Genomic DNA, 55,110 nt, shown 5'->3' on the forward strand with positions numbered 1-55,110 from the left:
TCGGCACGCCAGGCTCAACGACCGGCACCCCACCGAGGTACCGGTCGCATCACCACATCATCCGAACTCGTTATGTGCGAAGGACGGGGCTAGCCGACGACCGGCACGTACCGTGGCGGGCATGACCGACGTACGGAACCGGACCGTGGACCTGCCCGGAGCGACGCTCGCCTACCGCGAGAGCGGACGGCCCGGCGGACCGCCGCTGGTACTGCTGCACGCCCTCGGCGAACGCGCCGCCGACTGGGACACCGTCCTGCCGGACCTCGCCCCCGCCCACCGCGTGTACGCGCTCGACCTGCGCGGCCACGGAGACAGCTCCCGCACCGCCTCCTACTCCCTGGAGGCGATGCGGGACGACGTGCGGGCCTTCCTCGACGCCCTCGGCCTCGCCCGGGTCGACCTGGTCGGCCACTCGATGGGCGGCGCCGTCGCCTACCTGCTCGCCCAGGCCGCGCCGGAGCGGATCGACCGGCTGGTCCTGGAGGACATCCCCGCGCTGTACCCGCGCCCGGCGAGCGCGCTGCCCGAGCACCCGGACCCGGACGTGCACTTCGACTGGGCGATGGTCAGGGCGGTCCGGGCCCAGCTCGACGACCCCGACCCGGCCTGGCGGGCGGGCCTGGCCCGGATCACCGCCCGCACCCTGGCGGTGGCCGGCGGCCCGGCCAGCCACATCCCGCAGGAACGGATCGCCGAACTCGCCCGGCTGATCCCGGACTGCCGCCTGGTCACCGTCGAGGCCGGGCACCTGGTGCACGCGGCCCGGCCGGCGGAGTTCGTCGCCGCGGTGGCGCCGTTCCTGGCCCGCTGAACCGCCGGGGCCGGGCCACTGAACCGCCGGGGCCGGGCCGGGCGCGGATCAGACGCCGTGCTCGACGGGCAGCCGCCCGTTGCGCACCGCCGTCAGCAGGTCCGCGTGGTCGGCCTCGGTGCGGTCCGCGTAGGCCACCGCGAAGGCGGCGACCGCCTCGTCCAGCGCCTCGCTCTTGCCGCAGTACCCGGCCAGCAGGCCCGGATCGACGGTGTGCGAGTGCGCCCGGGCCAGCAGGGCGCCGGTGATCCGGGCGTAGTCGTCCAGCTGCGACGGCTGCAGCGCGGCCGGGTCGACGCTGCCCTTGCGGTTGCGGAACTGCCGTACCTGGTAGGGGAGTCCGTCCACCGTCGTCCAGCCCAGCAGGGTGTCGCTGACCACCTGCATGTGCTTCTGGCCGAGCACCACCCGGCGGCCCTCGTGCCCGTCCGGTTCCGACCGCGCCCCGGCCGGCAGGTACGGCAGCAGCACGGACGGACGGGCCTCCTTCACCTGCAGCACCAGCGGCTGGTCGCGGTGGTCGGTGAGCAGCACCACGTACGAGCGGGTGCCCACACTGCCGGTGCCCACCACCCGGAACGCCACGTCCTGCACCCGGTAGCGGGACAGCAGCGTGCGCACCTCGGCCGGCACCGTCTCCACGTACGGGCCGAGCGCGTGCGCGACGGCGCGGGCGGTCGCGTCGGTCACCTCGGTGAGCACCGGGGGAGCGGCCGTGAAACGCCAACCGCCGTCCGCGGTCCGGGTGGTGCTGCGGGCGGCGAACCGCGCGCTGGTGTTGCCGAGCGCCTTCGCGCCGACCTTCCGCAGCACCTCGGCGAGGTCGTGCGCCTCGGCGAAGGTGACCAACTGCTCGTCCGCGACGGCGTTCCAGGCGTCCAGTCCGGGGAGCTTGGCGAGCGTGCGCACGGTCCGGCGGTAGGAGCCCGCCACGTGCTGGGCGGCCTCGCGCGCGGTGGCCTCGCTCGCCCCGGTCTCCCGGGCGGCCAGCACCAGGCTGGCGGCGAGCCGCTTGAGGTCCCACTCCCAGGGGCCGCGGACGGTCTCGTCGAAGTCGTTGATGTCCAGCACGATCTGGCCGCGCGCATCGCCGTACAGGCCGAAGTTCGCGGCGTGCGCGTCCCCGCAGAGCTGCGCGTCCACCCCGGTCACCGGGGTGCCCGCGAGGTCGGCGGCCATCAGCCCGGCCGAGCCGCGCAGGAAGGCGAACGGGGTCGCGGCCATCCGGCCGACCCGGATCGGTACCAGCCGGGCTATTCGGCCGGTGTTGGAGGCCTCCAGCGCGCTCACGGCCGTCGGCCGGTCGGGCGCGGGCGTGAACTCCGCGTGCCGCTCCCGGGGCACCCGCGTCCGCAGCTCCTTGCCGCGTTCCCGCGCCCGACCGTCCTGTGCCGAGGCGAACCCGGCCACCGCGAACCCGCGCCGGGTCCGCTCGTCCCGCTCCGCCGTCGGCCCCGACTGCGCCTCGGCCACCTCGGCCCCACCCACGTGCGCCACTTTCCCAGCCCGTCCCTTCCGGTCCTCACCCGCCCGCGACCTGCGCGGACGTTCGTTCGGGGGGATGGACGTACGGGGTGGCGCGGTGGTTCCGGGGGAGGGCGGTCCGCTTGCGGTGCGTGGGGGTGGTGCGGGGGCGGGTGCGGCGGGGAGGGTGAACGCTCCTGGGGGAGCGTTCGTTCGGGGGAGGGCGAGCCGCCGGGTAGCGTGGTGCGGGTGAACGATCTCGGGAGGAAGGGTCTTCGGGCGCACCGGCGTACGCGCCTGGCGGCGGGGTGCGCCGCCGTGCTGACGGTGGTGGCCGGGCTGGGCGTGCGGGCGGTGCTGGGCGGGGAGTTCGCCAAGTGCGCCGGGGACGCGCTCTACACCGTCCTGCTGTACGCCCTGCTGGTGCTGGCCGCGCCGAGGGTGCGCCCCGGCCGGGCCGCCCTGTCGGCCGCCGCGCTCAGCTGGGCCGTGGAGCTGTTCCAGCTCACCGGCCTGCCGGACGCCTGGGGGCGGCACAGCACACTGGCCCGGCTGGTGCTGGGCTCGACCTTCAACCCGCCGGACCTGCTCTGGTACCTGGTCGGCGCGGGTTGCGTGGGCCTGCTCCACCGGCTGCTGCGGACCTCCCGGGTCGCAGCGGCCGGTGGAGCGGGAGCCGCCTGAGCCGGACCGTTCTGACGTACCGTCAGAGCGGGAGGAGCTCCGGCCGCTTGGGCTCCAGGTGGTCGCCCGAGGACTCGCCGCGCAGGCGCCGGCCGACCCAGGGCAGCAGGTGCTCACGGGCCCACTGGATGTTCTCCCGCCGCTGGTCGGCGGGGCTGAGCACGCGGGCGTCCGGCCACGGGGCCTCCGGGTCCTGTTCGGTGCGCAGGCCCAGCGACCGGGCGGCCAGCAGGGCGACCCGCTGGTGGCCCTCGGGGGACAGGTGCAGGCGGTCCTCGCTCCACGCGTGGCGATCCTGCACCGCGCGCAGCGACCACAGGTCGGCCACCTTGCAGCCGTTGCGGTCGGCGACGGCGCGCATGTGCCCGTTGTAGGTGGCGATCTTGCCGCGCAGGTGCTTCAGCAGCGGCACGTCCTTGGTGTCGAAGCCGGTGCAGATCAGCACCGTCCCGGCGTTCTCGGCGAGTTGGACGACGGCGGCCTCGAAGCGTTCGGCGACCTCGTCCGGGTCGGCGCCCGGCCGGAGGATGTCGTTGCCGCCGGCGCAGAAGGTGACCAGGTCGGGCTGGAGGCGCCGCACCTGCGGCACCTGCTCGGCGGTGATCTGGTCCAGCAGCCGGCCGCGCACCGCGAGGTTGGCGTAGCGGAAGGCGCCCGGCGGGCGCCCGGCGGCGAGGAGCCCGGCGAGGCGGTCGGCCCACCCGGCGAACCTGCCGTCGACGCCGGGATCGTTCAGGCCCTCGGTGAAGCTGTCCCCGAGGGCGGCATACGAATCGAGGTCAAGGGTCTCCTGGAGATTCGGCATGAAGGAGATAGTTCACCCAATCAAGTGACCTACGCCACCGTAGGTGACCCCGGCGGCACGTGAGATGGGCCACGTGCACTCCTCGGCCCCTCTCCGCCGGGCACCCGGAGGTGGCTGCCGCCCGGCCACGGCGGCCGCCGCGGGATGCCCGCCGACGGGCCCCGCGGGCCCGGTGCGCCGGTGCCTGCGCCGGGTGCGCGGGGGCGTGCGACCGCTGGGGGCGCCCGCCCGGGTGTGCGAACGGTTCCGCCGGGGCAGCCGCCTTGGGAACGAAGGTGTTCGGCCCCGCGAACCCCGAACTCCGTGCGACGAACTCCCCGCGATCCAAGGATGGTTGAGCCATGCTCACGCAGACCCCGGAGCGCCACGCCCGGCCGCGGCGCTACCTGATGTGCCGGCCGACGCACTTCACCGTGGACTACGCGATCAACCCGTGGATGGACCCCTCCAAGCCCACCGACACCGCGCTCGCCCTGCGCCAGTGGGAGCGGCTCTACTGGACGTACCGCCGGCTCGGCCACACCGTCGAGCTGATCGACCCGGTGCCCGGCCTGCCCGACATGGTGTACGCCGCCAACGGTGCCACCGTGCTGGACGGCCGGGCCCTGGTCGCCACCTTCCGCCACCCGGAGCGGGCCGCCGAGTCGGAGGCCTACCAGGCCTGGTTCCGCGAGCGCGGCTACCGCGAGGTGCGCCGCGCCGGGCACGTCAACGAGGGCGAGGGCGACCACCTGGTGGTGGGCCGCCGGGTGCTCGCCGGGACGGGCTTCCGCACCTCTCGGGCCGCGCACGCCGAGGCCGGGGAGCTGTTCGGCGTCCCCGTGGTCAGCCTGACGCTGGTCGACCCGCGCTTCTACCACCTGGACACCGCACTGGCGGTGCTCGGCGACGACCACGTCATGTACTACCCGGAGGCCTTCGACACCGACAGCCGCTCGGTGCTGCGCGCGCTCTACCCGGACGCGATCCTCGCCGACCGCGCCGACGCCGAGGTGTTCGGGCTCAACGCGGTCTCGGACGGCCGCCGGGTGCTGCTGCCGGAGGCCGCCAAGAACCTGGCCGGCCGGCTGGCCGAGCACGGGTACCAGCCCGTCCCGGTGGACGTCTCGGAGCTGCTGAAGGGCGGTGGTGGGGCGAAGTGCTGCACCCTGGAACTCAGGCCGGAGTGAGGGCCCGCGCGGAGCCGGTTCCCGGTGCCGTGACCAGCAGCACCTCCAGGGTGCGCGGCCCGTGCACCCCCTCCACCCGGTCCAGCTCGATGTCGCTGGTGGCGGACGGCCCGGAGATCCAGGTCTGCGGCCGTACCGGATCGAGCCGCGGCAGCGCGAGCGGCACCGAGGCGACGACCTGCTCCGGCGCCCGCACCACGCAGACGTGGTGGTCCGGGACGAGCGAGAGCAGCCGCCGCCCCTGGCCGGGGCCCGCGTCCAGCACGATCGTCCCGGTCTCGGCGACGGCCAGCGCGCAGCCGGTCACCACGCTGTCCACCGCGTCCAGTCGGGCGGCGGTCAACGTCCCGTCGTCCGGCAGGAGTTCGATCCCCTCGGTCTCGGTCGCGGTGAGCCAGGCGGGCGGCAGCCCGGCCGGCACCACGACCGTCCGGCTGCCCCGCTCGACCAGCAATCCGGCGATCCTCCGGGGCAGTTCGTCCTCGGCGCAGCGGTGCACCAGGGCCCGGTAGTCGGCCAGGTTGCGGTGCAGCAGGTCGAGCAGCGCCGCCGGGTCGTCCGTCGGCACGTGCGCCGTCAGGTAGTCGCGGGGCAGCGGCTGTTCGGCGACGGCCGAGCTGTCGCCGAGCGCGGCCCGGATCCGGCCGAGGACCAACTCCCGGGAGCCGGAGGGCCGTTCGGGCGGGTTGCGGTCGGACGTGGTCATCTGCGGTTCCTCCGCCACCAGTCGCGGAACGGTTCGGCCGGCACCTCCGGCAGGTCCCGGGTGTCGCTCCAGGCCCGTCCGGGCCCGGGCAGCCGGCGCGGGTGCAGCCGCCGGGTGCGGCCGGCCAGCCGCTCGGCGGCGGTGAGCGCCGCCGGGTGGTCCAGCACGAACCCGGCGGCGGCCATCGCGGCCCGCTCCAGCGGGTGCCCGCCCTGCTCGGCGACCCGCTCGCGCAGGTGCACCAGCACCTCGGGGATGTCGATCGCCACCGGGCAGACCTCGTAGCAGGCCCCGCAGAGCGAGGAGGCGTACGGCAGCGAGGCGTCCACCGGGCTCGCGGTGCCGCGCAGTTGGGGCGTCAGGATGGCGCCGATCGGCCCCGGGTAGACCGAGCCGTAGGCGTGCCCGCCGGCCCGCTCGTACACCGGGCAGACGTTGAGGCAGGCCGAGCAGCGGATGCAGCGCAGCGCCTGGCGGCCGACCTGGTCGGCGAGCGCGGCGGTGCGGCCGTTGTCCAGCAGCACCAGGTGGAACTCGGACGGGCCGTCGTCCGCCGTCGTCCCGGTCCAGAGCGAGGTGTAGGGGTTCATCCGCTCGGCCGTGGAGGAGCGGGGGAGCAGCTGGAGGAAGACCTCCAGGTCCCGCCAGGTCGGCACGACCTTCTCGATCCCGACCACCGAGATCAGCGTGCGCGGCAGGGTGAGGCACATCCGGCCGTTGCCCTCGGACTCGACCACCACCAGGGTGCCGGTCTCGGCGACCATGAAGTTGGCGCCGGAGACGGCGACTTCGGCGCGCAGGAACTTCTCCCGCAGGTGCAGCCGGGCGGCCTCGGCGAGTTCCACGGGGGAGTCGGTGAGGCCCTCGGGCGCCGGGCGGCCCCAGGAGGCCATCCGGTCGGCGAAGATCTCCCGGATCTCGGCGCGGTTGCGGTGGATCGCCGGCACCAGGATGTGCGAGGGCCGGTCGTCGCCCAACTGCACGATCAGCTCGGCGAGATCGGTCTCGTAGGCGGTGATCCCCTCGGCCGCCAGCGCCTCGTTGAGCTCGATCTCCTGGGTGGCCATGGACTTGACCTTGACGACCTCGGTCCGACCGGTGGCCCTGACCAGCCCGGCGACGATCCGGTTGGCCTCCTCGGCGTCGGCGGCCCAGTGCACGGTGCCGCCGGCCGCCGTGACGGACTCCTCCAACCGCACCAGGTAGCGGTCGAGGTGGCGCAGCGTGTGGTCCTTGATCGCCTTCCCGGCGGCGCGCAGTTGCGCCCAGTCGGCGAGTTCGGCGACGGCCCGGGCCCGTTTGTCGCGGATGGTGTGGGTGGCGTGCCGCAGGTTGGCGCGCAGCCGCTCGTCCCGTACGGCGCCGGCGGCGGCCTGCGGGAAGGCGGGCATGCCGAGGAACGCGTGACTCACGACGGCCTCCAGGGGTGTTCCTCGGTGGCGGCCAGGATCTCCGCCAGGTGCAGCGGCCGCAGCGGCGCGCCCTGGCGGCGCAGGGTGCCGCCGAGGTGCAGCAGGCAGGAGTTGTCGGCGCCGCACAGCACGCGGGCGCCGGTGCCCAGCGCGTTGGCGATCTTGTCCTCGGCCATGGCGGCCGAGACCGCCGCGTTCTTGACCGCGAAGGTGCCGCCGAAGCCGCAGCACTCCTCCGCCCCGGGCAGCTCGACCAGTTCCAGGCCCCTGACGGCGCCCAGCAGCCGGCGCGGGCGCTCGCCGAGGCCGAGCAGGCGCAGGCCGTGGCAGGACGGGTGGTAGGTGACGGTGTGCGGGAAGTGCGCGCCGACGTCCTCGACACCGAGCACGTCGGTCAGGAACTCGGTCAGTTCGACCACCCGGGGCACCAGCGCGGTGGCCAGGTCGGCGAGTTCGGTGCCCCGGCCCTCGGCGGCGGCCCGGGCGCCGATCCGGGGGTAGTTGTCCCGGACCATCGCCACGCAGGAACCCGAGGGCGTCACCACGTGGTCGTACCCGGTGAAGGCCCTCGCCGTCCGGCGGAGCAGCGGCTCGCAGGCCCTGCGGTAGCCGGTGTTGTACTGCGGCTGCCCGCAACAGGTCTGCCCGGCGGGGAAGTCCACCGTCACGCCGAGCCGTTCCAGCAGCCGGACGGTGGCCACCGCCGTGGCGGGGAACAGCGCGTCGTTGACGCAGGTGGCGAACAGCGCGACCCGCATCCGGACTCCCTCCTGCCGAATTCCCGCCGAACCCCTGCCGAACTCCCGGCGGTCGCACGGTCGCACGGTCGCAATGACGTATGCGCGCACGGACGGTGCCGGAAGTCGAACGACACCGGGCCGCTCGTGATCGTACCGAGCGGACCGGTGCCGCGGTGGGACCTCAGGCGCCGAGCCGGAACTCAGGCCCGGGGGCCGGGACTCAGGCGCCGAGCCACAGGTCCGGGCCGAACACCTCGTAGTGGATGTCCGCCGCCGGGACGCCTGCGGTCAGCAGCTGCTCGCGGACGGCGCGCAGGAAGGGGAGCGGGCCGCAGAGGTAGGCGGTGGTGCCGGCCGGGACCTCGACGGTGGAGAGGTCCACCCGGCCGGTGCGCTCGGCCGGCCACTCGCCGAGCGGCTGCTCGTAGAAGACGTGCGAGGTGGCGTTCGGCAGCGCGGTGGTGAGCTGTGCCAGCTCGGCCCGGAAGGCGTGGCTCAGCTGGTCGCGGTCGCCGTGCACGGAGACGATCCGCCGGGTGGAGCCGGTGGTGGCCAGGTGGTCGAGCATGGCGGTCATCGGGGTGTTGCCGATGCCGGCGGAGGCGAGCAGCACCGGGCCGTCGCCGTCGGCCAGGGCGATGTCGCCCAGCGGGGGCGCCAGCTCGACGGAGTCGCCGGCCTTCAGGTGGTCGTGCAGGTGGCCGGAGACCTCGCCGCCGTCCTCGCGCTTGACGCTGAAGCGCAGCGCGCCGTCGGCGCCGCCGGAGAGGCTGTACTGGCGGATCTGGTGGGCGCCGTCGGCCAGTTCGGTGCGCACCGAGACGTACTGGCCGGGGCGGAAGGCGGGCACCGGGCGGCCGTCGGTCGGGCGGACCAGGTAGGTGGTGACGGCCTCGGTCTCCTGGACGCGGGCGACGACGGTGTAGGTGCGCCACAGGTCGGCCGGGTCGCCGCCGGCGGCGACCTCGGCGCGCAGCCGGTCCTCGATGGCGATCAGCGCGTTGGCCATCAGCCAGTAGACCTCGTCCCAGGCGGCGGCGACCTCGGGGGTGACGGCCTCGCCGAGCACCTCCACGATGGCGGCGAACAGGTGCTCGTGGACGATCTTGTACTGGTCGTTGCCGATGCCGACGGAGACGTGCTTGTGGGCGATGCGGGCGAGCATCGCGTCCGGCCGCTGGTCCGGGTTGGCGATCAGCGCGGTGGCGAAGGCGGCTATCGAGCCGGCCAGGGCCTCGCGCTGGCTGCCGTTGGCCTGGTTGCCCCGGTTGAAGAGGTCGCGCAGCAGCTCCGGGTGCGCGGCGAACATCCGGTCGTAGAAGCGCGGGGTGATGTCGCCGATGGCGGCGCCCACGACGGGCAGGGTGGCCTCGATGACCTCGGCGGACTTCGCGGACAGCATCAGACGGCTCCTTATTGGTATCTGAGATGCGTATTAAAGGCCGCAGGGTGGTACGCGGCCCCTGGTGGGCTGATCAGCCGGTGGGTCCGGCGGTCCCGGTGGGTGGGGTGGGTGCGGTGGTCAGGCTGAGCAGGACCGGACCGGTGGGGGAGGCCACCAGATCGGCGACGGAGAGGTGGTCGAGCGCCGCGAAGAACGCCTCCTGGGCGTTCCGCAGCGCCCCGCGCAGCCGGCACGCGGCCCGCAGCGGACACGGCGGGTCGTCCTCGCAGCCGACCACGTCGCCGACCCCCTCCAGCTCCCGCAGCAGCAGTCCGAGCGAACCGGTCCGCCCGGCGAAGGTGAGCATCAGCCCGCCGCCGCGACCGCGTCGGGCCTCCACCACCCCCAGGTGCTGGAGCCGGCTGACCACCTTCGCCGCGTGGGTGTACGGCACACCGACCGACTCGGCCACCTCGCGGGTGGTCGGGGTGTCGCCCTCGCCCAGGACGGCCAGTCGCATGGCGATCCGCAGGGCGATGTCGGTGCTCTTGGTCAGCCTCACGTTCGAAACGCTATCGAATGCGACTCTCCAACTCCAATTTTCTGCACGACTTCGATCGAGACCCTCGTCACGCGGGTTCGAGGAGTCACTCGGCGCCGGTACGAGGGGGCACCTGCGATCGAATCTGAACAGTTGGCGACATTAGTAGTCACTCCCTGACGGAATGTCAGGGCGGCTCTTACGCTTCCCCCCGGCTCCGAACGCCACCACATCCGCACCGTTCGTACCGCCGAGCAGCTGGAGAGACCCGTGAGAACAGCCCGCACACCCCGTCGTACCCGGACGGCCGTGGCCGCGATAACCGCGACCACGGCCGCGCTGCTGGCGCTGCCCGCGACGGCCGAGGCCGTCACGCCGCCGCCGAGTGTCGCCGCCCACGTGGCGGTGGCGCCGTACCCGGCGGGCGTCGCGCTGACGCCGGACGGCGGCCACGCCTACGTGACCAGCCAGAGCGGCGGCGCGGTGAGCGTGCTGGACACCGCGAGCAACACCGTGTCCGGGACCTTCACCGCGGGGACGGGCTCCTATGCCGTGGCCGTGTCGCCCGACGGGCACCGGGCCTACCTGACGCACCACCTGGACAACACCGTCAGCGTCGTGGACACCACCACCGACACCGTCACCGCGACCGTCCCGGTCGGCGCCCAGCCCTGGGGCCTCGCCCTCTCCCCGGACGGCACCCGCGCCTACGTGAGCAACGCCGGCGCCGGCACCGTGAGCGTGCTGGACACGTCGTCCGCCACCGTGACCGCGACCGTCCCGGTCGGCGCCGAACCGCACGGACTGGCCGTCTCCGCGGACGGCACCCGGCTGTACGTCGCCGCCTCCGGCGCCAAGGCGGTCACCGTGGTCGACACCGCGACCGGCACGGTGAGCGGGACCGTCCCGGTCGGCCACAGCGCCTTCGGCCTCGCGCTCAGCCCGGACGGCACCCGGCTGTGGGCCGCCGACGGCGACGACGCCACCGCCGCGGTGATCGACACCGCGGCCGGCACGGTCCTCGGCACCGTCGCGGTCGGGTCCGGCCCCTACGCCGTGGCCCTCTCCCCGGACGGCTCGGCGGCCTACGTCTCCAACTACGCCGACAACACCCTCAGCGTGGTGGACACCGCGAGCCGGACGGTCACCGCGACCGTCCCGGTGGGCGCGAGCCCGTACAGCCTGGCCCTGACCGCCGACGGGCGGCACGGCTACCTCGCCGACTTCACCGGCAACGCCGTCGACGTGGTGAACTTCCCGCTCCCGGTGCCGGACGTGACCGCGATCAGCCCGAACGGCGGCTCCGGGCTGGGCGGCACCACGGTGACCATCACCGGGACCGACCTGGCCGGCGCCACCGGCGTGACCTTCGGTGCGGCCGGCGCCGCCACCTCCTTCAGCTGCACCAAGGCCGGCTGCACCGCGACCGCCCCCGCCACCACCGTCACCGGGCCGGTGGACGTCCGGGTCACCGCGCCCGGCGGCACCAGCGCGGTCGTCGCCGCCGACCGCTTCACCTACACCGCCCCCGCCGCCCACCTGGGCGTCGCCCTCACCGCGACCCCGGTGACCGGGCTGCTCTCCAGCCGGGTCGACTACACCGTCACCCTCACCGGCCAGGGCCCCGACCCGGTGACCACGGCCACCGTCGCCGCCGACCTGCCCGCCGGGCTGAGCGCGACCTCCGGCGACTGCACGGTCACGGGCGGGAAGCTCGGTTGCGCGCTGACCGCGCCGCTGGCCAAGGGCGCGAGCACCACCCGGCACTTCTCGATCACGGTCGGCCTGTTCTCGCTGCTCCGCAGCTGGGACGTCACCGTGGCCCGCACCGCCGGGGTGCCCGCCGACCCGTCGCCCGCCACCAGCCGGGCCACCCGCAGCTGCAGCGCCGTCCTCGGTCTGCTGGTCACCTGCAAGTAGCGCCCGCCGACCGCGTACGGGCAGCCGCAGCGGGCCCCGCCGAAACCTTTCGGCGGGGCCCGCTGCGTCCCGGCCGTCACGGCGTCGGAACGCCCAGAGTCGTCAGAACGCCCAGAGTCGTCAGAACGCCCAGAGTCGTCGGAACGCTCAGAGGAACGCTCAGAGCTTCTGCCAGACCGGCTTGGCCGCGTAGGTGTCGCGGAAGTAGTCGGCGAGCTTGAGGCGGGAGGCGGCGGCCTCGTCCACCACCACGGTGGCGTGCGGGTGCAGCTGGAGCGCGGAGGCGGGGACGGCCGCGGACAGCGGGCCCTCGACGGAGAGCGCGACGGCCTCGGCCTTGGCCTCGCCGGTGGCCAGCAGGACCAGGTGGCGGGCCTCCAGGATGGTGCCGATGCCCTGGGTGATGACGTGGTGCGGGACCTGGTCGATGCTGTCGAAGAAGCGGGCGTTGTCCTCGCGGGTCTGCCGGGTGAGGGTCTTGATCCGGGTCCGGGAGGAGAGCGAGGAGCAGGGCTCGTTGAAGCCGATGTGGCCGTCCGTGCCGATGCCGAGCAGCTGGAGGTCGACGCCGCCGGCCTCGGCGAGCGCGCGGTCGTAGGCGGTGGCCGCCGCGGCGATGTCGGACGCGTTGCCGTCCGGGCCCAGGAAGGACTCCTCGGTCAGGCCGAGCGGCTCCACGACCTCGCGCAGCACCACCGAGCGGTAGGACTCCGGGTGGCCGGCGGGCAGGCCGACGTACTCGTCCAGCTGGCAGATGCGCGCCTTCCCGGCGTCCAGCCGGCCGTCGCGGACCCGCTCGGCCAGGGCCTGGTAGATCGGCAGTGGCGTCGAGCCGGTCGCCACGCCGAGCAGGGCCTCGGGCTTGTCGGTCAGCAGATCGGTGATCGCCGCGGCGATGAGTTCGCCGGCCGCACGGGCGTCAGGGACGATCACGATTTCCATACTGGGTCCACCGTTCTGAGGCGAGTCTGAGGTCTAGACCTCCAAGGTCTAGACCAGTTTGCCGTGTGGGGGTGCCCCAGGTCCACCCGGGTCCGGTCTCGGGTGATCTTCCGACTGCCGCGCCTTCTGCCTGGTGGGAACGGTGGGGGCCGGCCGGCCGGGAGGGGAGGTCCCGGCCGACCGGCCCCGGTGGCCCTGCTGTTCACTGCTTCCCGCTCCCGGGTCGTCCGGACGGCTGCCCGGTCGTACGGACGGCGTGGGGGTGGCGGGTGCGGTGCCTCGGCGGCCCCGCGGTCAGAACGGGTTGGTACAGGTGGTGGTCTGCTTGGTGACGTCCAGCGCGGGGCCGGCGGTCGCGCAGATCACGCGCGGGGCGGTCGCGGTGACCCGCGGGGTGACCGCCTTGGCGGAGCCGAACTGCACGGTGGTCGCGGTGGCGATCGTCTCCCACGGGCTGCCCCAGGCGGACTGGGTGCGGATGTCCACCCGAACCATCGTCAACTGACCCGGGTCCGCGCTGACCTGGGCGACGCCCACGATGCCCTCGCCGTCGGCCTGGTGCGAGACGCAGGGCCGGTTGAGCACCGAGGCGCAGACCGCGGCGTCGGTTCCGGTCGTGGTGGTGGCGGCTATCGCCGGAGCCGCGGCCAGGGCGGTGATCCCTGCCGCTGCCATTGCCACAGCTGCGATCCGAGCGCGCATGATGCGAACCTCCTTGGAAATTAAGGGAATCTCACTCCTTGAGATGAGTCTTGCATACATCATGGACGTCGCGCGTGTGCGTTGCATCACACTCATGGTGACCGTTCAACTACATCCTGCAACCATTCGGCATTCGTTCAGCACATGGACAACTCCCGTCCTGACGGGCGATCAGTTCGTGAGCGCCCTCACCCGTCCGGGTGGCGGGTTCGCCTTCGGGGCGAATGGGACGGATGCCATCGAGCCGATCCCACGGAGGTGCCGGGTGGACACGGTCATCGTGCAACTTCCCGCCCCGGAGCCCGAGATGGCGGCGCGGCGCTGTCCCGAGCCGGAGGTCACCCCGGTGCTGCCGGCCGCCGTGCTGAAGGCCGAGAGCGGCTTCGACCCGAACGCCGCCCGCCCGGAGACCGGCGAGTACGGCATCGCGATGTGGACGCCCTCGGTCTTCGAGGCCTGGGGCAAGGCCGGCACCCACGCCGGCCCGAAGTCGTACGGGGACCCGGGCGACGCGATCGCCGCGATGGGCAAGTACGCCTGCCGGCTCGACCAGCAGATGAAGGGCCACGGTCTCACCCGCGACCTGCCCGCCCTGGTCGCGGCGGCGTGCCGGACCAGCGACAAGACCGTGGCCGCCGCCGGGGCGGTCCCCGAACGGCTTCGGCACCATGTCGACAAGGTGCTTCAGTATCTTCATGACTACGGTGGGTGAGCGACAAAACGGGATGAGTTATGCCACATCCATACGTATCCCGGCGCGGGCACCCGGGTGACGGGCCTCCGGTCTGGGATCCTCGGCGGCATGATCACGAAGCTCCGTGCCGTTGCCGCGCAATGGACCGTCGTCATTCCGGTGGTGTCGTTCCTCGTCCTTGTCCTGACCTGGCACGAGGAGCTGCCCGGCTGGGTGGTGGCGGTGGTCGCCTGCTTCCTGGTGGGCGCCGTGCTGTCCGCCGTGCACCACGCCGAGGTCATCGCGCACTGGTCGGGGGAGCCCTTCGGATCGCTCGTCCTGGCGGTGGCGGTCACCGTGATCGAGGTCGCGCTGATCGTGACGCTGATGGCCGACGGCGGGGACAAGTCCTCCACCCTGGCCAGGGACACCGTCTTCGCCGCCGTGATGATCACCTGCAACGGCATCCTGGGACTGTCCATCCTGGTCGCCGCCGTCAAGTACCGGACCGCCGTCTTCAACGCCGAGGGCACCGGCGCCGCGCTCGCCTGCATCGCCACCCTCGCGACCCTCAGCCTCGTCCTGCCGACCTTCACCACCAGCTCGCCCGGCCCGCAGTTCTCGACCACCCAGCTCACCTTCGCGGCCACCGCCTCGCTGGTGGTCTACGGGCTGTTCGTCGCCACCCAGACCGTCCGGCACCGGGACTACTTCCTGCCCGTCACCCCCGAGGGCCGGGTGCTGGACGAGGAGGAGCACGCCTTCCCGCCCACCATCCGGGCCGCCGGCATCAGCCTGCTGATGCTGGCCGTCGCCCTGGTGTCGGTGGTGGGCCTGGCCAAGGGCGTGTCGCCGACCATCGAGAAGGCGGTGGACGACGCCGGCCTCCCGCACGCCGTGGTCGGCGTGGTGATCGCCATGATGGTGCTGCTGCCGGAGACCATCGCGGCGCTGCGCGCGGCCGTCCGCAACCGGGTGCAGACCAGCCTCAACCTCGCCCTCGGTTCGGCGCTCGCCAGCATCGGTCTGACCATCCCGGCGGTCGCGATCGCCTCCAGTTGGCTCTCCGGCCCGCTCGTCCTCGGCCTCGGCCCGGCGCACATGGTGCTGCTGACCCTGACGATCGTGCTGCTCACCCTCACCGTCATCCCGCGCCGGGCGACTCCGCTCCAGGGCGCGGTGCACCTGGCGGTGCTGGCGGGGTACGTGGTGCTGGCGTTGAACCCGTGAGGGCCCGCCGGCCGTAGTCGTGTTCGGAAGCCCCTGGTCGTCCCCCGTGCGGCCAGGGGCTTCCGGCGTTCCCGGGGCCGGGCCGGGCGCGGTCCGGTCGGGTGGGGTCGGTGGGGCCGGTGGGGCTCGTGGTGAACCAGGGGAGGGGCGGCGGCCGTGTTTCCGGGTGAGGGCCCGGCCCGCCCCCGGGGCCGGGCCCCTCGTCGAACCCGGTGCGACCGCCGGTGAACCCCCGAGGGGGTGCGCACCGTGGAACGGCAGGGAGCCCCTGGTCCCGTAGCTGCTCGCGGGCCAGGGGCTCAGTGGCGCCGGGGCCCCCGGTCACGGCGCGTCGCCCGTCCGCAGCGGCTGCTCGTGGCCGCGGCGGCGGGTCAAGTCGAGGTGACGCGGTACGGCCGCATCATCTCGTTGTCCTCGTGGTCGAGCATGTGGCAGTGCCACACGTACCGGCCCGCTTGGCCGAAGGTCATCTTGATGCGGGTGACGGCGCGCGGATACGCGATCACCGTGTCCTTGAAGCCGTTCTCCCAGGGCTCCGGCGGTCTGGCGTCGTGTCCGGCCTCCTGCCGGTCGACGATCTGGAACTGGACCTCGTGGACGTGGATCGGGTGGGCGTCCTTCGTGGCGTTGTGGATCTCCCAGATCTCGGTGGTTCCCAGTGCCGGGTTCTCCGTGACGGGATCGCCCCAGCCCGCGGGGACCGGGGTGCCGCGCTCGTCCAGAGTGGCGAGCATCACCGCACGCGGTCCGGTGCCCGGCAGGACCGCGGAGTCCTCCTCGACCAGGCCGACGAGTCGGGTGCGGGTGGCCGGGCCCAGGGGGGCGAGCGGGGGGAGGGTGAGGTGTTCGGGAGGCACGCTCGTGTCGGGCGAGGCGAGCGGTCGCACCGTGAACTTCATGACCTGTCCGGTGGTCGAGGGATCGGCCGGCGTGAAGTCCGTGCCCGCCGAGCCGCCGCCGAACGCCCTGTCGGGGCCCTCGTTGATGAGGTACAGCTCGGTGCCGACCGGAACCGACGTGAAGTCGACGACGACGTCGGCCCGTTCCGCCGGGGCGACGAGCAGTTCGTCGCGCCGTACCGGTGCGGGCAGGAAGCCGCCCTCCGAACCGATCTGCCAGAAGGGCAGCGCCGGGGGCACCGGCCGCGCGGCGAGCGGGTCGGTGACGATCTTCAGGATCAGGAAGCGCGCGTTGCAGCCGTTGAGCAACCGGAGGCGGTAACGGCGCGGCTCGACCGGAAGAACGGGCCAGGTCGAGCCGTTCGTCACCATCGTGTCGCCCATGAACTCCGGAACCCAGATCGGCGAGATGTCGCTGCCCGGGACGTACGGTCCCTCGAACCCGTCGAAGAACGCGCGGCTCGACGGGTAGAAGAGGCTGCCGTCACCGTTGAACGATCGGTCCTGGATGACGACCGGGATCTCGTAGTAGCGCTTCCCCGGTGGGTCGCCGGGGCCGGGAGCCGGTCCCGGGAGCACGCCTTGCGGGAGGTCGGCGGGGCCGCCGCGCAGGAGGTAGAAGCCGGCCAGTCCGGCGTAGACGTTCAGCCGGGTGATTCCGAGCGCGTGGTCGTGGAACCAGAAGGTGGCCGCTCGGTCGCGGTTGGCGTACTGGAACACCGCGCTGCCCGGGCTCCAGCGCGCGCCGAACTCCTCCGCGAACTTCTCCCTGAACTCCTCGTAGAAGGACCCCACGCGCGCGTACTCCCCGGGGGTGTCGGACGCCTGCGGCAGGTACCACGCCTCGGGGTAGCCGTCGCTCTCCTCGGCGTTGTGCCCGCCGTGCAGGTGGGTCACGAGGGGAACCGGGCCCGGGTAGGGGCCGGGCGTCGACGTGAAGGTGGGCCGCGAGTCACGTCCGGCGATTCCGCCCGGCGGGTTGGCCCAGTGGAGCGTGGGGTCCACGGGCAGCAGGTGCGGCAGGTGGTGTCCGCGGCGGTCGACCAGTTGGTTGACCCACTCGACGCGCACGGCCCGGTCGAAGTCGGCCTCGATGGTGAAGGCCGGGGAGTGGAACGTGCCCGGATGCCGGGTCGACCCGTATCCCCACACGGTCGTGGCCGGTGATCCGGGGGGAAGGATCTGCTGTCGGAACTGTCGGACACCGATCGTGTAGTGATCGAGGGGCCTCCTCCCGTCCTGGGCGACCCTGGGCATGACCGGGGGGATGGTGAGTTCGGTGACGTACTTGTCGATGGTCGTCGGATCGAGGCTGCGTCCCATGGCTGCCGCCATGGCGCGCGACGAGGCGAGCCAGGCCGGGAGGAGCATGGTTCCGCCGGCGATCGCGGCCTTGAGAACGTGCCGTCTAGTGGCCATTCGGATCCTTCGGGAGAGCGCCGGCACCGGGTGCGGTCCAAGACGCCACATGGTTCCGGGGACCAGCGGTGCGCACGCCCGTGAGGAATCCGGACCACTCGATCGACCGGTGCGAACACCCGACGGGCTCAGCGAAGAGCGGGCCGGTCCCGTCGCCGCCGACCCCGCGGTCGAGTCCCGTGCCGCGTCAGGCCCCCGAGGAGTGCGCTCCGTGGAACGGCAGGGAGCCCCTGGTCCGCGGCTGTCCGCGGGCCAGGGGCTCAGTGGCGCCGCGGCTCGGTCGCGGCGCGTCGCCCGGGAGGCCCCGGGCGGGTCAGCTCAGGAGCTGGTGCGGCGACGGCGGGCGTAGACCACGGCGCCCGCACCGCCCAGCAGCAGCACGGTGCCGGCGCCCGCGTAGAGCAGGGTGCCGTCGCTACCGGTGGTGGCCAGCTTCTTGCCGTCCGTGGCGGCGCCGGGGATCGGGGTGGGCACGCTGACCTTGTCCGGCTTGATCAGCGGCTGCTCCGGGTTGACCGGGGTCTCGGTGGACGGCTTGTGCACCGGCACGGTGCCGGTCGGCGTGCTCGACGGAGCCGGGCTCGGGGCACCGCTGGGCGCGGTCGTGGGCTCCTCGGTGGGCTCCCCGGTCGCCGGGGTGGTGGCCGGGGTGGTGGCCGCCGGGCTGGTCGGGGTGGTGGTCGGCGGCAGCGGCTTCGGGGTGGTGCTCGGGGTCTCGGCGGGCTTCGTGCTCGCGCTCGCGCTCGGCGAGGCCGAGGCCGAGGCCGGCGGGGTGGTCGGGGCCGGGGTCGTGGCGGGCGTCGTCGCCGGCGTGGACGGGCTCTGCGAGGGAACAGTGGTCGGGCCGGTCGACGGCGTCTTCACCGGGGTCGGCGTCACGGTCGGCGAGGGCTTGCCGGTCGGCGTCGGGCTCTGGCCGCCGCAGTCGACCTTGAAGACCTTGTGCTTGGGCTTGTTGAGCTCGGCGTTCTCCGGCAGCTGACCGTTCACCAGCTCGACCGACTGCCAGTAGAGCTTGTAGTGGCCGTCCGGCAGGTGGATGTCCTCGGTCCGCACGTGCCCGTGCGGGTCGACCGGGATGTCCCCGTACGCGGCGAGGGTCTCGCCCTTGGGGCCGACGGTGGCGATCGCCCAGATCACGTCCTGGTTGGCGTCGAAGCCGAAGGAGTCCAGGTAGAAGGTGCAGACCTTGGGCTCGTTGCGCACGTCCTCCTGTCCGGTGGCGGCGTCGTGGATCTTGACGGTGCCGTTGTTGCCGGGGGCGCCGCCCTTGCCGCCCGCGGCGGCGTACGCGGCGGGGGCGAGCAGCATGAGCGCGGCGGCGGTCGGGACGGCCACCAGGGAGCGCGCGGCGGTGGAGCGGAGGTGCATCAGGGTTCCATCGGGTACGGCCGGGCCGGGACGGGCCCGCGCGGTGGGAGAGAGCCTCCGTCGCCGTTCGGCGGGGAGCCGGTGCCGTGCGACGGGAGGGGCACAACAGTCCCCGCAGCGGGAAACGTGACGCAAGGGAGGTTTGGCCGAAATGCATCGCTAACGGCGATTGGTCCGACTAGTTCATTACAACGATCTGATTACCTGGTTGTGATCATTTCACCGGTGTCAGAGCCGGTCGAGCGGTCAACCCCGGGCCCCGGCCCGGCGGGTGAACCCGCGAGCCCGCGGTGGCCGGTATTGACCGGTCCGGGGCGGCGGCCTGCGTGTCGGGGCGGCGGGCGGGTGCCGGGGTTCTCTATCGTCCGTCCGGAACCGCCCAGTCCGAGGACCTTGTCGTGTGAACAGCCGATCCGACCCGTGGGAGAGTGCGATGCCCGGCCCAGAGCAGACCGTCCGGCCCGAGGAGACCGTCGAGGGCGAGCAGGCCGTCAGGGGCGAGGACGGGGACGAGGACGCCGTCCGGGGCGGCGAGGGGGCCGGCGCCCCCGCGGAGAGCGCCGACGTCATCGTGGTCGGCGCCGGGCCGGCCGGCTCCACCGCCGCCGCCCACCTCGCCCGGGCCGGACTGGGCGTCCTGCTGCTGGAGAAGTCCGCCTTCCCGCGCGAGAAGGTCTGCGGCGACGGCCTCACCCCGCGCGCCGTCAAGCAGTTGACCGACCTCGGCATCGACGTCTCCGAGGAGGCCGGCTGGCTGCACAACCGGGGCCTGCGGCTGATCGCCGGGCACCGCTCGCTGGAGTTCGACTGGCCCGAGCTCTCCGCCTATCCCGGGTACGGACTGGTCCGCCGCCGCGCCGACTTCGACGAACTGCTCGCCCGCAAGGCCGCCGCGGCCGGTGCCCGGGTGATCGAACGCGCCAATGTGACGGGCCCGTTGCTGGACGAGCGGACCGGCCGGATCACCGGCGTCACCGCCAAACTGGGGGAGGAGCGCCGGACGGCCGCCTACCGGGCCCCGATCGTCGTCGCCGCCGACGGCAACTCCACCCGGCTGTCGGTGGCGATGCGGCGCTACCGCCGCACCGACCGCGCGATGGGCGTCGCCTACCGGACGTACTTCACCACCCCGCGCCACGACGACCGCTACCTGGAGGCCTGGCTCGACCTGCGCGACCCCAACGACCCGGCCCGGCGTCTGCTGCCGGGCTACGCCTGGGTGTTCGGCATGGGCGACGGCACCGCCAACGTCGGCCTCGGCGTCCTCGACACCGCCAGGACCGAGGTGGACTGGCGGGAGCTGCTGCGCCGCTGGTGCGACGGCCTGCCCCCGGAGTACGGCTACACCCCCGACGCGGTCACCGAGCCGATCCGCGGCGCCGCCCTGCCGATGGGCCTCAACCGGCAGCCGCACTACGCCGACGGCCTGCTGCTGGTCGGCGACGCGGGCGGCACGGTCAGCCCGGGCACCGGCGAGGGCATCGCGTACGCGATGGAGTCCGGCCGCTTCGCCGCCGAGACCATCGTCCAGGCCCTCGCCCGCCGCACCGACCGCGGCCGCGATCTCGCCCTGCGCGCCTACCCCCAGGCGCTGCGCTCCGCCTACGCGGGCTACTTCGCGCTCGGCCGCGTGGCCGCCGACCTGCTGGGCCGGCGGAAGCTGCTCGGCGCGGCCGGAGCCGCCGGGCTCGGCCACCCGGCGCTGCTGAAGGTGGCGTTCCGGCTGATGGTCAACCTGACCGAGCCCAATTCCAAGGACGCCCTGGACCGGCTGCTCCACCTGCTCGGCAAGGTCGCCCCGGGGCGGTGATCCGGCGGCACCGGGACCGCCCATCCTCGCGGACGGGCGGTCCCGGTGTCCCGGCTTCGGCCGAATCCGCAGAGTCGAACGCGCAATTGTTCTGATCATGTTGACGAATGATCAGATGATCCGATTGCCTGGTGTCGAACCAGCCACGCAGGGTGAGCACAACGCCCCTCCGTGGCTCCTTTCTCGACCGCTGACCCGTTCGACGGAGACACCGTGCGCCTTCGCCTTCGCCTGCTCGTCGCGCCGCTCGCCGCGGCCGCCGCCCTCACCGCCGTGAGCACCCCCGCCGCCGTCGCGGCCCCCGCGGCCACCCCATCCGACCAGTGCTCCGCGGCCTTCCGCCACGACGACGCCCGCCTCGGCCCCGCCGACCTCCCGACCACCGGACCGGTCGGCCGCCAGCTCGCCGGCTACCAGCGCACCGGCGGCGCCGGCGAGCAGGACTTCCTGGCCGAGTACTACGACCCGGCCGGCAACGGCGGCAAGGGCGGCTGGATATACCCGCCGGCCGACGGCTACGCCACCCTGCCCGACGGCAGCCCGATCGAGTTCGACCTCACGCTCCACCCGAACCAGAACATCGACCGCTACGGCAGCGAGTACGGCGCCTACCTCGCCCCCGAGGGCCTGCCCTACGCCAACCGGGCGCTCCCGCCGCAGAGCCTGGACGGCAACCCGCCGGCCGCCTGCAACTACCACGACTACAAGGTCGTCAAGGCCTTCACCGTGCACGCGGGCCCGATCGCGCCCTGGTTCAACCAGCCCGGCTGGGGCCTGCAGTACCAGCTCGACGGCACCCTGCTGCCCGGCGGCCCGGCCAAGCTGAACGTGCTCTGGCTGGTGGAGAACGGCTACCTGGCCCGGATCTGACCCCGCCCCGCCCGCCCCGCCCGCCCGGCGGCGCCCGGTGGCCGACCGGACGCCGCCGCGCCCGCCCGGGCGCCGGGAAATTCGTTGGCGGGCCCGGGAGACGTGGGGATAGGAAGACGGGATGACCATCAGCGATCCGGACACCGACCGCCGCGTCTTCCGCCCCACCGTCCTCGACCTCGGCGACGCCCTGCTGCGCCCGTGGGGGCCCGACCTCGACGTGCCCGGCGGCATCGGGCCCGCCCTGACCGCCGCCGCGGCGGACCCGGCCGTCGCCCGCTGGAGCCCGCTCAGCGCCACCGGCCAGGTCGTCGTCGAGACCTACCTCGCCCGTTGCGAACAGTACTGGGCCGACGGCACCGCGGCCCCCTTCGCCATCGTCGACGCCGCCGACGGCAGCCTCTGCGGCAACGCCTACCTGGGGTGGACCAACCGGGACGACGGAGTGGCCATGATCGGCTACTGGCTGCTCGCCGCCGCCCGCGGCCGGGGCCTGGCCAGCCGGGCCACCACCGCCGTCACCCGCTGGGCGGTGGAGCACGCCGGCGTCCGCCGCATCGAGCTGTACCACGCCGTCGCCAACGAGGACTCCTGCCGGGTCGCGGTGCGGGCCGGCTTCCCGTACGAGGGCACCCTGCGCGGCTCCTACACCTACGACGGGGGCGTCTACGTGGACGAGCACCTGCACGCCCGGCTGGCCTCCGACCCGTTCACGGACTGAGGGCTCCCCGGCGGGAGCCCTCCTCCAGGTGGGCTCAGCTCCATACCGTCCCGCCGTGGACCCCGCCGAACACCGGGGTGGCGGACTCGGTGAAACGCTCCTCCTGCATGGCCGTCAGCCGCTGGACGACCAGGACGGCGAAGACCGAAGCCACCACGGACAGCAGGTCGGCGATCAGCAGCCAGCCGACGGCCTCCTGGTAGCCGTCCGCGTACTGCGCCGCGCTCGTACCGAGGTAGTGGTTGCCGAACCGGTCGGCCGCGTTGGAGAGCCAGAAGGTGATCCACCAGAGGGTGAGCAGCGTCTGTGGGAGCCGCATGCGGATCCCCGAGGCGTCCGGCCGGGCGGTGGCCTGCCAGATGTCGCCCGCGATCTGCCGCGGGAACCAGAGGGCGACCACGGGGGTGAACCAGCCGCCGATCGCCCAGCCGCGCCGGAACCGGTGCCCGTGCGGGTCGAAGACCTCGGCGTTCACCCGCACCCGGTAGAACCAGACGAGGAAGGCGATCGCGGAGGCGGCCAGGGCCACCACCTGGAGGAGGCCGACGCCCTCGTAGAGCTGCGCCGCGTCCGTCAGCGCGGATCCGTCGGCTTCGACGTCGTCGGCGAGCTCGCCGGCCTCCAGGTACAGGCGGAAGCCCGTGCCGAGGGAGGCGAGCGTCGCGGCGCCGGCCACGGCGAGCAGGACGGTGGAGACGGTGGCGGTGGGTCTCGGCGAGCGGTACACGGCGGGCGAGGACATCGGGGAACGGGCTCCTGGACTGGACCAATGTGACGGGGCGACACCCTAGGGCCTGGGGATCATCCGTGACCACTCCCTTTTCCGGCCCCGGCGCAGGCTGCGCGCGCGGCCCGGGAACGACCTAACCTGGAAGGGAACGTTCGGCGTGTCGCCCGCGAACGGAAGCGGTGGTCATGACGGTGGTCTCGGCGGCCCTCTTCGGTACCGACTGGTGGCAGCCCGCGCTGCCCGGCGGTGCCGAGTTGCTGCACGAGTGCGCCGCCCGGGGGTGGACGGTGGTGCTGACCGGCCCGGGGCCGGCCGGTGCCCCGGCACTGACCGTGGCCGATCCCGGGGACGACCCGGTGCGGGCCGCGCTGGACCTGGTGGACGGCAGGCCCTGGCACGCCGTGGCCGTCGCCGGGAGCGTGCGCGAGGTGCGGGCGGCGCGGCGGGCCTGGGTGCCGTGCGTCGCCCTGGCGGCCGGCCGCGACACCGGCCCGCAGCTGCGGGCGGCGGGCGCGGTCGAGGTCCACCGCGACGCCGCCGCCCTGTTGAGCGTCCTGGACGACAGCCTGCTCGCGCGCCCCCGGGCCTTCGGGCCCGTGGGCGCCGGAACAGGCGGTGCCCGGAACGGTTAGCGCCGGTTCGCACCGGGCAACCGCCGGGTGCGAGCACGTCACCCGAAGTGTCGGAGGTGACCGAGATGGACGGACCCGCGTTGAGCGGATGGGAGCGGCGGCTCCTCGAGGAGATCGAGTCCGATCTGCGCCAGGACACACGGCTCGACCGCAAGCTGAGCACGATGGGCGCCAAGCCGCCCGGTCGGGTCCGGGGCGTGCTCCGCGCGGTGGGGCGCAGGATCTCGGCGGGGGTCGTGCTGACCGCCCTGGTGATGACGGCGATCTGCCTCGGCGTGGGCGTACGGACACCCGCCCCCGCGGTGCTGGCCGCGCTCGGCGTGGTCTGGGCGGCCACGGTGGCGGCCGCGGTCGCCGCCTCCGAGCTGCTGCGCCGCCGGCGCACGGCCCGCGGCGACGGCGGACTGATCGACCCGGCGGAGGCCAGGGAACGTCGGGAGCGCCGCGAGCGGCGCCCATGGGACCGTCCGGAGGCGTGAGCGTGATGACCACCGACCTGTGGGAGCACCGTCCGGGCTCCCATCCCGCCGCCGACCTCACGCTGGTCGGGTACGAGGTGCGCGCCACCGACGGCCCGGTCGGCCGGGTCGAACAGGACACCGGGGACCACCTGCTGGTCGACGCCGAGCCCTGGGTGCCGGGCACCCGGGTGCTCGTCCCGACCGGACTGGTCGCCCGGCTCGACCACCTCGACCGCACCGTCCACCTCGACTGCCCGCGCGCCCGGCTGAGTTCCGCCCCGCCCGCGGCCGTCGACCTGACCACCCCGCACCCGCGCTGAGCGAGGGCGCCATGGGCTGGCCCTCCACCACGCTCACCGGCCGGACGATCGCCTTCCTGGTCGCGCCGTACGGGGCCGAGCAGGTCGAACTGACCGACCCGTGGCAGGCGGTCGCCGAGTCCGGCGGCACCCCGCGGCTGCTGTCCACGGCCGCGGGCCGGGTCCAGGCCGTCCGGCACCGCGCCGCGGGCGACACCTTCGCCGTGGACGCCTTGGTCGCCGACGCCGACCCGGCCGACTACGACGGGCTGGTCCTCCCCGGCGGCGTCGCCAACCCCGACCGGCTGCGCCTGGACCGCCCGGCGGTCGCCTTCGTGCACGCCTGCTGCGCCGCCGGCCGGCCGGTCGCGGCGATCTGCCACGCGGCCTGGACGCTCATCGAGGCCGACGCGGTGCGCGGCCGCACCCTCACCTCCTGGCCCAGTTTGCGCACCGACCTGGTGAACGCCGGCGCGCAGTGGGTGGACGAGCCGGTGCACGTCTGCCACGACGGCCCCGGTCCGCTCGTCACCAGCCGCAAGCCCGGCGACCTGCCGCTGTTCGACGACGCCTTCGTGACGGAGTTCGCCCATGTGACGGCGAAGCGGCGGGGGTGAGCGGGGGCGGGGGCGAGCCGGTGGTCAGTCGCCCCGGAGGCGGACGAAGGTGGCGGTGGGCGGCCGGCCGGTGAGGGTGAGTTCGGCCCTGAGCGGGGAGGTCAGCGGGTGGACCGGGCCGTGGTCGGGGTCGGTGGAGGGCGGGCCGAGCAGCGGGCGGACGACCTCGGCGACCTCGCGGGACCGGACCGGGGTGAGCCGCGGGGTGGTCAGGAACACCCGGCCGTCGTCGAGCTGGAGGACCAGCGCGTGCGGGTGGGCGGCCGGGCCGGTGACGGCGCGGACGGTGGCGTCGAGGGTGTCGCTGCGGCGGTACTTGACCCAGACGCGGCCGGCGCCGCGCGGGCGGTAGGGGGCGGCGGCGGCCTTGCAGACCAGGCCCTCCACTCCGGTGTCCGCGAGCCGCTCCATCCACTCCAGCGCCTCCGCCCGGTCCGTGGTGGCCATGACCGGCTGGACCGGCGGCGGGACGTCGGCGAGCGCCGCGAGCAGCAACCGGCGGCGGTCGGTGAGCGGCAGCCGGCGGACGTCGCGGCCGGGCAGCGCCAGCACGTCGAAGGCGATCAGGCCGAGCGCCACCTCGGGGGCGGCGGCCCTGGCCTGGCGGGTGTGCAGCAACTCGCCGAAGGCGAACCGGCCGTCGCGCCAGGCGACCAGTTCGGCGTCCAGGACCAGCCCCTCCGGCAGCCGGGCGACGGCGGCGGCGATCGGCGGGAACTCGGGGGCGAGGTCGCGGCCGCTGCGGGACTGGAGGTACGCGGGCCGCTCGCCCCGGGCGAAGGCGACGCAGCGGAAGCCGTCCAGCTTCAGCTCGTACTGCACGCCTCCGCCGCCCAGGCCGTCAGCGGGCGGGACGGAGGTCACGGCGGCCGGGCGCATCACCTCGACGGGCGGGTGCAGCACCTGGCGCGCCGGTGGTTCCGGTCCGGTGGCCCTCCGCCCGGCGGCCCTTCGCCCGGCGGTCTTCGGTCCGGCGGCCCTCCGCCCGGCGGTCCTCGGTCCGGTCGGTTCCGGTTCGGCCGGTTCGGCCGGGTCCGCTCCGGCCGCCGAGGGCACGGACGGCAGCGGCCTGGCCCGCCCGGGGTCCAGCAGCGGGGCGAGCAGGTCGCCGTGCGCGGCGAGCCGGCCGGGCACCTCGGCGAGCGTGAAGACCAGGTCCCGTTCGTCGGCGGCCGCGTCGAGCTCCGCCCAGGCCAGCGGGGTGGACACGGTCGGCAGCGGCCGGGCCCGCAGGGTGTACGGCGCGGCGGTGGTCTTCTTGGCGTTGTTCTGCGACCAGTCGACCAGCACCCGGTCCCGGCGGCGGGCCTTGGCCATGGTGTGCACCACCAGCTCCGGGCGCTCGGCCTCCAGGGCGGCGGCCAGCGCCTTCGCGTACGCGGAGACCCGGGCGCTCGGCGTGGGCTCGATCGGGACCAGCAGGTGCAGGCCCTTGGAGCCTGAGGTCTTCACCCAGGTGGTCAGGCCGTCCGCCGCGAGCCGCTCGCGCAGCAGCAGCGCGACCGTGCGGCAGGTGAGCACGTCCGCGCCCTCGCCGGGGTCGAGGTCCAGCACCAGCCGGTCGGCGAGGGCCGGCGCGGCCGCGTGCCACTGCGGGACGTGCAGTTCCAGGCAGCCCAGGTTGGCGAGCGCGAGCAGCGCCGCGCCGTTCTCCAGCACCACCTGGCGCAGCTCGCCGGTGTTGCTCGGCACGTCGACCGTGCGCACCCAGTCCGGGGTGCCGGGCGGCGGGTTCTTGGCGATGAACACCTCCGCCTCGACGCCGTCCGGGCAGCGCAGGAAGGAGACCGGGCGGTCGCGCAGGTGCGGGAGCAGCGCGGTGTGCGCGGCGGCGTAGTAGCGCAGCACCTCGCCCTTGGGGGTGCCGGTGCGCGGGTAGTAGACCTTGTCGAGGTGGGACAGGGCGAGGGTGCGCCCGTCCACCGTCATCTGCGGCACGGTCCGCCTCCGACCGCTCCGACCACCGCGCCGGTTCCGGGGCCCCCGGGCGGGCGCTCCGCCGGCGTGCGCACCGCGTCACCCCCGCGGGCGGGCGGCCGGCCGGGGCGCGCCCGGGTAGGTGCCGAAGAACCAGCGGTTGCCCTCCGGGTCGGCGGCGGTGAAGTCGCGCGAGCCGTGGTCGGTCTCGTACAGCCCGGTGATGATCCGGGCCCCGGCGGCCACCGCCCGGGCGTGCACGCCGTCCGGGTCGGCGGTGACCACGTACGCGGTGAAGCCGCCCGGCCTGCTCGGCCAGGGCACGTCGCCCTCGGGAGTCTCGCGGTCGGAGCCGAGCATCACGCCGCCGCCCTCGGGCCAGGCGAGTTCGGCGTGCGCGACGAATTCGCCCTCGCCGTAGGTGACGACCTCCCGGAAGCCGAAGGCGTCGACCAGGAAGCGGATCAGGGCCCGGGCGTCGGTGGCGCGCAGGTTGGGCCAGACCTGCGGGGCGGGGGTCTCGGTGGCGTCCACGGATCGCTCACTCCTCGGGAAGCACGGGTGGTTCCGCCTTCCACTCTGCGGCCGCACCGGCCGTCCCGGCCTTTCGGCGCCGGGCCGGGGTCGCGGGCGAGGACGGGGTTGCTTATGGTGAGGACGCGGTCACCCGGCCTCCGCTCCGCCGGAGGGAGCCCGGGAGCACCGCCGGGGGAGACGGGGGGACCAGCGGGGGGAACCACCGACGAAGGAGTCCCCGTGACCACTGCCCGAGACATCATGCACACCGGCGCCCAGTGCATCGGCGCCCACCAGACGCTGGCCGAGGCCTCGCGGATGATGCGTGACAAGAACGTGGGTGCGCTGCCGATCTGCGGCGACGACCAGAAGCTGAAGGGCATCATCACCGACCGCGACATCGTGCTGCGATGTATCGCGGAGGGCAAGGACCCGGCCAAGATGACGGCCATGGAACTGGCCGGCCACCTGCACTGCGTGCGCGCCGAGGACAGCATGGAGGCGGTGCTGCGCAAGATGGAGCAGCACCAGATCCGGCGCATCCCGGTGATCGACGGGGACCGGCTGGTGGGCATGATCAGCGAGGCCGACCTGGCGATGGGCCACCGCGACGGCCAGCGGCTGACGGACCAGCAGATCATCGAGTTCATGGACAGCGTCTACATGAAGCACTGACCGCCCGAACCCCCGCCGGACGCGTGCCGAGGTCCGCTGCCGTCGGGAAGCACGACGAGGCCGCCGCACCCCGGGTGGGGTGCGGCGGCCTCGGTGCGCGCGGTCCCGGCGCGGGGGTCCTACTTGGTCAGACCGGCCTTGGCGGAGCAGACCGGCCAGGCGTTCGGGCCCTGGGCAGCCAGGACCTTCTCGCCGATGGCGATCTGCTGGTCCTTGGTGGCCTGGTGGGCCTGCGGGGCGTAGGCGGTGCCACCGAAGGCGGCCCAGGTGCTCTGGGTGAACTGCAGGCCGCCGTAGAAGCCGTTGCCGGAGTTGATCGCCCAGTTGCCGGTCGCCTCACAGGAGGCGACCTTGTCCCAGACCGAAGCCGGCGCGGCGGAGGCGCTGGTAGCCGTGACGAGGCCGGCCACCGGCAGGGCGGTGAGCGCCCCGGCCATCAGAGCCATCCGGACGCGGTTGCGGCGCTTCGGGGTGGCAGTGGTGGTGGCAGCGGCGGTCTCGTTACGGAAGGTCATGGGGTTCCTTTCGGAGGGGTCTGCGAGCGCGCGGAACCAGGCCCTCGGAAGGCCGTCGGTTTCGGGGACACGTCACTCGCGTGGTCCTGCACCGTTCTGCTCGGGGGCGGTCGGCCCGGCCGGAGCGAATCGCTCGGTGCAACGGGTTCGAAGTTACGGGGGCGGTCGGGGTGGTTTCAAGGATTCGAAGGTTTGGCCACGTCAGAGGCCCGTTACCGGGGGTAAGAATCAAGGAAATGTGGCGATTTCGCCCGATTTGCCACCATTTCCAAGATCGAAAAGCCCTCCCAAGTGGCCCGCACCACTCCGGACCCGCCCCGGAACCGCTGTGAGGCCGCCCACACGGTCGACAGCGCGTGACGGTCGGCCAGCCGCCGGTGCCGATTCCGCCGCCGCGGCCGTCCGCCCGGGTGGCCCGGGCCACAGCCCTCACGCGGAGTGCCCGGTGCCGTCACCGTCGGTGGCGGGCATAGCCTCAGGCCCATGAGCAACGAGAGCGATGCAGCGGACACGGCGGACGCGGAAGAGGCGGACGCCGGTACGGGTGGGGCGGCGGACGCCGCTCCCGGAGGGGCCGCCGCGGCGGGGGCGCCGATCGGGGCCGAGGACCACGAGCCCGCGGCCGCGCCCGCGGGCTTCGAGCTGGGCACCGACGGCCCCGGCGTGATCCTGGCGGGCCTGGACGGCTCGGACTCCTCCTGGCGCGCCACCGCCTACGCCGCCGGACTGGCCCGCCGGCAGGGCGCCGTCCTCGCGGTGGCGTACATCCAACCGATCCTCGGCGCCGCGACCGCCCTGGCGGGGGCCGCGGTGGAGGAGACCACCCAGGAGATCGCCGAGGAGCTGCTGACCGCCCTGCGCGAGGCCGAGCACCGGGTGCGCGAGGTGTGGAAGGTGGAGTGGCGCTTCCTGACCATGCGCGGCGACCCGTACACCGGCCTCGCCAAGCTCGCGGACGAACTGCGCGCCGACGCCGTGGTGGTCGGCGTCTCCGAGCAGGCCGGGCACAAGGTGATCGGATCGGTGGCGGTCCGGCTGGTGAAGGCCGGCCGCTGGCCGGTCACCGTCGTGCCGTAGCCCTCTCCCGGGGCGGTGGGGCGGCGGGGCAGCCGCCGAGAGGCGGCCGGTAGGGTGCGTGACCATGACGGACACGCGGGGCACGCACCCCTCCGAGCCCGCCCACCCGACCGGGAACGACCTCCACCTCGACCTCCCCGCCACCGGCGGACGCCGCGCCGCCCTGATGGCGGCCCTGCGCGAGGCGATCCGCAGCGGCAGACTCACCCCCGGCACCCGACTGCCGCCCTACCGCACCCTCGCCGCCGACCTCGGCCTGGCCCGCAACACCGCCGCCGAGGCCTACGCCGAACTCGTCGCCGAGGGCTGGCTGACCGCCCGGCAGGGCTCCGGCACCACCGTCGCCGAACGCGCCGAACCCGTCCCGCGCACCCGGGCCCGTCGGCCCTCCCGCCGCCCCGGCCCCATCCACGACCTGCGCCAGGGCCAGCCCGACGCCTCCTCCTTCCCGCGAGCCGCCTGGCTCGCCGCCGCCCGCCGCGCCCTGACCGCCGCCCCCAACGAGGCCTTCGGCCCCGGCGACCCGCAGGGCCGGCGCGAACTGCGCACCGTCCTCGCCGACTACCTCGCCCGCGCCCGGGGCGTGCGCACCGACCCCGACCGGATCGTGGTCTGCTCCGGCTTCGCCCACGCGCTGCGGCTGCTCTTCGACGGCGCCGCGCCCGTCCTGCCGCCCGCCGAGCACGGTCCGCTGGCCGTCGAGGCGTACGGGCTGGGCTTCCACCGCGGGCTGCTGGCCGCCGCCGGCGTCCCCACCGTCCCGCTTCCGATCGACGAACGAGGCGCCAGGACAGGCGACTTGGCGCGGCACCCGGACGTCCGGACGGCGCTGCTCACCCCCGCCCACCAGTTCCCCACCGGCGGCCCGCTGCAGCCGGGCCGCCGCGCCGCCGTCGTCGACTGGGCGCGCGGGCGCGGCGGGCTCCTCCTGGAGGACGACTACGACGGGGAGTTCCGCTACGACCGCCAGCCGGTCGGCTCCCTCCAGGGCCTCGACCCCGAACGGGTGGTCTACCTCGGCAGCACCAGCAAGAGCCTGACCCCCGCGCTGCGGCTCGGCTGGATGGTGCTGCCCGACCACCTGGTGGACCGGGCGCTCGCCGCCAAGGGGGAACGCGAGGGCTGGGCCAGCGCCCTCGACCAGCTGACCCTCGCCGAGTTCATCGGCTCCGGCGGCTACGACCGGCACGTGCGCCGGATGCGCCGCCGCTACCGGGAGCGCCGGGACCAGCTGGTGGCCGCGCTCGCCGCCCGCGCCCCGCACGTCCAGGTGTCCGGCATCGCGGCCGGCCTGCACGCGGTGCTGCGCCTGGAGCCGGGCACCGAGCGCTCGGTGCTCAAGGCCGCCGTCTACCGGGGCCTGGCCGTCGAAGGGCTCGCCGACTACCGGCACCCGGCGGTCGGCGAGGAGGCGATGCCCGCCGTCGACGGCCTGGTGGTCGGCTACGCCACGCCACCGGACCACGCCTACCCGGCGGCGCTCGGCGCGCTCTGCGACATCCTGCCGCCGTGTGCGTGAGTGGCCGAGCACCGAAGGGCGTGGTCCGGGGCCGGGGGAGGGGCGGCGAAGCATAGGGCTCCGGGTCGGCCCGTGGGGCCGGAACGCGGGCGGGCCGGTGCGCGGTGTCCGCTCGCCGCTCCTGCGTCGGTACGGACCGGGGCAGAGGAGCGCAACCCTGGCGGAATCGGCGCCTACGCTCCTTGGTCATGCGCAGAACACACCTGAGTCGCGCCGCGCTCGCCGCATGTCCGGCCCTCGTCGTCGGACTGCTCCTCTCCGCCGCCCCCGCCGCCCGGGCCGACAGCCAACTGCCGCTCACGGCCGTCTCCGACAAGCAGACGACCGTGCGCGGCGGCGAGTTCACGCTCACCCTGACGCTGACCAACCCGTACGACACCCCGATCCAGTTCGTCTACCAGAGCGTCCAGGAGACCTACGCCACCAGCCTGGAGACCGGTCTCAAGTTCAGCGCGACCGCGTGCGGCACCCAGACCAACGGGTGCAGTGACAACGTCCACGGCGGCATAGCCCGTTACAACGTGCCGCTCGCCCCCGGCGCCAGCAGCGCCTTCACGGTGACGTACACCGTCGCCCCCGACTCGGCCTGTGGCCCCGGCACCCGGATCGACTTCTACTCCTACCTGTACTACGAGTACAACGGCGGCGAGTCCAACAACTCGGGCATCGTCGGCGTCCCCGGCACCCAGGTCGCCTGCGCCTGACCTCCGTCGGAGCCGCGGGCGTCGTCGGAGCCGCAGGCGTCGCCGGTCCGACGTCGCCGGTCCGACCTCGCCGGACCGACCTCGCCGCGCGGGAATCCCGGTGCGGCCCCCCACTGCGCACCCCCGTTCACCCGTCAGGTGCCGGTTCCCCCCGTGCCGGCCCTGGCGGGCCGTTCGCTTTTCCGCGGCGGCCCGCTCGCCCGTCCGCTGTCGTTGCCGCGCGGGTTCCGCGGCCGTTGCCGCGCCGCGCGGGTTCCGCGGCCGGAACGTGCGCCGGGTTGACGCCGGGCGACGGCCTCCGGGTCGTCCGGCAGGGTCCTGACCGGGGGGAAAGCCGGTGGCGGCACGGGGACCGCCGGGGCGAACGGATGTTCCCGGAGTTTGTGGGACCTTGGGGGCGGACCGGCCGAGATTCACCCTATCGGGGGGTAGTCGGCCTCCGTGCGGGCCCGGCCGGGCCCTGGTGATCTAGGGTTCCGGATGGGTCGCCGGGAGACGGTGGCCGCACTTCGCGAAATTCGCCAACGCCCCCACCAGTAAGCGGATCTGATGATTCGCCATGCCATGCGCCAGGACGGGCCCGTACGCCCCTGGACGCGTGACCCGATCACAGGAATGGAGAGCCCTGCCGATGACCGTGGACACGAGCCCGGAGGCAGTGCAGGCCAAGCAGCAGAGCCTTGCGACGGCCGCTGCCCGGAACCTTGCCACCACGACCAAGTCCGCACCGCAGATGCAGGAGATCACCTCCCGTTGGCTGCTCAAGGTGCTTCCCTGGGTCCAGGCCGCCGGTGGCGCCTACCGCGTCAACCGTCGGCTCACGTACGCCGTGGGCAACGGCGTGGTGGAGTTCATCAAGACGGGCTCCCAGGTCCGGGTCATTCCGGCCGAGCTGGGCGAGCTGGCGCTGCTGCGCGGATTCGAGGACGAGGACGTCCTCACCGCCCTGGCCGACCGTTGCCAGCAGCGGGACTTCGGCCCCGGCGAGGTGCTCACCACCCAGGGCGAGGCCGCCGACAGGATCTTCCTGATCGCGCACGGCAAGGTCAACAAGATCGGCACCGGCAAGTACGGTGACGACACCGTGGTCGGCGTGGCCGGCGACGGCGACCGCTTCGGCGACGACGCGCTGCTGAACCCCGACGCCGTCTGGGAGTTCACCGCCAAGACCACCACCGCCGGTGTCGCCCTGACGCTGACCCGGGCGGACTTCGCCGCCATCCGGGACAACGCCCCCAGCCTCCAGGAGCACCTCCAGGGCTTCCTGGCCCTGCCGCTCCAGGCGCAGAACGAGCGCGGCGAGGCCGAGATCGCCATGTCGGCCGGCCACCACGGCGAGTTCGAGCTGCCCGGCGCCTTCGTGGACTACGAGCTCAAGCCCCGTGAGTACGAGCTGAGCGTCGCGCAGACCGTCCTCAAGGTCCACACCCGCGTCGCGGACCTGTACAACCAGCCGATGAACCAGACCGAGCACCAGCTGCGGCTGACGATCGAGGCCCTGCGCGAGCGCCAGGAGCACGAGCTCGTCAACAACCCGGAGTTCGGCCTGCTCAACAACGCCGACTTCGACCAGCGCATCCAGACCCACTCCGGCCCGCCCACCCCGGACGACCTGGACGAGCTGCTCAACCGCCGCCGCGACCCCGACTACCTGCTGGCCCACCCGCGGACCATCGCCGCGATCGGCCGGGAGTTCAACGCCCGTGGGCTGTACCCCACCCACGTCGACCTCGGCGGACAGCAGGTGCCGGCCTGGCGTGGGGTGCCGATCCTGCCGTGCAACAAGATCCCGGTCACCAAGGAGAACACGAGCTCGATCCTCGTGATCCGTACCGGTGAGGACAACCAGGGCGTCATCGGCCTGCACCAGACCGGCATCCCGGACGAGTACCAGCCGTCGCTGTCGGTCCGCTTCATGGGCATCGACGAGAAGGCGATCATCTCGTACCTGGTCAGCGCCTACTACTCGGCCGCCATCCTGGTGCCGGACGCGGTCGGCGTGCTGGAGAACGTGGAGATCGCGAACCGTCGCAGCTGAGCGCGGGGGACGGTGAGCGCAGGCCGTAACCGGTCGACTCGAAGATCGTTTGACCTGATGACGGACGGCCCGCTCTCGAAGGCGGGCCGTCCGCCTGACCATGCCTGATCATTTCTGGTCGTACTCGATGGAGTTCCTGTCGGGAATGCGACCGAGTTCGGTCCTTTCGTCGGTTCTACCCGTTCAAGCCGTTCCTCCGGGGCCGGTCGGCCCGAGGCCGTTCCGTTCTCCCCGGACGATCCGAGAGGTGTGTGGAGCCCATGCCCGTGCGTCGGCAGATCCGCCGGATATCGCCCGGTGGCGGTGGGGGCGCGGCCCGCGGGCGACGGGTACGACTGCTCGGCGCGTCGGCCGGCGTGGTCGCGATCTGCGCGCTGGTCGGCGGTGCGACCGCGTCCGGCGCCGGCCACCCCGGCGGGTACCCGCACGGCCCGGTGGTGGACGTCTGCGTGTGCGACGAGACCGACGTGTCGATGTCGGTGGGGCCGGACGGTCAGTTGAGCATCGGTGTGGACGTCGACGTGGACGTGGACGTGGACGTGGACGTCCAGGTGGGGATCAGCGCCGCGCCGGGCCTCGGCCCGGGGCACCACGGGCACTGGCCCCCGCACGGGCACCACCCCTGCCACTCGCCCAGGCCCACTTCGAAGCCCACCGGGCCGCACTTCCCGACGCCGTCGTTCTCGGTGCCGAATCTCCCGTTGCCGTCCTTCCCCGCACCGTCCTTCCCCTCGCCCTCGCGCCCGGCGGGGCTGCCGGGCGGGCCCGGGTGGCCGGCCGAGGGGCAGGGTGGATCCGGGCAGGTCAGGCCGGGTCACGAGGGCGACGAGCACGATGACCACCACTGGCTTCACTGGCTCCATTGGCATCACTGGCACCACCATCACCATCATCACCACCACCCGCACCCCTGTCCAAGCCCGAGTCCGACTCCCACGCCGACGCCCACGCCGACGCTGACTCAGATCCCCACCCCCACTCCTACGCCGACGCTCAGCCCCACCCCTACGCCTACGCCTACGTCGACCCCCACTCCCACGCCTACGCCTACGTCGACCCCCACTCCCACGCCTACGCCTACGTCGACCCCCACTCCCACGCCGACCCCCACGCCAACCCCCACCCCGACGCCTACGCCAACCCCCACTCCCACGCCGACCCCGACGCCAACCCCCACTCCCACGCCGACTCCGACTCCGACGCCGACTCCCAGCCCCACGCCGTCGCAGAGCCCGAGTTCAAGCCCGAGCCCGAGTTCGAGCCCGAGTTCGACGCCGACAACGCCGTCGCCCAGTACGACACCGGTCCCCAGCTCGTCACCCGCGCCCCCGGCATCCCCGGCACCGTCCGCCCCCGGATCACCGCCGGCGCCTGGTCCGTCGCCCGTGCCGCCCGCGCCCGCTCCGGCCCCCGCGCCGCCCACCCCGGCACCGGCGGTCCCCGCGCCCGCTCCGGTGGTCCCCGCGCCCGCGGCCGATAGCCCCGCGGTACCCGACACGTCCGCCCCCAGCCCGGGGGCCTCGCCGAGCGCGGCGCGTCCGAGCCCGCTGTGGCCGACCCCGTCGGCGCAGCCCGTGTTCCACGTCCCCAGGTCGCAGCCCAAGGCCATGGCCAAGCAGCACCAGGGCACCTCGATGACCACCATGCTGCTGGTGATCATGGTCCCGGGGGTGCTCGCGGCGGCGGCCCTGCGTCCCGGGCGTGGTGGCCGAGGACGCGGTCGTTCGGGTCCGTCCTGATCGCCTCCTGACGGCCCGCCGAGCGGTTCCCGGCCTGCGGCGGGCCACGCTCCCCGGGCCGGGGGATGCCCCCTTGGCCTTCCGTTCCGTCACAAGCCAAGCCAGAGAAGGGAGTTCCCATGTCCGAGTGGGTGGCGGTGGTCATCGCCTTGGCGTCGGCCTGTGCCGTCGTGGTGGCGGTGGTGGTGCTCAGGCAGCGCCGGCCGATCGCGGCGGACAGCACCGACGAGACCCCGGACGTCATCGAGTACATCACGATGATGATCGGGGTGGTCTACGCGATCGTCCTCGGTCTCGCCATCGCGGGTGTCTGGGAGGCGCGCGGCGCCGCCCAGGACGACCTGTTCCGCGAGGCGCAGTCGCTGCGCGAGGTGAGCGACCGCGCGGTGATCTACCCGGCGGAGTTCCGCGACCAGGTCCGGGCCGACGTGGACGCCTACGTCTCGTACGTGGTGAACACCGAGTGGTCCTACATGCAGGAGAACGGTGGCATCACCGAGAAGGGCGATCAGCTGCTCCAGAAGCTCCAGAACGACGTCGCCACCCGGTCTCCCGCCTCCGACCTGGAGTCGCAGGGCTACCAGTCGATCATGGACCGCGTCAGCCAGGCCTCCGAGGCCCGTAACTCGCGTGGCCAGAACGCCGGGCCGACGATGCCCGGGGTGGTGTGGTTCGGCCTGATCGGCGGGGCGGTGGTGACCATCGGCATGCTGTTCGCGCTGCAGATCCGGCGCACGCCCAGGGAGTTGACGCTGGCGCTCTGCTTCAGCGTGCTGATCGCCTTCCTGCTGTTCATGATCTGGGACTTCGACAATCCCTTCTCCCGGAGCGTCTCGGTGACCACCCAGCCGTTCGAGGACCTCTTCCCCGAGCTCAACCTCGGCGGCTGAGCGCGGGGGTACGGAGGCCACGGGGTCGAGGCACCGAGGTACCGAGGCACCGAGGCGCTGAGGAGTCGAGGGGCCGAGGCGCCGGATCCGGGTAGATGATCTTCGGATAATCTTGCCCGGATCGTCGTGGGTCGGCCCCCGACGGAGAGAACGAGGGGATCGTCAGCAGTGTCCGACCCGACGCCGGATCTCGGCGCCCACTTCCCACCGGCCCGCCCGGAGCGCGCCTGGTGGTGGCTGCCCGCCTCGGAGCGGCTGCGACGGAAGAAGCAGCGCCGGGTCTGGGAGGGCTACCGGGAGCGCTACCGCAAGGAGGATCACGCCAAGGCCCAGCGGCGCAAGCACCTCCGGAACGAGGGCGCGGACTGCTGCTTCGACGGCTGCTGCGAGATCGCCGATCCCTGCCTGATCGTCCTGATCCCGGTGATGATGGTCTCCGGCGTGCGCTTCGCCCTCACCGGGTGGCGCGGGCACCGGACGGCCGATCCGTCCGCCCCCGCCCCGCGCGGGTTCGCGGCCGGGGTGCTGTACGGCGCGGTGCGCTACTACCGCACCGAGGTCAGCCCCCGCCGCCCGGCCTGCTGCCCGTACACGCCGTCCTGCTCGACCTACGCGGTGCAGGCGCTGCACCGGCACGGCGCGCTGCGCGGGGCCCGGCTGACGGCCGGGCGGCTGCTGCGCTGCCGTCCGGGCGCGGGCGGGACGGACCCGGTGCCGCCGGGCCGTGGCCGGGCGCGCTGAGGCCGGTCGGGCCGCGCCCGGGCGAGACGGGTACGGCGGGACGAGCCGCGGGTGGCCCGCACGGATGCTCCGTGCGGGCCACCGCTCGTTTCCGACGAATCGTCAGCGCAGGCTGCTGTCCATCGAGTTGAGCATCGTGCCGGCGGCGTCGTCGTTCTCCAGGGAGAAGGCGAACAGCCCGCCCAGGCCCTTGCTCTTGGCGTACGCCCCGCGCGCCTGGACGGCCTGCGGGGTGTCACCGGTCCAGAAGTTGGTGCCGTCGTAGACCCAGCTGCTCTCGGTGACCGGGTCCCAGTGGCTCTGCGCCGCGGTCGGGTTGAGCTCCTTCCAGGCGGCCAGGCCGGCCTCCTGGCTCAGCGGCTTCTTCGCCGTCGGGCCGGTCGCGCTCTGGTACAGGCCGTAGTCGGAGCCGGCCGGGACACCGGTCCAGCCGCGCCAGTAGAACGGGATGCCCAGCACGATCTTGTTCGCCGGGAAGCCGCCGGGGATGCCGTACTCGGGCAGTCCGGTGGTGTACGCGGCGAGCGTGGTGTCCACGTTGTACTTGCGGGTGCCCGGGGTGATCGGCGTGGTCGGGTCGGCCGGGCTGTCGTGCAGCGGGTCCTGGTGGTTGGTCGGGCCCGTGGCGTCCCAGGCGCCGTGCATGTCGTAGGACATCACGTCGGCGTAGTCCAGGTAGGCGCCGATCTTGTCGGTCTCCAGCTGGGCGATCTTGTCCTGGCCGCTGGGCAGCGCGGCGGTCAGCAGGTACCGCTTGCCCTGGGCGGTGCCGAGGGCGTCCAGCTGGGTGCGGAACTCCTTGAGCAGCAGCGTGAAGTTCTGCTTGTCGGCCGCGGAGTAGTGGTTGCCGGTGTGGCCGCCGGCCGAGCCCGGGTACTCCCAGTCGAGGTCGACACCGTCGAAGAGGCCGGCCGCCGAGGCCGGACCGCCGGAGGCGTCACCGGCCACGCCGGTCGGCAGGTTCCCCTTGAGGAACATGTCGACGCACGAGGAGACGAAGGCCTTGCGGGAGGAGTCGGTGGCCGCCGCGTCGGAGAAGTACTTGGAGTACGTCCAGCCGCCGATCGAGATGGTGAAGCGCAGGTTCGGGTACTTGGCCTTCAGCTGGCGCAACTGGTTGAAGTTGCCCTTGAGCGGCTGCTCCCAGGTGTCGGCGGTGCCGTCCACGCTGGTGCCGGAGCCGTAGTCGGCCTGGTAGTCGGCGTAGGCGTCGCCCGCGCCGTCACCGGCGTTCGGGTTGGACTCGTTGGCCGAGTCGGAGGCCTTCACCGCCTGGAAGCAGGTGAACCTGGTCGGGTCGATGTTGGCGAACGCGTAGTGGACGACGTCCAGCTTGGCCGCCGCGCCGCTGGTGTCGACGTTCTTCGCGTTGTACGCGTTCTCGTAGACGCCCCACTGGTCGAAGTAGGCCGAGCGGACCGGCTGTTGGGCGGGGGCCGCCGCGGTCGTGGTGCTCACCGGCGCGGACTGGGCGGAGGCGTGGCTGCCGGAGTAGCCCTGGACGCTGAAGGTGTAGCTCTTGCCCGGCAGCAGCGAGCTGACCGTGACGGAGGTGCCCATCGAGGTGGCGACCAGCTGGCCGTTGGACCACACCTTGTAGGCGACCGCGCCGTCACCGCTGGTGAGGGTGGACGGCTGCCAGGTGAGCACCACCGCGTTGGACGTCGTCCTGGTGACCGCGAAGCCGGTCGGCGTGGTGACCTTGCCGTCCCCGGCCGGGCCGCTCGCGGTGGCCGTCGGGGTCGGCGTGGTGGTCGTGGGGGTGCCCGTCGGGCTTCCGGTGGCGGTGGGGCTGCCCGTCGCGGTGGGGCTGGCGGTGGCCGTCGGGCTGGCCGTGGCCGTGGGGCTGGCGGTGGCCGTCGGGCTGGCGGTCGAGGTGGGGCCGGCCGGGCCGGTCAGCGTGAGGTCGTCCGCGTAGTAGGTGCCGGTGCCGTACCAGCCGTGGGTGAAGACCGTCACGGAGGTCGTGGTGGCACCGGTGGTGAAGGTGGTGCTCAGCTGGTTCCAGCCGGTCCCGCCGGGCGTCCAGACCGAGGAGTTGACGCCGGTGCCGGTGGCGCCCAGGTAGACGTAGCTGCCCTGGACCCAGCCGGCCAGGGTGTACGTGGTGTTCGGCTGGACGGTGACGGTCTGCTGGCACTGCGCGGTGTCGGCGGCCGAGGCGGCGCCGCTGAGCGCGTGGGTCCCACCGTGCACCGGGGTGGTGACGACCGACCCGTTGGAGCAGGTCCAGCCGGCCAGGGTGCCGGCCTCGAAGTCGCCGTTGGCGATCAGGTTGACCGGGGCCGCCGAGGCGGAGCCGAAGGTCAGGGCGATGGCGGCGCCACTGGTGGTCAGGGTGGCGGCCAGGGCCAGCGCGGTGGCCCTTCTGCGGTGGGCGGCCCGGCGGCCGGCGCGCTCCCCGGAGGGGTGAGCGGGCCGTGCGGGCAGGACACGGTCGTGCATGCGGTGGGTCCTCCGGATGTGTGGGGGTTTCCGGCGGTGCGGTGGCCCGGGTGGGCCGAGGGGAGCCGGCCCGGGCGCGGTGGGGGCGCGCGGGCAGGGTGACGCGTGCTGACGGGCGGTGCGCGGACACGACGGGCGGCCGACCCGTGCACGTCACGACTGAACAGATTGGACTGGACCAATATTCGCCGTCAAGGGTGTCCGCCCGCTGGACCGCTTCCGGCCGGGTCGGCGGCGGCCCGGTAGGTTGGCCGGTACGAGCAGGCCCGTCGAACGGAGGAGGCGCGATGGACAGCCAGGACTGGGACGACCGCTACGCCGCGAGCGAGCTGGTGTGGGGCGCCGCGCCCAACCGGTGGGTGGTCCGCGAACTGACCGGCCGAACCCCCGGCCACGCCCTCGACCTGGCCGCCGGTGAGGGCCGCAACGCCATCTGGCTGGCCGCCCAGGGCTGGGAGGTCACCGGACTGGACTTCTCCGCCGTCGCCCTGGAACGCGCCGAACGCCTCACCGCCGACCTGCCCGACGAGGTCGCCGACCGGCTCACCTGGCGCCACGGCGACGCCCGCGCCCTGGAAGCCCCCGCCGCGGGCTACGACCTCGTCCTGGTCGCCTACCTGCAGCTCCCCGCCGCGGACCGCCGGGCCGCCCTGCGCCGCGCCGCCGACGCGCTCGCCCCCGGCGGCACCCTGCTGGTCCTCGGGCACGACCTCAGCAACCTCACCGAGGGCGTCGGCGGGCCGCAGGACCCGGCCGTGCTCTTCACCCCGGAGGACGTCCTGGCCGACCTCGCCGACCACGGGCTGCGCACCGTCCGGGCCGAGCGGGTGCACCGTGTGGTCGGCGGGGAGCCGGGCCACAAGGGCGGCGGGGGCGGTCAGGACAGCGGGGCGGCGGCCGGTGGTCGGGTCGCGGTGGACGCGCTGGTCCGGCTGGAGCGGAGCGCCGGCTGACGCACCCGACCGGCGGGGCCTCGGCGAGGTCCCACCGGCCCCTGCTGGACGGCGGTGCCCGATCCGCCTGGCGGCGTACGACAGCTGACGCCACGTCAACTAGCTTGTGGGCATGAGGATTCGTTCGCTCGGGGCGGCCGCCGTGGCCGCCGCCCTGCTGCTGGCCGGATGCGGTGGCTCGGGCTCGGGAACCGGTGCGTCGCCGGCCGGCACCTCGCCGGTCGATGCGCCGTCGGCCGAAGTGCCCTCGGGCGGTGCGCCGCCGGCCGACCCACCGTCGGCCGGTGCCGAGCGCCGCGCCGACGGCGCCCGGCTGCTCTACCGCCCCGGCGGCGGGCACAGCGCGCAGAACCCCGCCTTCGCCCCGGACGGCCGCTCGGTGCTGCTCACCGAGTTCAGCGGGGGCTACAACAAGGGCGACGCCGCCCTCGGCATCCTCCCCGTGGACGGCGGCGCTCCGCGCAAGGTGGTGGAGGATCCCGACAAGGCGGCCGTCAACCTCCCCGGCACCAGCTGGAACGCCGCCGCCGACGCCTTCGCCTTCGCCACCGACCGGGAGTCGGAGCACGACGAGGTCTGGCTGATGCGGCCGGGCGGCGCCCCCGAGCGGGTGACCAGGCACAGCGACGGCAGCGGCTACAGCGAGCCGAGCTTCTCCCCGGACGGCGAGTGGATCGTGTTCCAGCAGAGCCGGGAGCCGGAGCACGCCGCCGGGGAAGGCGACCCGGCCGGGCGGGACTCGATCCGGAAGGTCCGCCGAGGCGGCGGCGAGACCGTCCTGCTGGTCGACGGCCCGGGCACCGGCACCGACAACCGGCAGCCGAACTGGTCCCCGAAGGGCGACCGGATCGTCTTCCAGCGCCGGAACGCGGGCCGTGACGACTGGTCGCTGTGGACGGTGGGCGCGGACGGCGGCGGACTGCGGCGGGTCACCGACGTCCCGGGCGAGCACACCGACCCGAGCTGGTCCCCGGACGGCCGCTTCCTGGTGTTCTCCTCCAATCTGGGGAACCTGCCGAACGCCCAGGTCTTCGTGGTCGACGCGGAGGGCGGAACCCCCGTCCGGGTGACCCACGACGACACCGCCTACGACGGCGCGCCGAGCTGGTCCCCGGACGGGCGGTGGATCGCCTTCGAGTCCGCTCCGGGCGGCGAGGCCGGCCCCGCCGCCCTCTGGCGGACCCCCGCGCCCGCGGGCGCTATCCGACCGTGATCGTCACCACCGAGTACTGGGCGACGGTCAGCGGCACACTGACCGTCGACCCGGTGACGGTGTACGGGACGGCCTTGGGTGCCGGGTCGGTGCCGTCCGGGCTGGCGACCGTGACGGCGGTGACGCCCGCCCCGGCCGGGAGGGCGTAGGAGAGCGTGCAGTTGGCGGGAGCGCCGCGGAACGCCGCCGGGGTGTCGGCGAAGTTGCTGAAGTTCACCAGGTGGACGACGGTGTCGGCGCCGAGCCGCCGGGCGTCCAGGAAGATCCGGCGGTCCCCGGCCAGGGTGACCGCGGGCGGGGCGGACTGCCGTACCGCGGTGAGCAGTTGGTCCGCCGAGGCCTGGTCGGTCTTGGTCAGGTAGCTCAGTCCGGGCAGCGCCTTGACGTACCAGCAGCTGCCGCTGCCGTAGGAGTTCTGCCTGGTGGCGGGCAGTGGGTCGGCCTTGCGCAGGCCGAGCACGTCGGAGAGCGCGAACTCGCTGCGCTGACCGCCCAGTTCGTCCAGCGCGGTGGGTGCGGGGCCGGTGATGACGATCGTCCCGCCGGCCGAGACGAAGCCGCGCAGCAGTGCCGCCTCGGTGTCCGAGACCGCCTGGAGGTTGGGCAGCAGCAGGACCTTGAACCGGGCCAGGTCGTCGGCGGTCAGACCGGGGCTGGGCACCGTGTCGAACGGGACGTGGGCGTAGACCAGCGCCTTGACGGCGCCCCGGAACTCGCCGAGCCACGGGATCGAGGCGCAGCTCATCTGCGGGTCGTCACCGCCCCACCAGTCGGCGATCCCGGCCGGGGCCGTGGCGTTGACGTACATCCCGTTGCCCTCGCCCGGGGCCACGTAGTCCCGCGACGGGGCCGAGTGGTAGACGCCGACCTGCGCGATCGAGACCGGGTCGTAGAGCTTCGCCTGGTTGGTGCGCACGAAGCGGTACATCCGGGTGCGCATCGCGGCGTCCACGGTGTCGTTCTTGAACGGGGTCTTCACCTCGTACGGGTTGCACCCGGCCGCGATCAGCTGGGACATCACCAGCGAGGCGTCGTCGGCCTGCCAGCCGTAGGAGAACGCCCAGGCGGGCTTGGTGCCGCTGGCGGCGCGGGCGTACTTGTACATGGAGATCAGGCAGACCCAGTCGGAGGCGGTGGCGTGCCGCATGCCGTCGTAGTTGCCGAGGATGTCCACCTCCCAGACCTGGCTGACGGCGCCCGGGGCCTGGCGCAGGTAGCCGCCGTCCAGGCCGATCGAGGTGGCGTAGCGGTAGTCCATCGACACGGTCTCGACGAAGGTGACCAGGTCGGGGTTGACCGAGCGGCCCGCGTCGGCGATGTCCAGCTGGAACCGGAGCAGGTTGCGGTGGCGCCACTCGACGTAGCGGCGGAAGACCGGGTCGGCGAAGTTCTGGGCCTTGGGCAGGTCGAGGCCGGTGTCGGCCTTGAACGCGGCCGCGCCCCAGGTGGAGGCGTCGCACCAGGAGAGCACGCCGTCGAAGTAGATCGGGACGTCCGGCCAGATGCCGTCCACGCCGGTCGCGGCCACGCCCTTGATCCGGTTGAGGTAGTAGTCCCGCCAGGGGGAGTTGGGGCTGAGCCAGACGCTCTCGTCGCCCGGGTCGACCCAGACCACCACGCTGCCGTAGAACACGTTGGGCTTGCCGGCGAGGTCGCGCTGGACCCAGTTCTTGCCCTGGTCGTTCTTGTAGAAGGAGCGGCCCTTCTCCCCGCCGGGGGAGATCAGCTCCAGCGACGGGTAGTACATGACGACCTTGAGGCCGGCGGCGTGGGCCAGCTTGGTGAACATCTTCACCTCGGCCATGTGGGCGGCGAACTGGGCGTCGGTGAGCCAGTCGGAGAGCAGGGTGTCCAGCTCGATGACGCTGACCTCCTGCGCCTTGAGGGCGTCCACGTAGCTCTGCATGTCGGCGGGCTCGTTGAAGGTGCCGTCGGCGATGCGGGCGTAGCGGGCCCAGTCCGGCCAGACCTGTGCGGCGGCGGTGTCGGTGCGCAGGCCGGCCCGCCGAGCCTCCGGCCAGAGGCCGTCGTACTGCGCGGTGCCGTGGTCGGTGTCCGGTGCCGTGGCGGCCCAGGCCGCGCCGCCGGGCAGCAGCCGGGCGGTGGCCAGCGCGCCGCCCGCGCCGAGGCCGGCCCGGAGCAGCCGGCGGCGGCCGAGGCGGGATCCTCCCGGGTGCCGCGGTGCCGGCTGCTGTGCGGTTCCTTCGTGCCGTTCGGTTCCTTCGTGCTGCTCGGGCATGGTGGTCCCCCCAGCGTGAGCGGGCCGGTGCGGCTCGGACCGGCCCGGGAACGGTCGTGAGCACCGCGATGGGTGCGTGGACGGCCGCGCCGTCCCGGGGCCGACCCTAGACCGCGCGCCGCCCCGGCCGTCCGGTCACGGTCGACGGCTACGCCAGACGTCGGACCGCCGGTTCCCTCAGTGTGCGGACCGTCGTCGGGGGCGGGGGCCGGGGGGCACCGGGGTGAGGTCAGGGGGAGGCGGGGGTGAGGCCCGGGGGAGTACGGGGTAGGGGTGCTCCCAGGACACCGTCGATGATCATAAATTCTCTACAGTGCTGTAGATTCGCGGCACGGGCGGTGGCAGAACGAGGAGGACGCGATGAGCGTTTCGCTGGCCAAGGGGCAGAAGATCAGCCTGGAGAAGCCGGGCGGCGGGCAGCTGAGCCTGGTCCGGATGGGCCTGGGCTGGAAGGCGGCGGAGCGCAAGGGCTTCCTTGCCAAGCTGCTGGCCGCCGGCCGGGAGATCGACCTGGACGCCTCGGCGGTGCTGTTCGCCCAGGGGCGGCCGGTGGACGTGGTGTTCTTCCAGCACCTCACCAGCAACGACGGCTCGGTCCGGCACAGCGGGGACAACCTGGTCGGCGGCGCGGGCGACGCGACCGACGACGAGTCGATCACGGTCAACCTGACCACCGTCGCCGCCGAGGTCGACCAGATCGTCTTCACCGTCAACTCCTTCACCGGGCAGACCTTCCAGGAGGTCGAGGCGGCCTTCTGCCGGCTCGTGGACGAGACCACCGGCGTCGAGCTGGCCCGCTACACGCTCACCGGCGGCGGCCCGTACACCGCCCAGGTGATGGCGAAGGTGCAGCGCACGGCGACCGGCTGGCAGATGACCGCGATCGGCCAGCCGGCCAGCGGGCGGACCTTCCAGGACCTGATGCCGGAGCTGGTCAAGTACCTCTGAGCCCCGCGGCGGGGCCCGGCGCCGGGCGTCAGTCGATGTCGCGGCGCCGGAAGCCGACCAGGGCCAGGGCGATCAGGGCGGCCGCGACCAGGGTGAGCACGGCGAGCGGCGTCCAGTCCATCGCGGCCGCCGGGAGCCGGGGCACCTGCCCGTACGGGGAGAGCCGTTCCAGGCCCTGGGGGAGGTCGAGCAGCGGGCCCAGGTAGCCGATCACGAACGCGTACGCGGGCACCAGCCAGGCCAGCGGTGTGGCCCGGGGCAGCCAGCCGTAGACCGCGGCGGCGAAACCCACCGTCACCCACTGGGCGGGCGCGAAGGCCAGCGCCGCGCCGGTCAGCCGCAGGAACGCGCCCCCGTCGCCGCTGGACAGCGCCCCGGCCAGGCCGAAGCCCACGCCCGCCGCGAGCAGCACGGCGGTGGAGCCCAGCAGGGCCGCCGCCAGGTGCCCGCCCAGCCAGGCGGACCGTGAGACGCCGGTGACCAGCACCGGCACCGCCCGTCCCGCGCTCTCCTCGGCGCGCGGGCGCAGCGTGGCCAGTACCGCGTGGACGCCCGCGACCACCGCGACGACCAGCATGGTCAGCGCGGCGTAGGAGTCGGCGAGGGTGTGCCCGCCGAGCCGGTCCAGCGCCTCCCGGATCCGGTCGACGCCCTTGAGCATCGAGTCGGCGTCGCCGAGCAGCGAGCCGTACATCGCGCCGACCAGCAGCAGGGCGGTCGCGAAGCCGCCGAGCAGGCCGCGGTGCAGGCGCAGCGCGAGGCCGAACGGGGTGCCCAGGCCCGGGCTGCCGGTGGCCGGGCCCGGACGGGCGGCGCGCAGGCCGGCGCCGTGGTCCCGGCGGCTGCTGAGCGCGAATCCGGCGGCGGTGGTCGCGGCGGTCAGGGCGAGTGCGGGCAGCAGCGGCCACCAGCGGTCGTCCACGAAGGGGTAGCTGCGCTGCAGCCAGCCGATCGGGGAGGCCCAGGAGAGCGCGCCCGAGCCGGCGTCCCCGGCGGCGCGCAGCGCGTAGGCGGCGCCGAGCACGGTGAGGGCCAGCCCGGAGGCGGTCCGGGCGTGCGCGCTGAATTGGACGGTGACGGCGGCCACCGCGGCGAACAGCAGCCCGGCGAGGGCGGTCGCGGCGCCGTACAGCGCCGATCCGGCGGCGGTGAGCCCGGGGACGCCCAGCGCGGGCAGGCCGGCCGCGAGCAGCAGGCCGAGCGCGAGGTCGGCGACGGCGGCGGTGGCCAGGGCGGCGGCGAGCGGGGCGTGCCGGCCGACGGCGGTGGAGCGGACCAGTTCGGCGCGGCCGCTCTCCTCCTCGGCCCGGCTGTGCCGGGTGACGGTCAGGACGCTCAGCAGGCCGGCCAGGACGGCCAGCAGGCCGAGCATCCGGTGGCCGAGCATGGCGCCCCAGGTGTAGTCGGCCAGGTAGTGGGCCGGGCCGCTCATGGCGAGCAGCGCCGGGTTGTCCGAGCCGTGCGCGATGGCGGCGCGGTCGGCGGCGGTCGGGTAGACGGAGCGGACGCTGTCGGCGGTGGCCAGGGTGACCAGCCAGAGGCCGAGGACCCAGGCGGACAGCCGGAACCGGTCGCGGCGCAGGGCGAAGCGGAGCAGCGCGGTGGTGCCGGTCAGGGTGCTGCCGCCCGCCGGGCGGCGGGGTGCGGCGGCGTGGCCGGTGGCCGGCTCGGCGGCGGTGGCGGTCATCGCAGGGCCTCGCCCTCGGCGCGGTGCCCGTTGGCGGCCAGCTCGTCGCCGTAGTGGCGCAGCATCAGCTCCTCCAGGGTGGGCGGGTGGCTGACCAGGCCGCGCAGCCCGGCCGCGCTCAGGAGCCTTACGGCGGCGTCGAGTTCGCGGCCGTCCACGGCGAAGCGGACCCGGTCGCCCTCGGTGCTCAGGCCGTGCACGCCGGTCAGCGCCTCCAGCCCGGTGACCGGGCGCAGGGTGCGGGCCTCGACGGTGGTGCGGGTGAGGTGGCGCAGTTCGTCGAGGGTGCCGCTCTGCACGACCCGGCCGTGCCGGATGATGCTGACCCGGTCTCCCAGCTTCTCCACCTCGTCCAGGATGTGGCTGGAGAGCAGGACGGTGCGGCCCTCCTGCTTGGCCTGGCGCACGACGTCCTGGAAGACCACCTCCATCAGCGGGTCGAGGCCGGAGGTCGGTTCGTCGAGCAGCAGCAGCTCGGCGTCGGAGGCGAGCGCGGCGACGATGGCGACCTTCTGCCGGTTGCCCTTGGAGTAGCTGCGGCCCTTCTTGGTCGGGTCGAGGTCGAAGCGCTCGACCAGCTCGTCGCGGCGGCGGCGGTCGAGCCGGCCGCGCAGCCGGGAGAGCAGGTCGATGGCCTCGCCGCCGGTGAGGTTGGGCCAGAGCTCGACGTCGCCGGGCACGTAGGCGAGGCGGCGGTGCAGCTCGACGGCGTCGTGCCACGGGTCCTTGCCGAGCATCCGGGCGCTGCCGCCGTCGGCGCGCAGCAGGCCGAGCAGGACGCGGATGGTCGTGGACTTCCCGGATCCGTTGGGGCCGAGGAAGCCGTGGACCTCGCCGGTCTCGACGGTCAGGTCGAGGCCGTCCAGCGCGGTGGTCCGGCCGAAGGTCTTGCGCAGGCCGGACAGGGTGATGGCCTTGGTCATACTTTTGAAGCTACCGTAGCTTCAGAAAAACGTGAATATTTGGACGTCCTTAAAGTTGACATCGGGGACGAGTGATCACCGGGAAAGGGGCGCAGGGTGGTAGAGGGAACCGAGGGGTCGGGGAATCCGGAGGAGGGGCACGAGGACACGGCGGTGTCCGACTTCGTCGAGCGCTTCGCGGCGGAGCTGGTGGTCGCGGGCATGGGCCGGATGCCGTCCCGGATCTTCTCCTGCCTGATGGCGGAGGAGAGCGGGGTGCTCACCTCCGCCGAACTCTCCGAACGGCTGCGGATCAGCCCGGCCGCCGTCTCCGGCGCGATGCGCTACCTGACCCAGATCGGCCTGGTCGCCAAGGAGCGCGAGCCCGGCTCCCGGCGGGACCGCTACCGGGTGCTCGACGACGTCTGGTTCGAGTCGCTGACCCGGCGCGACGAGCTCATGCTGCGCTGGATCCGGGTGCTGCGCGACGGCGAGGCCACCGTCGGCGCCGGCACCGCGGCGGGGGAGCGGCTGGCGGAGAGCGCCGCCTTCTTCGAGTTCATGATCGACGAGGTGCACGGGATGCTGGGCCGCTGGCGCGAGCACCGGGCGGCCCAGGGGCTGTAGCGGGGCGGGAGCTGTAGCGGGGCGGGCAGGCGTGCGCGCTCGCCGGGGGGACGGGGCCGCGCCGACGCGGCCGAATGGCGCGCGGCGCACGGGGAGTTCTTCCGCGGCGGGGGTGACCGCGTTCCCGGGGCGCACCCGGTCATCGACGACGGGACGCCGGTCGTCGCCCAGCGCTTCCCGGGTGGTGGAGCCGGACGGGGCCGGCAGGCCGTGAGAACGGAAGGGCGCGGGTCCCTGGGGAGGAACCCGCGCCCTTCGCTCACTTCGTCGGGGCGGCCGACGGCGAGAAGGCGGCGCTGGGGGTAGTGCCGGGCGCCGCGCTCGGGGTGTCCGTCGCGGTGGGGGTGGGCGTGGGGCAGCCCGGCAGCGGCGTCGCCGTCGGGGTGCCGGTGGGCGTGGCGGTCGGGGACGGGGAGCCCGTCGGGGTGGGCGTGCCGGTGGGCGTGGCCGTCGGGTCCGGGCAGGCGGTGGGCGTGCCGGTCGGAGTGCCCGTCGGCGTGCCCGTGGGCGTGCCGGAAGGGGTCGCCGACGGGGAGGTGCCGCCGCTCGGGGTGGTCGTCGGCGTCGCGGACGGCGAGGTCGAACCGCCGGGCGTGGGGGCGGTGGTGGTGCCCGGGCCCGGCGTCGGCTGGGCGCTCGGCGACTGGTCCGGGGTGGGCGTGACCGGAGCGGGCGGCTGCGGATCCGTGGTGGGCGTGCCTCCGGCGCCCGGGCCCGAACCGTCGGCCGGGAGCGTCGGGAGGCCCGGCGCGGGCGGCGAGGTGGGCGGGACCACCGGCCCCGGCCGGTTCGGGACGGTGGTCACCGCGCCGCTGCCGAAGTGCGCCATCCAGTTGCGGACCGTCCGCAGGTACTCGCCGGAGTTGTTGTAGCTGAGCACCGCCCGGTCGAGCTGCGCCGGGTCGGCGAGGTCGCGGCCGCCGGCGCACAGGTAGCGGCCGGCGGTCTCGGTGGCGTCGAAGACGTTGTTCGGGTCGGCCTTGCCGTCACCGTTGGCGTCCACGCCCCAGGAGGCCCAGGTGGACGGGATGAACTGCATCGGCCCGACGGCGCGGTCCCAGCGGGCGTCGCCGTCGTAGCGGCCGCCGTCGGTGTCGGCTATCGCGGCGAAGCCGTTGCCGTCCAGCGCCGGGCCGAGGATCGGCGTCAGGGTCGTGCCCGCGGCGTCCACCTGGCCGCCGTTGGCCTGGCCGGACTCGACCTGGCCGATCGCGGCGAGCAGCTGCCAGGGCAGGTGGCAGCCCGGCGAGCGCTGCGCCAGCGAGGCCTCGGCCTGGCGGTAGGCGGCGAAGACCGTGGCGGGCAGGGAGGCCCCGGTGGCCGCGAACGGGCCGGCCGAGGGCAGGCCGGGCAGCGCGCCGGGCGGCTGCGGGAGCTGGACGGTGCCGCCGCCGTCGGCCGGCACGCCGGTGCCGAAGGTGCCGGGAGCGTCCGTCGAGGGGCCACCGCCGGGCAGCAGGCGGCCGGAGTCCTGGCTCGAGGTGCCGTTCGCCGGGCCGGCGTCGGCGACCGCGACCGGAGCGAGCCCGATGCCCGTCACCTGAGAGCCGGTCAGCGCGGCCAGCGCGGCGAAAGCCGCAGCCGTCCCCGTGACCCGCTTGCCGATCCGGAGCTTGCGCCCACCCGTGGCCTTGCCGATCCGCACCGTCATCCGCTGCCCCTCCCCGTCGCCGTCCGGACCTTCCCGGAACGGTTGAGCTGTCGTCATCGTGCCCGCCCAGTCGAGGACGGGGCCCGCCGCCGGGACGATTAGTATCACGACGATCTGACAGGGACAGGGTGACCGGGAGACGGACCGGAGCCCTCCGAGGGGTTAACTCGGCACTTCAGCCGGGGTGCGGCGGGGTGCCGCCCCGCACCGGGAGGTCCGCGACCTGCCGCCTCGTCGGCGCCACCCGGCGGCAACTCCCGCGGCGAAGCCGAAAGTTGACCGGGGGACCAACTGCGGTGGGACGGGCGACACCCGGCGCCGGACCGGCGGTTCGGAGCACGGGGGTGGTGCGTGCGCGGTGTTTCGGGCTCCCCGGAGCCGCCGGTGGCCGCCCCCCGCTGACCTGCCGGAACGTCGGGGAGCGGGCTCGGCGTGCCTTACCAGGACGGGCGCCGGGGCGCCAGGGAACGGCCCGGACTCGGCCCTGGACGGGTGACGTTCCGGTGAAAGTGGGCATGCCAGGAATCATCGACCGGCATGCTGTGCCGCGTGATGATGCGGATGGAGGTCCAGACCGTGAGCGCGAACCTGCCGGAGACCCTCGCCGAGGGAGCGGTGGTCCTGCCGGCTCCCCCTCGGGTGGTCGACGACCTGGCCCGTGACCTGACCCAGGCCGCCGCGGCCGTCCGGGCGGTGTCGCGTACCGGCCGCTCCGGCGCGGACGTCGCGGTCGCCGCGTACACCGCCGTGGTGTGCACCGGGCGGTCGGCCGCCCGGGCCCTGGAGGAGGCCGCCGCCTGGTGCCGGCAGGCCCCCGAGGCCGAGGTGCACTCGATGGCGTGGGCGCGGGTGCCGGGGCACCGGGAGGACGTCCACGAGTACCGCGTCACCATGGCCGTCAGCTTCCCCGACGGCGAGACCGGCGAGTACGTCGGCGACACCCATCACGCCCGCCGCTGACGCCGTACCATCGCCTCCATGACCGAGGAGGGTACGAACGACATGGTGAACGGGCCGACTGCCGGTCAGGACGGCGCGGCCGCGGGCGAACGCGCCGACGGCCCGCGGGAGTTGTCGCGGTCCGCCGCCGTCGCGGTCACCGTGCTCGCGGCGGCGTTCGGCGCCGCGGTGCTGCTGGCCGTGTTCCACTGGCTGGGGTGGACCGTCCCGTGGATCGGCTGGATCGTCGCCAAGGCCGGGATCAAGCTCGCCGTCGGAGGGTTCGCCGGGCTGGCCGTCGGCTTCGCCTGGCTCCGGGCCAGGCTGCGGGCCCGGCCCGGGAGCTGATCGACTGCTCAGCCGGCCTGCGGGGACGGGCAGGTGAGGTCGTGCTCGGGTGCGGTGTCGTCCAGCAGGTAGCGCTCGACCGCCCCGCTGACACAGGCGTTGGACGTGGGGTACTGGCCGTGGTCGCCGTTCCCGGTGACGGTGACCAGCCTGGAGCCGCGCAGCGCGCGGTGGGCGCCGAGCGCCGCCTCGTAGTAGGTCGCCGGATCGTGCACCGAGTTGAGCATCAGCGTGGTCGGCAGATGGGCGCCGGTCACCTTGACCTCGGGCGCCGGGGCGACCGGCCAGGCGGCGCAGACCGCGCTGAAGGCGAGCGTCCGGGCGCCGGCCAGCGGCCAGCGGGCGGTGTTCTCCGCGCCGCGCCGGATCCAGGTGCCCAGGTCCCTGGTCCACGGGGTGTCGTTGCAGGTCACCGCGAAGTACTCGGCCGCGAACTCCGGGCTGAGGTAGCTGTTGTAGGCCTTCGCGGCCGCCGCCCGGGTGGCCGGGTCGGCGTCCTGCCAGGTGTCCAGGGTGGTCAGCAGCCGGGCCAGGGTGGGGAAGTCGGACGCCCGGTAGATCGCCGACATGGTGAGGCTGTCCAGCTGGTTCGGGCCGATCGTCAGCGCCCCCTCGACGATGGGGGAGTCGTGCAGCGCCGCGCGCCGCCGCTCCCAGTGCGCCCGCACCTGCTCCGGTGTGGAGCCCCAGTGGTAGGTGGCGTCCCTGGCCGCGAGCCAGGGCGTGAAGTCCTCGTCGAAGCGGCGCTGGAAGCTCATCGGCTGGCCCAGCTCGTACGTCTCCCAGGTGCCGTCGAAGCCGATGTTGCTGTCCAGCACCATCCGCTCGACCCGGTGCGGGAAGAGCGTCCCGTAGTAGGCGCCGATCATCGAGGCGTAGGACGGGCCGTAGTAGCTGAGCTTGCGCTCGCCGAGCAGGCCGCGGAACAGGTCGATGTCGTGGGCGGTCTGCTCGGTGGTCAGGTAGGGCAGGAGGTCTCCGCTGCGCTCCTGGCAACTGGCCGCCAGCTTCCTGGAGTTGGCGATGACCCGGTCGATCGCCGCGGGGGACTGGTCGCGGTAGTCGCCGGCCAGGAACTCCTGGAACTCCTCCGGGGTCTGGCAGACCGCCCTGGTGCTCTCGCCGACGCCGCGCTGGTCGAAGCCGACGATGTCGTACGCGGCGGCGACCGCCGGGGCGCCGGCGGCCAGGAAGGCCGGGCGCGCCAGGCCGGTTCCGCCGGGGCCGCCGGCCGCCATCAGCAGGGTGCCCTTGCGCTTGGCCGGGTCGGTGGCGCGGTGCCGGGAGACGGCGATGGTCAGGTCGGCCCCGGCGCCGGGGTGGTGCCAGTCGCGTGGGGCGGCCATGGTGGCGCAGTCCAGCGCGGGCTGCCCGGCGCAGGGCTTCCAGTCGAGGGTCTGGAGGGTGTAGCGGGCGGGCGCCCGGTCGGCGTCGCCCGGGTCGCGGCCGGTGGCGGCGCCCGCGGTGGCGGGCGAGGCCAGGGCGGCCAGGACGGCGGCGACGGTGAGGGCCAGGGTGACGCGTCGGGTGCGCCGGGCGCGGGGTGCGGCGGTTGCGGTCTGCCGGGTAGCGGTCTTGGTCACGGGAACGATCCTGTCGGGGCCCGGCCTGATGATCCATCACGCCCGCTGCCGTCTTCGGGGTGGTGCTGGGTACACCCCCGCCGGGGCGGGGGCTCCGGTCGGCCCGGCGGTCGGCGGTCGGCGGTCGACGGGCGGCGGGCGGTCGGTGGGTCAGTAGGCGGCGGTGAAGCGGGCCCGGCGATGGGCGGGCCGCTCGGCCTCGTCGAGGAGCGCGACGGCGAGGTCCTCCATGGAGATCGCCGAGTCGCCCGCGGCGTCGACCAGCAGTTCGTCGCGGCCGGTCCGGAACCGGCCGGTGCGCACACCGGGCTCCAGCACCGCGGCCGGGCTCAGGTACGTCCAGTCGACCTCCGGGCCGGCGGCGCGGTAGAGGTCGAACTGCTCGCCGCAGGCCAGGGCGATCGGCCGGATCTCCTCGGGAAAGCCGGGGCTGTCGACCAGGGCGGTCCCGCCGCCGCCCGGGACGAGCAGGCTGCCCGCGCCGCCGACGGCCAGCAGCCGCACGCCGGTCCCGGCGATCCCGGCCAGCAGGCCCCTGGTGGCGACGGCCAGCTCGTGCTCGCTGCCGGGCAGCGGACGGGTGGCGGTGATCACCACGTTCTGCCCGGTCGCGATCCGGGCGACGTCCTCGGGGTCGCGGGCGTCGCCGACGGCCAGGGCGGTGGCGGACGGCAGCCCGTGCGGCTTCGCCGGGTCCCGTACGACGGCGGTGACCCGGTGGCCGCGGGTCAGGGCCTCGGCCACGACCCGGCTGCCGACGTTGCCGGTGGCGCCGAACACGGTGATGCGCATGGGGAACTCCCTGGACTGGTGGGGACCGGTGGTGGTGGAGCGGGGTCAGGCGTTCTCGCGGGCGGGCCGCGGGGCGGCCGTCGGCTCGGCGTCGGGCGCCGGCTCGGTGTCGTCCGACGGCTCGGCACCGGGCGACGGCTCCGGTGCGGTGCGCGGCCGTCGGGTCTGGGCGGCGATCAGCGCGCCGAGCACGACCAGCGCGCCGAGCCCCTGGAGCGGGCTGAGGTCCTGGCCGAGCGCCAGCCAGCCGAGCAGGGTGGCGACGACGGGGCTGAGCAGCGAGAGGAAGGAGACCGAGGTCGGCGGCAGCGCGCGGAGCCCGCGGAACCAGAGCGCGTAGGTGACGGCCGCGCCGATCAGGCACAGGTAGGTGTAGCCGAGCACGTTGGCGAGGCTGTAGTGGGAGGGCGGCGCACCCTCGGCGAGCAGCGTCACCGGCACCAGCAGCAGCCCGCCGGTGGTGAGCTGCCAGCCGGTGGTGGCGAGCATCGGCGCGGGGGAGACCCAGCGCTTGGAGAGGACGATGCCGGCGGCCATCACCACGGCGCCGCCGAGCGCGGCGAGCACCCCGACCGCGTCCAGCGCGGCGTTGGCCCGCAGCACCAGCAGGCTGACGCCCGCGACGCCCGCGATGCCGGACAGCACGGTGCGCAGGGTGAGCCGGTCGCCGAGGAGCAGGGCCGAGAGCCCGGCGGTGACCAGCGGCTGGACGGCGCCGACGGTGGCCGCGATGCCGCCGGGCAGACGGTAGGCGGCGATGAAGAGCAGCGCCTGGAACACCCCGATGTTCAGGGCGCCGAGGATCAGTGAGCGCCACCACCAACTGCCCTGCGGCAGACGGTGGGTGAGGCCGATCAGGAGCAGCCCGGCGGGCAGGCAGCGGATGACGGCGGCGAGCAGCGGGCGGCCGGGCGGCAGGAGTTCGGTGGTGACCAGGTAGGTGGTGCCCCAGGCCGCCGGGGCGAGGGCCGTCATCAGGACGAGGGCGAGGCGATTTCTTAGCACTAAGGCAATGTATCTCAGCGCTAAGGCATTCTTCATTGCATCGATGAAGTGATGTGGCTCACAGTTACCTCACCGCTAAGGAATACTGTCGGGATCGCCTACCCTGAACCCGTGGCAGATCATGTGGACCGCGTCGTCGCGCAGTGGGGCGCCGAGCGCCCCGACCTGGACGTCTCCCCGATGGAGGTGTTCGGCCGGCTCAAACGCCTCTACCGGCTGGTGGACGCGGCGCTCAACCGCACCTTCGCCGAACACGGGCTGGACGCCGCCTCCTTCGACGTCCTCGCCACCCTCAAGCGCAGCGGACCGCCCTACCGCCTCACCCCCACCGGCCTGATGCAGTCCGCGATGGTCACCTCGGGTGCCATCACCCAGCGCCTGGACCGGCTGGAGGCCCGCGGCCTGGTCACCCGCACCCGCAGCGACCAGGAC

Annotated in this window: 51 protein-coding genes and 2 pseudogenes (1 of these 53 only partly in view); 29 read left to right on the forward strand and 24 right to left on the reverse strand. The window is 74.0% G+C overall.

Going from position 1 to position 55,110, the window contains the following annotated elements; genetic code table 11:
- Positions 1–121 precede the first annotated feature (121 nt).
- Positions 122–814: an alpha/beta fold hydrolase gene (locus ACIQ87_RS34415; protein ID WP_402414710.1), complete on the forward strand. Its 693-nt coding sequence runs from the start codon at positions 122–124 to the stop codon at positions 812–814.
- A 48-nt stretch (positions 815–862) separates the two neighbouring features.
- Here ACIQ87_RS34415 and ACIQ87_RS34420 read toward each other — a convergent pair whose 3' ends face one another.
- Positions 863–2,311 carry a DUF2252 domain-containing protein gene (locus tag ACIQ87_RS34420; RefSeq protein WP_402414713.1) on the reverse strand — a complete coding sequence of 483 codons (1,449 nt, stop codon included), beginning with the start codon at positions 2,309–2,311 and terminating at the stop codon, positions 863–865.
- Between the two features lie 210 nt (positions 2,312–2,521).
- Here ACIQ87_RS34420 and ACIQ87_RS34425 point away from each other — a divergent pair, with 210 nt between their 5' ends.
- Positions 2,522–2,962: a DUF2809 domain-containing protein gene (locus ACIQ87_RS34425; RefSeq protein ID WP_402414716.1), complete on the forward strand. Its 441-nt coding sequence runs from the start codon at positions 2,522–2,524 to the stop codon at positions 2,960–2,962.
- A 22-nt stretch (positions 2,963–2,984) separates the two neighbouring features.
- Here the strand turns inward: ACIQ87_RS34425 and ACIQ87_RS34430 are convergent, their stop codons facing one another.
- Positions 2,985–3,767 (reverse strand): SGNH/GDSL hydrolase family protein, encoded by a 783-nt coding sequence (locus tag ACIQ87_RS34430; RefSeq protein WP_402414719.1) that lies wholly within the window; start codon positions 3,765–3,767, stop codon positions 2,985–2,987.
- A 341-nt stretch (positions 3,768–4,108) separates the two neighbouring features.
- Here ACIQ87_RS34430 and ddaH point away from each other — a divergent pair, with 341 nt between their 5' ends.
- Entirely contained in the window at positions 4,109–4,936 is an 828-nt protein-coding gene (gene ddaH, locus ACIQ87_RS34435) for a dimethylargininase (protein WP_402414722.1), read from the forward strand.
- On the opposite strand, the gene ACIQ87_RS34440 is transcribed toward ddaH, so the two are convergent.
- The 5 genes from ACIQ87_RS34440 to ACIQ87_RS34460 form a co-directional block, all read right to left on the reverse strand.
- Positions 4,923–5,642 carry a lactate utilization protein C gene (locus tag ACIQ87_RS34440; RefSeq protein ID WP_402414724.1) on the reverse strand — a complete coding sequence of 240 codons (720 nt, stop codon included), beginning with the start codon at positions 5,640–5,642 and terminating at the stop codon, positions 4,923–4,925. The genes ddaH and ACIQ87_RS34440 overlap by 14 nt on opposite strands.
- Positions 5,639–7,033 (reverse strand): lactate utilization protein B, encoded by a 1,395-nt coding sequence (locus ACIQ87_RS34445; protein ID WP_402414882.1) that lies wholly within the window; start codon positions 7,031–7,033, stop codon positions 5,639–5,641. The genes ACIQ87_RS34440 and ACIQ87_RS34445 overlap by 4 nt, the downstream gene beginning before the upstream one ends.
- A 17-nt stretch (positions 7,034–7,050) precedes the next feature.
- Entirely contained in the window at positions 7,051–7,812 is a 762-nt protein-coding gene (locus tag ACIQ87_RS34450) for a (Fe-S)-binding protein (protein WP_402414727.1), read from the reverse strand.
- A 202-nt stretch (positions 7,813–8,014) separates the two neighbouring features.
- Complete coding sequence (locus ACIQ87_RS34455; RefSeq protein WP_402414730.1) at positions 8,015–9,196, reverse strand: globin domain-containing protein; 1,182 nt, start codon at positions 9,194–9,196, stop codon at positions 8,015–8,017.
- 73 nt (positions 9,197–9,269) lie between these two features.
- Entirely contained in the window at positions 9,270–9,740 is a 471-nt protein-coding gene (locus ACIQ87_RS34460) for an RrF2 family transcriptional regulator (RefSeq protein ID WP_402414732.1), read from the reverse strand.
- Positions 9,741–10,028: 288 nt separating this feature from the next.
- Here ACIQ87_RS34460 and ACIQ87_RS34465 point away from each other — a divergent pair, with 288 nt between their 5' ends.
- Positions 10,029–11,639, forward strand: a complete 1,611-nt coding sequence (locus ACIQ87_RS34465; RefSeq protein WP_402414734.1) for a beta-propeller fold lactonase family protein — start codon at positions 10,029–10,031, stop codon at positions 11,637–11,639.
- A 159-nt stretch (positions 11,640–11,798) separates the two neighbouring features.
- Here the strand turns inward: ACIQ87_RS34465 and nagB are convergent, their stop codons facing one another.
- Positions 11,799–12,581 carry a glucosamine-6-phosphate deaminase gene (gene nagB, locus ACIQ87_RS34470; RefSeq protein ID WP_402414737.1) on the reverse strand — a complete coding sequence of 261 codons (783 nt, stop codon included), beginning with the start codon at positions 12,579–12,581 and terminating at the stop codon, positions 11,799–11,801.
- A gap of 294 nt (positions 12,582–12,875) precedes the next feature.
- Positions 12,876–13,283, reverse strand: a complete 408-nt coding sequence (locus tag ACIQ87_RS34475; RefSeq protein ID WP_402414740.1) for a hypothetical protein — start codon at positions 13,281–13,283, stop codon at positions 12,876–12,878.
- A gap of 265 nt (positions 13,284–13,548) precedes the next feature.
- On the opposite strand from ACIQ87_RS34475, the gene ACIQ87_RS34480 reads away from it, so the two are divergent.
- The gene (locus ACIQ87_RS34480) at positions 13,549–13,995 is read left to right on the forward strand and encodes a transglycosylase SLT domain-containing protein (RefSeq protein WP_402414743.1); all 447 of its coding nucleotides are present in this window, start codon (positions 13,549–13,551) and stop codon (positions 13,993–13,995) included.
- Positions 13,996–14,085: 90 nt separating this feature from the next.
- The gene (locus ACIQ87_RS34485; protein ID WP_402414746.1) at positions 14,086–15,186 is read left to right on the forward strand and encodes a calcium:proton antiporter; all 1,101 of its coding nucleotides are present in this window, start codon (positions 14,086–14,088) and stop codon (positions 15,184–15,186) included.
- Between the two features lie 371 nt (positions 15,187–15,557).
- Here ACIQ87_RS34485 and ACIQ87_RS34490 read toward each other — a convergent pair whose 3' ends face one another.
- Complete coding sequence (locus tag ACIQ87_RS34490) at positions 15,558–17,504, reverse strand: multicopper oxidase family protein (RefSeq protein WP_402414749.1); 1,947 nt, start codon at positions 17,502–17,504, stop codon at positions 15,558–15,560.
- A 318-nt stretch (positions 17,505–17,822) separates the two neighbouring features.
- Complete coding sequence (locus tag ACIQ87_RS34495; protein ID WP_402414752.1) at positions 17,823–18,875, reverse strand: LPXTG cell wall anchor domain-containing protein; 1,053 nt, start codon at positions 18,873–18,875, stop codon at positions 17,823–17,825.
- 433 nt (positions 18,876–19,308) lie between these two features.
- On the opposite strand from ACIQ87_RS34495, the gene ACIQ87_RS34500 reads away from it, so the two are divergent.
- The 3 genes from ACIQ87_RS34500 to ACIQ87_RS34510 all read left to right on the forward strand — a co-directional run bounded on the left by ACIQ87_RS34500 (position 19,309) and on the right by ACIQ87_RS34510 (position 22,276).
- Positions 19,309–20,685 carry a geranylgeranyl reductase family protein gene (locus tag ACIQ87_RS34500; protein WP_402414755.1) on the forward strand — a complete coding sequence of 459 codons (1,377 nt, stop codon included), beginning with the start codon at positions 19,309–19,311 and terminating at the stop codon, positions 20,683–20,685.
- 213 nt (positions 20,686–20,898) lie between these two features.
- On the forward strand, positions 20,899–21,555 hold the full coding sequence (locus ACIQ87_RS34505) for a TNT domain-containing protein (protein ID WP_402414757.1): 657 nt from the start codon (positions 20,899–20,901) through the stop codon (positions 21,553–21,555).
- Positions 21,556–21,676: 121 nt separating this feature from the next.
- Positions 21,677–22,276: a GNAT family N-acetyltransferase gene (locus ACIQ87_RS34510; RefSeq protein WP_402414760.1), complete on the forward strand. Its 600-nt coding sequence runs from the start codon at positions 21,677–21,679 to the stop codon at positions 22,274–22,276.
- 34 nt (positions 22,277–22,310) lie between these two features.
- Here the strand turns inward: ACIQ87_RS34510 and ACIQ87_RS34515 are convergent, their stop codons facing one another.
- Positions 22,311–23,018 (reverse strand): DUF4328 domain-containing protein, encoded by a 708-nt coding sequence (locus tag ACIQ87_RS34515; protein WP_402414763.1) that lies wholly within the window; start codon positions 23,016–23,018, stop codon positions 22,311–22,313.
- A 173-nt stretch (positions 23,019–23,191) separates the two neighbouring features.
- Here ACIQ87_RS34515 and ACIQ87_RS34520 point away from each other — a divergent pair, with 173 nt between their 5' ends.
- The 4 genes from ACIQ87_RS34520 (at position 23,192) to ACIQ87_RS34535 (ending at position 25,015) form a co-directional block, all read left to right on the forward strand.
- Entirely contained in the window at positions 23,192–23,638 is a 447-nt protein-coding gene (locus ACIQ87_RS34520) for a hypothetical protein (protein ID WP_402414766.1), read from the forward strand.
- Positions 23,639–23,703: 65 nt separating this feature from the next.
- Positions 23,704–24,117: a DUF3040 domain-containing protein gene (locus ACIQ87_RS34525; protein WP_402414769.1), complete on the forward strand. Its 414-nt coding sequence runs from the start codon at positions 23,704–23,706 to the stop codon at positions 24,115–24,117.
- Positions 24,114–24,419, forward strand: coding sequence for a PRC-barrel domain containing protein (locus ACIQ87_RS34530; RefSeq protein WP_402414771.1), 306 nt, complete (start codon positions 24,114–24,116; stop codon positions 24,417–24,419). The genes ACIQ87_RS34525 and ACIQ87_RS34530 overlap by 4 nt, the downstream gene beginning before the upstream one ends.
- 11 nt (positions 24,420–24,430) lie before the next feature.
- Positions 24,431–25,015: a type 1 glutamine amidotransferase domain-containing protein gene (locus ACIQ87_RS34535; RefSeq protein ID WP_402414774.1), complete on the forward strand. Its 585-nt coding sequence runs from the start codon at positions 24,431–24,433 to the stop codon at positions 25,013–25,015.
- A gap of 24 nt (positions 25,016–25,039) precedes the next feature.
- Here ACIQ87_RS34535 and ACIQ87_RS34540 read toward each other — a convergent pair whose 3' ends face one another.
- The 3 genes and pseudogenes from ACIQ87_RS34540 to ACIQ87_RS34550 form a co-directional block, all read right to left on the reverse strand.
- Positions 25,040–25,894, reverse strand: a complete 855-nt coding sequence (locus tag ACIQ87_RS34540; protein WP_402414885.1) for a DNA ligase — start codon at positions 25,892–25,894, stop codon at positions 25,040–25,042.
- 180 nt (positions 25,895–26,074) lie between these two features.
- Positions 26,075–26,944: pseudogene (gene ligD / locus ACIQ87_RS34545) on the reverse strand (non-homologous end-joining DNA ligase); the annotation flags it as partial.
- A gap of 87 nt (positions 26,945–27,031) precedes the next feature.
- Complete coding sequence (locus tag ACIQ87_RS34550; protein ID WP_402414777.1) at positions 27,032–27,466, reverse strand: VOC family protein; 435 nt, start codon at positions 27,464–27,466, stop codon at positions 27,032–27,034.
- A 222-nt stretch (positions 27,467–27,688) separates the two neighbouring features.
- Here ACIQ87_RS34550 and ACIQ87_RS34555 point away from each other — a divergent pair, with 222 nt between their 5' ends.
- Complete coding sequence (locus tag ACIQ87_RS34555) at positions 27,689–28,123, forward strand: CBS domain-containing protein (RefSeq protein WP_402414779.1); 435 nt, start codon at positions 27,689–27,691, stop codon at positions 28,121–28,123.
- A 122-nt stretch (positions 28,124–28,245) separates the two neighbouring features.
- Here ACIQ87_RS34555 and ACIQ87_RS34560 read toward each other — a convergent pair.
- A pseudogene (locus ACIQ87_RS34560) lies at positions 28,246–28,638 on the reverse strand (transglycosylase family protein); the annotation flags it as partial.
- A 483-nt stretch (positions 28,639–29,121) separates the two neighbouring features.
- On the opposite strand from ACIQ87_RS34560, the gene ACIQ87_RS34565 reads away from it, so the two are divergent.
- The 8 genes from ACIQ87_RS34565 to yidD all read left to right on the forward strand — a co-directional run bounded on the left by ACIQ87_RS34565 (position 29,122) and on the right by yidD (position 37,346).
- On the forward strand, positions 29,122–29,715 hold the full coding sequence (locus tag ACIQ87_RS34565; RefSeq protein ID WP_402414782.1) for a universal stress protein: 594 nt from the start codon (positions 29,122–29,124) through the stop codon (positions 29,713–29,715).
- Positions 29,716–29,779: 64 nt separating this feature from the next.
- Complete coding sequence (locus ACIQ87_RS34570; protein WP_402414784.1) at positions 29,780–31,234, forward strand: PLP-dependent aminotransferase family protein; 1,455 nt, start codon at positions 29,780–29,782, stop codon at positions 31,232–31,234.
- Between the two features lie 188 nt (positions 31,235–31,422).
- Positions 31,423–31,938: a hypothetical protein gene (locus tag ACIQ87_RS34575; RefSeq protein ID WP_402414787.1), complete on the forward strand. Its 516-nt coding sequence runs from the start codon at positions 31,423–31,425 to the stop codon at positions 31,936–31,938.
- Positions 31,939–32,569: 631 nt separating this feature from the next.
- Positions 32,570–33,976, forward strand: coding sequence for a family 2B encapsulin nanocompartment shell protein (locus ACIQ87_RS34580; protein WP_402414790.1), 1,407 nt, complete (start codon positions 32,570–32,572; stop codon positions 33,974–33,976).
- Between the two features lie 862 nt (positions 33,977–34,838).
- A complete protein-coding gene (locus ACIQ87_RS34585) occupies positions 34,839–35,456 on the forward strand; it encodes a hypothetical protein (RefSeq protein WP_402414793.1) in 618 nt (205 codons plus the stop codon).
- Between the two features lie 127 nt (positions 35,457–35,583).
- On the forward strand, positions 35,584–35,715 hold the full coding sequence (locus ACIQ87_RS34590; RefSeq protein WP_402414796.1) for a hypothetical protein: 132 nt from the start codon (positions 35,584–35,586) through the stop codon (positions 35,713–35,715).
- Positions 35,716–35,834: 119 nt separating this feature from the next.
- Positions 35,835–36,605, forward strand: coding sequence for a hypothetical protein (locus tag ACIQ87_RS34595; protein ID WP_402414799.1), 771 nt, complete (start codon positions 35,835–35,837; stop codon positions 36,603–36,605).
- Between the two features lie 168 nt (positions 36,606–36,773).
- Positions 36,774–37,346 (forward strand): membrane protein insertion efficiency factor YidD, encoded by a 573-nt coding sequence (gene yidD, locus ACIQ87_RS34600; RefSeq protein WP_402414802.1) that lies wholly within the window; start codon positions 36,774–36,776, stop codon positions 37,344–37,346.
- Between the two features lie 102 nt (positions 37,347–37,448).
- On the opposite strand, the gene ACIQ87_RS34605 is transcribed toward yidD, so the two are convergent.
- Entirely contained in the window at positions 37,449–39,791 is a 2,343-nt protein-coding gene (locus tag ACIQ87_RS34605) for a glycosyl hydrolase family 18 protein (RefSeq protein WP_402414805.1), read from the reverse strand.
- A gap of 287 nt (positions 39,792–40,078) precedes the next feature.
- On the opposite strand from ACIQ87_RS34605, the gene ACIQ87_RS34610 reads away from it, so the two are divergent.
- Positions 40,079–40,744 (forward strand): class I SAM-dependent methyltransferase, encoded by a 666-nt coding sequence (locus ACIQ87_RS34610; protein WP_402414808.1) that lies wholly within the window; start codon positions 40,079–40,081, stop codon positions 40,742–40,744.
- 112 nt (positions 40,745–40,856) lie between these two features.
- Positions 40,857–41,957 carry a TolB family protein gene (locus tag ACIQ87_RS34615; RefSeq protein ID WP_402414811.1) on the forward strand — a complete coding sequence of 367 codons (1,101 nt, stop codon included), beginning with the start codon at positions 40,857–40,859 and terminating at the stop codon, positions 41,955–41,957.
- On the opposite strand, the gene ACIQ87_RS34620 is transcribed toward ACIQ87_RS34615, so the two are convergent.
- The gene (locus tag ACIQ87_RS34620) at positions 41,944–44,196 is read right to left on the reverse strand and encodes a hypothetical protein (protein ID WP_402414813.1); all 2,253 of its coding nucleotides are present in this window, start codon (positions 44,194–44,196) and stop codon (positions 41,944–41,946) included. The two genes, ACIQ87_RS34615 and ACIQ87_RS34620, sit on opposite strands and share 14 nt — an antisense overlap.
- Before the next feature lie 360 nt (positions 44,197–44,556).
- Here ACIQ87_RS34620 and ACIQ87_RS34625 point away from each other — a divergent pair, with 360 nt between their 5' ends.
- Positions 44,557–45,144 carry a TerD family protein gene (locus ACIQ87_RS34625; RefSeq protein WP_402414815.1) on the forward strand — a complete coding sequence of 196 codons (588 nt, stop codon included), beginning with the start codon at positions 44,557–44,559 and terminating at the stop codon, positions 45,142–45,144.
- Positions 45,145–45,172: 28 nt separating this feature from the next.
- Here the strand turns inward: ACIQ87_RS34625 and ACIQ87_RS34630 are convergent, their stop codons facing one another.
- Both ACIQ87_RS34630 and ACIQ87_RS34635 read right to left on the reverse strand, forming a co-directional pair.
- Positions 45,173–46,831, reverse strand: coding sequence for an ABC transporter permease (locus ACIQ87_RS34630; RefSeq protein ID WP_402414818.1), 1,659 nt, complete (start codon positions 46,829–46,831; stop codon positions 45,173–45,175).
- Entirely contained in the window at positions 46,828–47,754 is a 927-nt protein-coding gene (locus ACIQ87_RS34635) for an ABC transporter ATP-binding protein (protein WP_402414821.1), read from the reverse strand. The genes ACIQ87_RS34630 and ACIQ87_RS34635 overlap by 4 nt, the downstream gene beginning before the upstream one ends.
- 153 nt (positions 47,755–47,907) lie before the next feature.
- Between ACIQ87_RS34635 and ACIQ87_RS34640 the strand changes: the two genes are divergently transcribed.
- Positions 47,908–48,360 carry a GbsR/MarR family transcriptional regulator gene (locus tag ACIQ87_RS34640; RefSeq protein WP_402414824.1) on the forward strand — a complete coding sequence of 151 codons (453 nt, stop codon included), beginning with the start codon at positions 47,908–47,910 and terminating at the stop codon, positions 48,358–48,360.
- A 259-nt stretch (positions 48,361–48,619) separates the two neighbouring features.
- Here the strand turns inward: ACIQ87_RS34640 and ACIQ87_RS34645 are convergent, their stop codons facing one another.
- Entirely contained in the window at positions 48,620–50,011 is a 1,392-nt protein-coding gene (locus ACIQ87_RS34645) for a lytic murein transglycosylase (protein ID WP_402414826.1), read from the reverse strand.
- 537 nt (positions 50,012–50,548) lie between these two features.
- Here ACIQ87_RS34645 and ACIQ87_RS34650 point away from each other — a divergent pair.
- Positions 50,549–50,971 carry a hypothetical protein gene (locus ACIQ87_RS34650; RefSeq protein ID WP_402414829.1) on the forward strand — a complete coding sequence of 141 codons (423 nt, stop codon included), beginning with the start codon at positions 50,549–50,551 and terminating at the stop codon, positions 50,969–50,971.
- 18 nt (positions 50,972–50,989) lie between these two features.
- The gene (locus ACIQ87_RS34655; RefSeq protein ID WP_402414832.1) at positions 50,990–51,298 is read left to right on the forward strand and encodes a hypothetical protein; all 309 of its coding nucleotides are present in this window, start codon (positions 50,990–50,992) and stop codon (positions 51,296–51,298) included.
- Between the two features lie 8 nt (positions 51,299–51,306).
- On the opposite strand, the gene ACIQ87_RS34660 is transcribed toward ACIQ87_RS34655, so the two are convergent.
- From ACIQ87_RS34660 to ACIQ87_RS34670, 3 genes are all read right to left on the reverse strand, one after another.
- A complete protein-coding gene (locus ACIQ87_RS34660; RefSeq protein ID WP_402414834.1) occupies positions 51,307–52,881 on the reverse strand; it encodes an alpha/beta hydrolase in 1,575 nt (524 codons plus the stop codon).
- A 150-nt stretch (positions 52,882–53,031) separates the two neighbouring features.
- On the reverse strand, positions 53,032–53,673 hold the full coding sequence (locus ACIQ87_RS34665; protein ID WP_402414837.1) for an NAD(P)-dependent oxidoreductase: 642 nt from the start codon (positions 53,671–53,673) through the stop codon (positions 53,032–53,034).
- Positions 53,674–53,718: 45 nt separating this feature from the next.
- Positions 53,719–54,678, reverse strand: a complete 960-nt coding sequence (locus ACIQ87_RS34670) for an EamA family transporter (RefSeq protein WP_402414840.1) — start codon at positions 54,676–54,678, stop codon at positions 53,719–53,721.
- 111 nt (positions 54,679–54,789) lie between these two features.
- Here ACIQ87_RS34670 and ACIQ87_RS34675 point away from each other — a divergent pair, with 111 nt between their 5' ends.
- Positions 54,790–55,110, forward strand: partial view of a MarR family winged helix-turn-helix transcriptional regulator gene (locus ACIQ87_RS34675; RefSeq protein WP_402414842.1) — the 5' portion only. It continues 177 nt past the right edge of the window; the window shows 321 of its 498 coding nt (coding positions 1–321); the start codon lies at positions 54,790–54,792; its stop codon lies off the right edge, out of view.

Source organism: Kitasatospora sp. NPDC096204, from assembly GCF_044763205.1.
Classification (GTDB): domain Bacteria; phylum Actinomycetota; class Actinomycetes; order Streptomycetales; family Streptomycetaceae; genus Kitasatospora.

Bases quoted from the DNA above. Each gene is read 5' to 3' on its own strand.
- ACIQ87_RS34415 (WP_402414710.1), top strand. From the start codon at position 122: ATGACCGACGTACGGAACCGGACCGTGGACCTGCCCGGAGCGACGCTC.
- ACIQ87_RS34430 (WP_402414719.1), bottom strand. From the start codon at position 3,767: ATGCCGAATCTCCAGGAGACCCTTGACCTCGATTCGTATGCCGCCCTC.
- ddaH (WP_402414722.1), top strand. From the start codon at position 4,109: ATGCTCACGCAGACCCCGGAGCGCCACGCCCGGCCGCGGCGCTACCTG.
- ACIQ87_RS34440 (WP_402414724.1), bottom strand. From the start codon at position 5,642: ATGACCACGTCCGACCGCAACCCGCCCGAACGGCCCTCCGGCTCCCGG.
- ACIQ87_RS34445 (WP_402414882.1), bottom strand. From the start codon at position 7,033: ATGCCCGCCTTCCCGCAGGCCGCCGCCGGCGCCGTACGGGACGAGCGG.
- ACIQ87_RS34450 (WP_402414727.1), bottom strand. From the start codon at position 7,812: ATGCGGGTCGCGCTGTTCGCCACCTGCGTCAACGACGCGCTGTTCCCC.
- ACIQ87_RS34455 (WP_402414730.1), bottom strand. From the start codon at position 9,196: ATGCTGTCCGCGAAGTCCGCCGAGGTCATCGAGGCCACCCTGCCCGTC.
- nagB (WP_402414737.1), bottom strand. From the start codon at position 12,581: ATGGAAATCGTGATCGTCCCTGACGCCCGTGCGGCCGGCGAACTCATC.
- ACIQ87_RS34475 (WP_402414740.1), bottom strand. From the start codon at position 13,283: ATGCGCGCTCGGATCGCAGCTGTGGCAATGGCAGCGGCAGGGATCACC.
- ACIQ87_RS34485 (WP_402414746.1), top strand. From the start codon at position 14,086: ATGATCACGAAGCTCCGTGCCGTTGCCGCGCAATGGACCGTCGTCATT.
- ACIQ87_RS34490 (WP_402414749.1), bottom strand. From the start codon at position 17,504: ATGGCCACTAGACGGCACGTTCTCAAGGCCGCGATCGCCGGCGGAACC.
- ACIQ87_RS34495 (WP_402414752.1), bottom strand. From the start codon at position 18,875: ATGCACCTCCGCTCCACCGCCGCGCGCTCCCTGGTGGCCGTCCCGACC.
- ACIQ87_RS34500 (WP_402414755.1), top strand. From the start codon at position 19,309: ATGCCCGGCCCAGAGCAGACCGTCCGGCCCGAGGAGACCGTCGAGGGC.
- ACIQ87_RS34510 (WP_402414760.1), top strand. From the start codon at position 21,677: ATGACCATCAGCGATCCGGACACCGACCGCCGCGTCTTCCGCCCCACC.
- ACIQ87_RS34515 (WP_402414763.1), bottom strand. From the start codon at position 23,018: ATGTCCTCGCCCGCCGTGTACCGCTCGCCGAGACCCACCGCCACCGTC.
- ACIQ87_RS34520 (WP_402414766.1), top strand. From the start codon at position 23,192: ATGACGGTGGTCTCGGCGGCCCTCTTCGGTACCGACTGGTGGCAGCCC.
- ACIQ87_RS34525 (WP_402414769.1), top strand. From the start codon at position 23,704: ATGGACGGACCCGCGTTGAGCGGATGGGAGCGGCGGCTCCTCGAGGAG.
- ACIQ87_RS34535 (WP_402414774.1), top strand. From the start codon at position 24,431: ATGGGCTGGCCCTCCACCACGCTCACCGGCCGGACGATCGCCTTCCTG.
- ACIQ87_RS34540 (WP_402414885.1), bottom strand. From the start codon at position 25,894: ATGCGCCCGGCCGCCGTGACCTCCGTCCCGCCCGCTGACGGCCTGGGC.
- ACIQ87_RS34565 (WP_402414782.1), top strand. From the start codon at position 29,122: ATGAGCAACGAGAGCGATGCAGCGGACACGGCGGACGCGGAAGAGGCG.
- ACIQ87_RS34570 (WP_402414784.1), top strand. From the start codon at position 29,780: ATGACGGACACGCGGGGCACGCACCCCTCCGAGCCCGCCCACCCGACC.
- ACIQ87_RS34575 (WP_402414787.1), top strand. From the start codon at position 31,423: ATGCGCAGAACACACCTGAGTCGCGCCGCGCTCGCCGCATGTCCGGCC.
- ACIQ87_RS34580 (WP_402414790.1), top strand. From the start codon at position 32,570: ATGACCGTGGACACGAGCCCGGAGGCAGTGCAGGCCAAGCAGCAGAGC.
- ACIQ87_RS34590 (WP_402414796.1), top strand. From the start codon at position 35,584: ATGGCCAAGCAGCACCAGGGCACCTCGATGACCACCATGCTGCTGGTG.
- ACIQ87_RS34595 (WP_402414799.1), top strand. From the start codon at position 35,835: ATGTCCGAGTGGGTGGCGGTGGTCATCGCCTTGGCGTCGGCCTGTGCC.
- ACIQ87_RS34605 (WP_402414805.1), bottom strand. From the start codon at position 39,791: ATGCACGACCGTGTCCTGCCCGCACGGCCCGCTCACCCCTCCGGGGAG.
- ACIQ87_RS34610 (WP_402414808.1), top strand. From the start codon at position 40,079: ATGGACAGCCAGGACTGGGACGACCGCTACGCCGCGAGCGAGCTGGTG.
- ACIQ87_RS34615 (WP_402414811.1), top strand. From the start codon at position 40,857: ATGAGGATTCGTTCGCTCGGGGCGGCCGCCGTGGCCGCCGCCCTGCTG.
- ACIQ87_RS34620 (WP_402414813.1), bottom strand. From the start codon at position 44,196: ATGCCCGAGCAGCACGAAGGAACCGAACGGCACGAAGGAACCGCACAG.
- ACIQ87_RS34625 (WP_402414815.1), top strand. From the start codon at position 44,557: ATGAGCGTTTCGCTGGCCAAGGGGCAGAAGATCAGCCTGGAGAAGCCG.
- ACIQ87_RS34630 (WP_402414818.1), bottom strand. From the start codon at position 46,831: ATGACCGCCACCGCCGCCGAGCCGGCCACCGGCCACGCCGCCGCACCC.
- ACIQ87_RS34635 (WP_402414821.1), bottom strand. From the start codon at position 47,754: ATGACCAAGGCCATCACCCTGTCCGGCCTGCGCAAGACCTTCGGCCGG.
- ACIQ87_RS34645 (WP_402414826.1), bottom strand. From the start codon at position 50,011: ATGACGGTGCGGATCGGCAAGGCCACGGGTGGGCGCAAGCTCCGGATC.
- ACIQ87_RS34650 (WP_402414829.1), top strand. From the start codon at position 50,549: ATGCTGTGCCGCGTGATGATGCGGATGGAGGTCCAGACCGTGAGCGCG.
- ACIQ87_RS34655 (WP_402414832.1), top strand. From the start codon at position 50,990: ATGACCGAGGAGGGTACGAACGACATGGTGAACGGGCCGACTGCCGGT.
- ACIQ87_RS34665 (WP_402414837.1), bottom strand. From the start codon at position 53,673: ATGCGCATCACCGTGTTCGGCGCCACCGGCAACGTCGGCAGCCGGGTC.